Origin of the sequence: Pseudarthrobacter sulfonivorans (assembly GCF_024391045.1) — a bacterium.
GTDB lineage: Bacteria > Actinomycetota > Actinomycetes > Actinomycetales > Micrococcaceae > Arthrobacter > Arthrobacter sulfonivorans_B.
This window is the reverse complement of record NZ_JANFCZ010000011.1, coordinates 56530-114200: the sequence shown is the minus strand read 5'-3', so window position 1 is coordinate 114200 and position 57671 is coordinate 56530. Positions and strand designations below refer to the sequence as shown.

Annotated in this window: 50 protein-coding genes, 3 tRNA genes, 1 pseudogene and 1 riboswitch (2 of these 55 only partly in view); of the genes and pseudogenes, 41 read left to right on the top strand and 13 right to left on the bottom strand. The window is 66.6% G+C overall.

Going from position 1 to position 57671, the window contains the following annotated elements; translation table 11 throughout:
• From NQJ30_RS09650 to NQJ30_RS09615, 8 genes are all read left to right on the top strand, one after another.
• A protein-coding gene (locus NQJ30_RS09650; protein ID WP_255769695.1) for an FtsK/SpoIIIE domain-containing protein crosses the window boundary here: on the top strand, positions 1–3523 show its 3' portion. The gene continues 923 nt to the left of window position 1, outside the view; 3523 of the gene's 4446 nt are visible here — the last part of the coding sequence; its start codon lies off the left edge, out of view; its stop codon occupies positions 3521–3523.
• Positions 3524–3647: 124 nt separating this feature from the next.
• Positions 3648–4250, top strand: a complete 603-nt coding sequence (locus NQJ30_RS09645; RefSeq protein ID WP_255769694.1) for a hypothetical protein — start codon at positions 3648–3650, stop codon at positions 4248–4250.
• 243 nt (positions 4251–4493) lie between these two features.
• Positions 4494–4757: a WXG100 family type VII secretion target gene (locus NQJ30_RS09640; protein WP_255769693.1), complete on the top strand. Its 264-nt coding sequence runs from the start codon at positions 4494–4496 to the stop codon at positions 4755–4757.
• 130 nt (positions 4758–4887) lie between these two features.
• Entirely contained in the window at positions 4888–7245 is a 2358-nt protein-coding gene (gene ligA, locus NQJ30_RS09635) for an NAD-dependent DNA ligase LigA (RefSeq protein ID WP_374113239.1), read from the top strand.
• Entirely contained in the window at positions 7242–8060 is an 819-nt protein-coding gene (locus tag NQJ30_RS09630) for an inositol monophosphatase family protein (RefSeq protein WP_255769692.1), read from the top strand. Before ligA ends, NQJ30_RS09630 begins: the two co-directional genes overlap by 4 nt.
• 26 nt (positions 8061–8086) lie before the next feature.
• Positions 8087–8590, top strand: a complete 504-nt coding sequence (locus tag NQJ30_RS09625; RefSeq protein ID WP_255769691.1) for a GNAT family N-acetyltransferase — start codon at positions 8087–8089, stop codon at positions 8588–8590.
• Positions 8591–8637: 47 nt separating this feature from the next.
• A complete protein-coding gene (locus tag NQJ30_RS09620; protein ID WP_255769690.1) occupies positions 8638–9021 on the top strand; it encodes a RidA family protein in 384 nt (127 codons plus the stop codon).
• Between the two features lie 129 nt (positions 9022–9150).
• A complete protein-coding gene (locus NQJ30_RS09615) occupies positions 9151–10713 on the top strand; it encodes an HNH endonuclease signature motif containing protein (protein ID WP_255769689.1) in 1563 nt (520 codons plus the stop codon).
• Positions 10714–10736: 23 nt separating this feature from the next.
• Here the strand turns inward: NQJ30_RS09615 and NQJ30_RS09610 are convergent, their stop codons facing one another.
• Together NQJ30_RS09610 and NQJ30_RS09605 are read right to left on the bottom strand one after the other, a co-directional pair.
• Positions 10737–11399, bottom strand: a complete 663-nt coding sequence (locus tag NQJ30_RS09610) for a response regulator (RefSeq protein WP_255769688.1) — start codon at positions 11397–11399, stop codon at positions 10737–10739.
• Positions 11392–13332 carry a sensor histidine kinase gene (locus NQJ30_RS09605; RefSeq protein WP_255769687.1) on the bottom strand — a complete coding sequence of 647 codons (1941 nt, stop codon included), beginning with the start codon at positions 13330–13332 and terminating at the stop codon, positions 11392–11394. The genes NQJ30_RS09610 and NQJ30_RS09605 overlap by 8 nt, the downstream gene beginning before the upstream one ends.
• Positions 13333–13606: 274 nt before the next feature.
• Here NQJ30_RS09605 and NQJ30_RS09600 point away from each other — a divergent pair, with 274 nt between their 5' ends.
• From NQJ30_RS09600 to NQJ30_RS09580, 5 genes are all read left to right on the top strand, one after another.
• Complete coding sequence (locus tag NQJ30_RS09600; protein ID WP_255769686.1) at positions 13607–15139, top strand: CitMHS family transporter; 1533 nt, start codon at positions 13607–13609, stop codon at positions 15137–15139.
• Positions 15140–15284: 145 nt separating this feature from the next.
• Positions 15285–15581, top strand: a complete 297-nt coding sequence (gene gatC, locus NQJ30_RS09595; RefSeq protein ID WP_255769685.1) for an Asp-tRNA(Asn)/Glu-tRNA(Gln) amidotransferase subunit GatC — start codon at positions 15285–15287, stop codon at positions 15579–15581.
• A 2-nt stretch (positions 15582–15583) separates the two neighbouring features.
• Positions 15584–17140, top strand: a complete 1557-nt coding sequence (gene gatA / locus NQJ30_RS09590; protein ID WP_255769684.1) for an Asp-tRNA(Asn)/Glu-tRNA(Gln) amidotransferase subunit GatA — start codon at positions 15584–15586, stop codon at positions 17138–17140.
• Positions 17140–18648 (top strand): Asp-tRNA(Asn)/Glu-tRNA(Gln) amidotransferase subunit GatB, encoded by a 1509-nt coding sequence (gene gatB, locus NQJ30_RS09585; protein WP_255769683.1) that lies wholly within the window; start codon positions 17140–17142, stop codon positions 18646–18648. The genes gatA and gatB overlap by 1 nt, the downstream gene beginning before the upstream one ends.
• A 212-nt stretch (positions 18649–18860) precedes the next feature.
• The gene (locus NQJ30_RS09580) at positions 18861–19520 is read left to right on the top strand and encodes a hypothetical protein (protein WP_255769682.1); all 660 of its coding nucleotides are present in this window, start codon (positions 18861–18863) and stop codon (positions 19518–19520) included.
• Between the two features lie 65 nt (positions 19521–19585).
• Here NQJ30_RS09580 and NQJ30_RS09575 read toward each other — a convergent pair whose 3' ends face one another.
• Entirely contained in the window at positions 19586–20497 is a 912-nt protein-coding gene (locus NQJ30_RS09575; RefSeq protein ID WP_255769681.1) for a LysR family transcriptional regulator, read from the bottom strand.
• A gap of 139 nt (positions 20498–20636) precedes the next feature.
• Between NQJ30_RS09575 and tdh the strand changes: the two genes are divergently transcribed.
• The 5 genes and pseudogenes from tdh to NQJ30_RS09550 all read left to right on the top strand — a co-directional run bounded on the left by tdh (position 20637) and on the right by NQJ30_RS09550 (position 26313).
• Entirely contained in the window at positions 20637–21683 is a 1047-nt protein-coding gene (gene tdh, locus NQJ30_RS09570) for an L-threonine 3-dehydrogenase (RefSeq protein WP_255769680.1), read from the top strand.
• Positions 21684–21691: 8 nt separating this feature from the next.
• Positions 21692–22900 (top strand): glycine C-acetyltransferase, encoded by a 1209-nt coding sequence (locus tag NQJ30_RS09565; protein ID WP_255769679.1) that lies wholly within the window; start codon positions 21692–21694, stop codon positions 22898–22900.
• Positions 22901–22967: 67 nt separating this feature from the next.
• A pseudogene (locus NQJ30_RS09560) lies at positions 22968–23919 on the top strand (NAD(P)/FAD-dependent oxidoreductase); the annotation flags it as partial.
• Positions 23920–24158: 239 nt separating this feature from the next.
• On the top strand, positions 24159–25370 hold the full coding sequence (gene hutI, locus NQJ30_RS09555; RefSeq protein WP_255769678.1) for an imidazolonepropionase: 1212 nt from the start codon (positions 24159–24161) through the stop codon (positions 25368–25370).
• Between the two features lie 145 nt (positions 25371–25515).
• Complete coding sequence (locus tag NQJ30_RS09550) at positions 25516–26313, top strand: DeoR/GlpR family DNA-binding transcription regulator (RefSeq protein ID WP_255769676.1); 798 nt, start codon at positions 25516–25518, stop codon at positions 26311–26313.
• On the opposite strand, the gene NQJ30_RS09545 is transcribed toward NQJ30_RS09550, so the two are convergent.
• Positions 26310–26990 (bottom strand): histidine phosphatase family protein, encoded by a 681-nt coding sequence (locus NQJ30_RS09545; protein ID WP_255769674.1) that lies wholly within the window; start codon positions 26988–26990, stop codon positions 26310–26312. The two genes, NQJ30_RS09550 and NQJ30_RS09545, sit on opposite strands and share 4 nt — an antisense overlap.
• 108 nt (positions 26991–27098) lie before the next feature.
• Here NQJ30_RS09545 and NQJ30_RS09540 point away from each other — a divergent pair, with 108 nt between their 5' ends.
• Positions 27099–27896, top strand: a complete 798-nt coding sequence (locus NQJ30_RS09540; protein ID WP_255769672.1) for a CPBP family intramembrane glutamic endopeptidase — start codon at positions 27099–27101, stop codon at positions 27894–27896.
• 114 nt (positions 27897–28010) lie between these two features.
• On the opposite strand, the gene NQJ30_RS09535 is transcribed toward NQJ30_RS09540, so the two are convergent.
• A complete protein-coding gene (locus NQJ30_RS09535) occupies positions 28011–28649 on the bottom strand; it encodes a VOC family protein (protein ID WP_164201275.1) in 639 nt (212 codons plus the stop codon).
• Positions 28650–28855: 206 nt separating this feature from the next.
• On the opposite strand from NQJ30_RS09535, the gene NQJ30_RS09530 reads away from it, so the two are divergent.
• Positions 28856–30211 carry a bifunctional o-acetylhomoserine/o-acetylserine sulfhydrylase gene (locus tag NQJ30_RS09530; RefSeq protein WP_255769670.1) on the top strand — a complete coding sequence of 452 codons (1356 nt, stop codon included), beginning with the start codon at positions 28856–28858 and terminating at the stop codon, positions 30209–30211.
• A gap of 89 nt (positions 30212–30300) precedes the next feature.
• A riboswitch (SAM riboswitch) is annotated at positions 30301–30415 on the top strand.
• A 13-nt stretch (positions 30416–30428) separates the two neighbouring features.
• A complete protein-coding gene (gene metX / locus NQJ30_RS09525; protein WP_255769668.1) occupies positions 30429–31544 on the top strand; it encodes a homoserine O-acetyltransferase MetX in 1116 nt (371 codons plus the stop codon).
• Between the two features lie 111 nt (positions 31545–31655).
• On the opposite strand, the gene NQJ30_RS09520 is transcribed toward metX, so the two are convergent.
• Together NQJ30_RS09520 and NQJ30_RS09515 are read right to left on the bottom strand one after the other, a co-directional pair.
• Positions 31656–32249: a hypothetical protein gene (locus NQJ30_RS09520; protein ID WP_255769706.1), complete on the bottom strand. Its 594-nt coding sequence runs from the start codon at positions 32247–32249 to the stop codon at positions 31656–31658.
• 221 nt (positions 32250–32470) lie between these two features.
• On the bottom strand, positions 32471–33319 hold the full coding sequence (locus NQJ30_RS09515) for an SGNH/GDSL hydrolase family protein (RefSeq protein WP_255769705.1): 849 nt from the start codon (positions 33317–33319) through the stop codon (positions 32471–32473).
• 95 nt (positions 33320–33414) lie between these two features.
• Between NQJ30_RS09515 and NQJ30_RS09510 the strand changes: the two genes are divergently transcribed.
• Positions 33415–34065 (top strand): alpha/beta hydrolase, encoded by a 651-nt coding sequence (locus tag NQJ30_RS09510; RefSeq protein ID WP_255769666.1) that lies wholly within the window; start codon positions 33415–33417, stop codon positions 34063–34065.
• A gap of 100 nt (positions 34066–34165) precedes the next feature.
• On the opposite strand, the gene NQJ30_RS09505 is transcribed toward NQJ30_RS09510, so the two are convergent.
• Positions 34166–34399 carry an RNA-binding S4 domain-containing protein gene (locus NQJ30_RS09505; RefSeq protein ID WP_255769665.1) on the bottom strand — a complete coding sequence of 78 codons (234 nt, stop codon included), beginning with the start codon at positions 34397–34399 and terminating at the stop codon, positions 34166–34168.
• Positions 34400–34431: 32 nt separating this feature from the next.
• On the opposite strand from NQJ30_RS09505, the gene NQJ30_RS09500 reads away from it, so the two are divergent.
• The 3 genes from NQJ30_RS09500 to NQJ30_RS09490 all read left to right on the top strand — a co-directional run bounded on the left by NQJ30_RS09500 (position 34432) and on the right by NQJ30_RS09490 (position 38017).
• Positions 34432–35397, top strand: coding sequence for a DMT family transporter (locus NQJ30_RS09500; protein WP_255769664.1), 966 nt, complete (start codon positions 34432–34434; stop codon positions 35395–35397).
• A gap of 203 nt (positions 35398–35600) precedes the next feature.
• Positions 35601–36986 (top strand): glycine--tRNA ligase, encoded by a 1386-nt coding sequence (locus tag NQJ30_RS09495; protein ID WP_255769663.1) that lies wholly within the window; start codon positions 35601–35603, stop codon positions 36984–36986.
• Positions 36987–36988: 2 nt separating this feature from the next.
• A complete protein-coding gene (locus tag NQJ30_RS09490; RefSeq protein ID WP_255769662.1) occupies positions 36989–38017 on the top strand; it encodes a GNAT family N-acetyltransferase in 1029 nt (342 codons plus the stop codon).
• A 136-nt stretch (positions 38018–38153) separates the two neighbouring features.
• Here NQJ30_RS09490 and NQJ30_RS09485 read toward each other — a convergent pair whose 3' ends face one another.
• Positions 38154–38963: a DUF1295 domain-containing protein gene (locus NQJ30_RS09485; RefSeq protein ID WP_255769661.1), complete on the bottom strand. Its 810-nt coding sequence runs from the start codon at positions 38961–38963 to the stop codon at positions 38154–38156.
• Entirely contained in the window at positions 38960–39712 is a 753-nt protein-coding gene (locus NQJ30_RS09480; RefSeq protein WP_255769660.1) for an alpha/beta hydrolase, read from the bottom strand. The genes NQJ30_RS09485 and NQJ30_RS09480 overlap by 4 nt, the downstream gene beginning before the upstream one ends.
• Positions 39713–39793: 81 nt before the next feature.
• Between NQJ30_RS09480 and NQJ30_RS09475 the strand changes: the two genes are divergently transcribed.
• The 11 genes from NQJ30_RS09475 (at position 39794) to NQJ30_RS09425 (ending at position 49721) form a co-directional block, all read left to right on the top strand.
• The gene (locus NQJ30_RS09475) at positions 39794–41275 is read left to right on the top strand and encodes a YibE/F family protein (RefSeq protein WP_255769659.1); all 1482 of its coding nucleotides are present in this window, start codon (positions 39794–39796) and stop codon (positions 41273–41275) included.
• A gap of 170 nt (positions 41276–41445) precedes the next feature.
• A complete protein-coding gene (gene dusB, locus NQJ30_RS09470; RefSeq protein WP_255769658.1) occupies positions 41446–42624 on the top strand; it encodes a tRNA dihydrouridine synthase DusB in 1179 nt (392 codons plus the stop codon).
• Positions 42617–43906, top strand: a complete 1290-nt coding sequence (locus NQJ30_RS09465; RefSeq protein WP_255769657.1) for a deoxyguanosinetriphosphate triphosphohydrolase — start codon at positions 42617–42619, stop codon at positions 43904–43906. Before dusB ends, NQJ30_RS09465 begins: the two co-directional genes overlap by 8 nt.
• Before the next feature lie 100 nt (positions 43907–44006).
• A complete protein-coding gene (locus NQJ30_RS09460) occupies positions 44007–44333 on the top strand; it encodes a hypothetical protein (RefSeq protein ID WP_255769656.1) in 327 nt (108 codons plus the stop codon).
• Between the two features lies 1 nt (position 44334).
• A complete protein-coding gene (locus tag NQJ30_RS09455) occupies positions 44335–45318 on the top strand; it encodes an FAD:protein FMN transferase (RefSeq protein ID WP_255769655.1) in 984 nt (327 codons plus the stop codon).
• Entirely contained in the window at positions 45311–45868 is a 558-nt protein-coding gene (locus NQJ30_RS09450) for a ferric reductase-like transmembrane domain-containing protein (RefSeq protein WP_255769654.1), read from the top strand. Before NQJ30_RS09455 ends, NQJ30_RS09450 begins: the two co-directional genes overlap by 8 nt.
• On the top strand, positions 45865–47121 hold the full coding sequence (locus NQJ30_RS09445) for an NADH-ubiquinone oxidoreductase-F iron-sulfur binding region domain-containing protein (RefSeq protein WP_255769653.1): 1257 nt from the start codon (positions 45865–45867) through the stop codon (positions 47119–47121). Before NQJ30_RS09450 ends, NQJ30_RS09445 begins: the two co-directional genes overlap by 4 nt.
• A complete protein-coding gene (locus NQJ30_RS09440) occupies positions 47118–47387 on the top strand; it encodes a ferredoxin (RefSeq protein WP_255769652.1) in 270 nt (89 codons plus the stop codon). Before NQJ30_RS09445 ends, NQJ30_RS09440 begins: the two co-directional genes overlap by 4 nt.
• 44 nt (positions 47388–47431) lie before the next feature.
• Positions 47432–49357, top strand: a complete 1926-nt coding sequence (gene dnaG, locus NQJ30_RS09435) for a DNA primase (protein ID WP_255769651.1) — start codon at positions 47432–47434, stop codon at positions 49355–49357.
• Positions 49358–49447: 90 nt separating this feature from the next.
• Positions 49448–49520: transfer RNA gene (locus NQJ30_RS09430), tRNA-Asn, on the top strand.
• A 125-nt stretch (positions 49521–49645) separates the two neighbouring features.
• Positions 49646–49721: transfer RNA gene (locus tag NQJ30_RS09425), tRNA-Asn, on the top strand.
• 59 nt (positions 49722–49780) lie between these two features.
• On the opposite strand, the gene NQJ30_RS09420 is transcribed toward NQJ30_RS09425, so the two are convergent.
• Entirely contained in the window at positions 49781–50188 is a 408-nt protein-coding gene (locus tag NQJ30_RS09420) for a hypothetical protein (RefSeq protein WP_255769650.1), read from the bottom strand.
• 161 nt (positions 50189–50349) lie between these two features.
• Positions 50350–51573, bottom strand: coding sequence for a multidrug effflux MFS transporter (locus NQJ30_RS09415; RefSeq protein ID WP_255769649.1), 1224 nt, complete (start codon positions 51571–51573; stop codon positions 50350–50352).
• A gap of 199 nt (positions 51574–51772) precedes the next feature.
• Between NQJ30_RS09415 and NQJ30_RS09410 the strand changes: the two genes are divergently transcribed.
• The 5 genes from NQJ30_RS09410 (at position 51773) to NQJ30_RS09390 (ending at position 55791) form a co-directional block, all read left to right on the top strand.
• Positions 51773–52627 (top strand): phage holin family protein, encoded by an 855-nt coding sequence (locus NQJ30_RS09410; RefSeq protein WP_255769648.1) that lies wholly within the window; start codon positions 51773–51775, stop codon positions 52625–52627.
• Positions 52628–52693: 66 nt separating this feature from the next.
• Complete coding sequence (locus tag NQJ30_RS09405; RefSeq protein ID WP_255769647.1) at positions 52694–53338, top strand: CDP-alcohol phosphatidyltransferase family protein; 645 nt, start codon at positions 52694–52696, stop codon at positions 53336–53338.
• Entirely contained in the window at positions 53338–54243 is a 906-nt protein-coding gene (locus NQJ30_RS09400) for a DMT family transporter (protein ID WP_255769646.1), read from the top strand. The genes NQJ30_RS09405 and NQJ30_RS09400 overlap by 1 nt, the downstream gene beginning before the upstream one ends.
• Before the next feature lie 162 nt (positions 54244–54405).
• On the top strand, positions 54406–55602 hold the full coding sequence (locus NQJ30_RS09395; RefSeq protein ID WP_255769645.1) for a glycosyltransferase: 1197 nt from the start codon (positions 54406–54408) through the stop codon (positions 55600–55602).
• Between the two features lie 112 nt (positions 55603–55714).
• A tRNA-Ile gene (locus NQJ30_RS09390) sits at positions 55715–55791 on the top strand.
• A gap of 48 nt (positions 55792–55839) precedes the next feature.
• On the opposite strand, the gene NQJ30_RS09385 is transcribed toward NQJ30_RS09390, so the two are convergent.
• Positions 55840–57671 carry the 3' portion of an AAA domain-containing protein gene (locus NQJ30_RS09385; RefSeq protein ID WP_255769643.1) on the bottom strand. It continues 973 nt past the right edge of the window, so 1832 of the gene's 2805 nt are visible here — the last part of the coding sequence; its start codon lies off the right edge, out of view; its stop codon occupies positions 55840–55842.

Here is a 57671-nt window from a genome sequence, read left to right as displayed (position 1 = left end):
GGACATTACGGAACTGCAGCACGTGGAACGGGCCGTCCGGCTCCAGGAAGCGCCCTCGGTGAGCGACACCGTGGACTCTATCTACAAGCTCGGTCCGCTGCTGTGGACGCACCGACCGGAGCACCTCGGCTTCCTGGGGCTGCGGTTCGGACTGGGCACCAGCCCGTCGCGCATCATCTTCGAGGAACCCAACAGCAACGACACCGAAGCTGAACACATGCGCGAGATCCAGGACTGCCTGAAGCAGTTCCGGGACATCGAAGGCGTCCCGGTGGTCTCCCAGCTGCGCACCTCAGGGGCCTTCGGCGTGGCCGGGGCGCGCGGCCTCGTCGACGATGTGGCCCGCGCCATGGTGCTGCAGTTCGTCGGACTGCACTCACCTGCGGAAGCCGTGGTCACGGCCATCACGTCGGCGCAGTCCCGGCAGCGCTGGGACTGGCTGCAGTGGCTGCCCCACGTGGGCTCAGGGCACAGCCCCCTCGCCGGTGACCACCTGGCCGCCGGATCCGCCAGCGGCTCCTCCCTCCTGGCCCGGCTGGAAGACCTGCTCGATGCCCGGGAGGCCACGGCAAAGCGTTCAGCCCCCGACGCCAGGGGACTGATCGACCCGGCCAAGCACGAACTCCCGGCACCGGTGCTGCCCGCGGTCCTGGTGATCGTTGAGGACGACGCCCCGGTTGACCGCGGCCGACTCACCCGCCTCGCCGAACGCGGGCCTGACTCCGGCGTCCACGTGATGTGGGTGGCCACCGACATCCAAACGCTCCCGGCCGCCTGCCGCGATTTCATGGTGGTGGACGGCGACAACGGCACCACCACCGGGCAGGTTCGGCTGGGCCGGCACACGTACCCCGTCAGCTGTGAAAGCCTCGACGCCGAACTTGCCGCGCAGCTGGCCCGGATGCTGGCCCCCGTGGTCGACGTTGGCAAGCCGGTCACGGACGATTCGGACCTGCCGCGCGCGGTGTCCTATGCCACCCTGATCGGCAAGGATTTCCTGGACAACCCGCAGGCCGTCGCTGAGCGCTGGGAGGAAAACAATTCCGTCCACGCCTCCGCCGTGCCCAACCGGAAGGACAACGGAACGCTCCGCGCGCTGGTCGGTTCCAAAGGAATCGAGCCGCTGTACCTGGACCTGAAGAACGAGGGCCCGCACGCGCTGGTGGGCGGCACCACGGGCGCCGGCAAATCCGAGTTCCTGCAGTCCTGGGTCATGGGCATGGCAGCCGCCTACAGCCCGGACCGGGTCAGCTTCCTCTTTGTGGACTACAAGGGCGGTGCGGCGTTCGCGGACTGCCTCAACCTGCCCCATACGGTGGGCCTGGTCACCGATCTATCGCAGCACCTGGTCCGCCGCGCCCTGACTTCCCTCCGGGCGGAACTGCACTACCGGGAGCATCTGCTGAACCGGAAGAAGGCCAAGGACCTGCTGGCCCTGCAGCGCGAGGCCGATCCCGAGGCCCCGCCCTACCTGGTCATCGTCGTTGACGAGTTCGCCGCGCTGGCCACCGAGGTGCCCGAGTTTGTGGACGGGGTGGTGGACGTGGCCGCCCGCGGCCGATCCCTGGGCCTGCACCTGATCCTGGCCACGCAGCGTCCTGCCGGCGTCATCAAGGACAACCTGCGGGCGAACACTAACCTCCGCGTGGCGCTGCGCATGGCCGATGAAGACGATGCGACGGACATCCTGGGCGTTCCCGACGCCGCCTACTTCGACCCGACCATCCCCGGCCGCGGTGCGGCCAAGACCGGCCCCGGCCGCATCCAGGGCTTCCAGACCGGCTACGCCGGCGGCTGGACCACGGAGAAGCCCCAGCGGCCGCAGATCGACATCGTGGAGATGGCTTTCGGGTCCGGCCCCAGCTGGGAAGCACCCGCCCCGGAGAAGCCGGTGTCGGAAGCCCCGGCCGGTCCCAACGACATCGCCCGGATGACCGCCAATATTGTCCGCGCGGCCGATTCGCTGGCCATCCGGCCCCCACGTAAGCCGTGGCTGGACGAGCTGGCCACCACCTACGACTTCTCCAAGCTGCCCAACCCCCGCTCCGATGAGCGCCTGCTGCTGGGCGTGGCGGACGATCCCACGCGGCAGGACCAGCCGACGGTGTTCTACGAACCGGACAAAGACGGCAACATGGCCATTTACGGCACCGGCGGCTCGGGCAAGTCCGCCGCCCTGCGCGGGATCGCGATCGCCGCCGCCGTCACGCCCCGTGGCGGCCCGGTCCACATCTACGGGATTGACTGCGGATCCTCCGGCCTGAGGATGCTCGACGAGCTCCCGCACGTGGGCGAGATCATCGACGGCGACGATGTGGAGCGGGTGGGCCGGCTGCTGCGGTTGCTCCGCGACATCGCCGACGAACGGTCCGCGCGCTACGCTGATGTCCGGGCGTCCACCATCGTCGAGTACCGGTCGCTGGCCGGCCGTCCGGATGAGAAGCGCATCTTCGTGCTGCTTGATGGAATGTCGGCGTTCCGCGAGACGTATGAGTACAGCAACCTGTCGGCGCTGTGGGACATCTTCCTCCAGCTGGCCACCGATGGCCGCCCCCTCGGCATCCACCTCGTCGTGACCGGTGACCGGCCCAACTCCGTACCGGCGTCGCTGCTGGCCTCCATCCAGCGCCGCCTGGTGCTGCGGCTGTCCTCCGAGGACGACTACCTGTCCATGGATGTGCCCAAGGATGTGCTCAGCTCCTCCTCGCCGCCGGGACGCGGACTGCTGGGCGGCCTCGAAGTACAGCTGGCCGTCCTGGGCGGGAACTCCAACCTCGCACTCCAGGCACGCGAGGTCCACAAGCTCAGCCAGGCGATGCTGCGCCAGGGCCTGGAGCAGGCACCCAAGATCCAGCGGCTGCCCGAACAGGTGGACCTGGACCTGCTGCCCGCAGGCAGCCCGGACCTCCCGGTCATCGGCGTCGACGACGAAACCTTGCAGCCGGCCGAAATCATGGCGAAGGGGCCGCTGCTCCTGGCCGGCCCGCCGGGTGCAGGACGCACCGTGGCGCTGGTCAGCCTGGCCTATGCGCTGCGCCGGTCCAACCCGGACACGGAGCTGGTCTACATCGGCTCGCGCCGGTCCGCCGTGGCGTCGCTGCCGCTCTGGAACCGTTCAGTGGTCGGCCCCGATGACCTGTCCGAGATTGTCGAGGACCTGGTGGAGCATTCCATCGGAAACCCGGGCAAGGTGTCCATCTTCATCGAAGGCCTGACCGAATTCACGGACACGGTGGCGGAATCGGGGGTGTCGCAGCTGGTGACCGCGTCCATCAAGGCCGACCAGTGGGTCATCGGCGAGTCCGAGACGTCAACCTGGTCCTCCGCCTGGTCCCTTGCACAGCCTTTCAAGTCCGGACGCCGGGGACTGCTGATGAACCCGGGCGACATCGAGGGGGACAGCCTGCTCAGTACCTCGCTGGGCCGGGTGAGCCCGCAGTTCATCCCGGGCCGCGGCTACATTGTGGGACGCGGCAAGGCACGCAAGCTGCAGATCGCCCTGCCGCCGGAAAACCGGGACTGAGTTCAGCCCGCGCCGGGGCCCGCTGATCCAAAGGATTTGCGGGCCCCGGGCGCGTTGTAGAAGACTACCGGCAACACTAGTTCGCTGCGGAGGGGGGTGCCGCGCGCTGTCCGCAAAGGTAACCATGATCCGATCTTCTTCCGCGCCCCGCGGCGTTGCTGCCGCGGCGATTGCGGTGCTGGCGCTCACGGTCGGCCTGTTGGCGGCTGCACCCGCGCAGGCCGACAACAGTGATAACGGGCCCGGCTGCGGACTGGTCTGCGGTCTTCTCCCCGGCGACCAGAAATCCCCGCCGGACCCGCCCGGCAATGGAAAGCCGACCGGTTCGCCGTCACCCACTCCCACAGCCATCACGCCGCCGTCCGAGCAGAACCCGACGGTTCCTGCCGTTCCTGTGGCACCGGCCCCCGCTGTAGCGCCCCCAGCCGCCCCGGAGCCGGCGGTTTCTCCGGACGCGGAAACCCCGACGCCGGAGGCCGCAACCAGCACCGTGTCACCTTCCGCGGCTTCCGTGAGTCCGTCTGCCGTCCCGTCCGCTGAATCCAACTGGGACACGCCGGTGACCAGGACGGCTAAGACCACCCAGGCCGCGGCGGTGTCCCGGAACGACGGTTCCGGGCTGTTTGGCGGTCCCGGCTTGCTGCCCATCATGGCGGGCGTCCTACTGGTGGGAGCCGCCGGCCTGGCGTTCGCCTGGTGGGGCCGGAACCGGTTCGCCTCGCACTGAGTCCCTTGTTGCTGGTGCCCGGGGTCCCGGGTCCGGCCCCGGGGGGACGGGATCCCCGGGTTTCCGGGGGCCGCCCATGGGTCCCTGGGTCCCACCCATCGGGAGTCGCGCATGGGCAGCGGTGCCCATCGACGGGTTTTGGCGGGCCGGGATAGGTTTGAGGCAATGGATCTTCCGGATGAGCCGGAGGCCGCTGGGGATGCCGATCTGGATCGGATCCGATGACTTTATTAGGAGAAACTGATGGCTATTTGGGGCGCAGATGTACAGCAGCTCAGGACTCTTGGCACGAAGCTTCAGGCCGGTGCGTCGGAGATCGAGCAGCAGCGGAGCAACCTGACCCGCCTGCTGGACAGCACCCTGTGGAAGGGCCCGGACGCGGACCACTTCCGCAGCGAATGGTCCGGCACGCACACCAATGCCCTGAACCAGGTGGTCCAGGCGCTGAAGGATGCCGGCCAGAAGGCCACGAAGAACGCCAACGAACAGGACCAGGCTTCACGCTAGGCCTGCTTTGCTTGCAGAAAGGGCCCGGACACCGTCCGGGCCCTTTCTGCGTTGCCCGCCTTTCAGGTGTACGGCCGGTCGGCCGCCCGGCCGTACGGCAAGTGTCGGAGGTGTAAGGCAAGATAGGTCTGTGAGCACAGCAACGGGCCCTGCAGAGGCTACAGCCGCCAGTAATGAGAACTTGACGGGACCGGAAGCCGTCCCTTCCGAGCCGGTCCGGGAGGAGTACGAAAACCTGGTTGACCTGGTTCGGAAGTACCGCTTCGCGTACTACCAGGAGGACGAGCCGCTGGTTTCGGATGCCGAATTCGACGAACTCTTCCGCCGACTGGAGGAGCTCGAGGCACTGCATCCCGAACTCATTGCCAATGACTCCCCGACGCAGGAAGTGGGCGGGGAAGTCTCAGCCGCGTTCGCCGCCGTCGAACACTTACAGCGTATGTACAGCCTTGAGGACGTCTTTTCCCTTGAGGAACTGGAGGCCTGGATCACCAAGGCGGAGGCCAGCATCAGCAAACTCGGGGACACGGCCCCGCCTGCCTGGCTGACCGAGCTCAAGATCGACGGACTGGCCGTCAACCTGCTGTACCGGGACGGCAAACTCGTCCGGGCCGCCACCAGGGGTGACGGGACAACAGGCGAGGACATCACCCACAACGTGCTCACCATCCAGGAAATCCCGCAGGAGCTGACCGGCAGCGGCTTCCCGCCCGAAATGGAAGTCCGCGGCGAGGTCTTTATCCCGTCCAAGGCATTTGCCGAATTCAACGAGGCGCTGATTGAAGCCGGCAAGGCACCGCTGGCCAACCCCCGGAACGCCGCAGCAGGTTCCCTCCGCCAAAAGGATCCCGCGGAGACGGCCAAGCGGCCGCTGCGCATGTTCGTCCACGGCATCGGTGCACGGGAAGGCCTGGACACCCTGACCCAGTCCCAGGCGTACGGCCTGTTGGAACAGTGGGGCCTGCCGGTCAGCCCCTACTTCGAGGTTCTCGCGAGCCGGCAGGACGTCCTGGCCTTCATCAAAGGCTACGGCGACAAACGGCACAGCCTGATGCACGAAATCGACGGCATTGTGGTCAAGGTTGACGACCTCGCCACCCAGCGCGCCCTTGGCTACACCACGCGTGTGCCGCGGTGGGCCGTCGCCTACAAGTACCCGCCGGAGGAAGTCCACACAAAACTGCTCGACATAGCAGTCAACGTGGGACGCACCGGACGCGTGACCCCGTTCGGTGTGATGGAACCCGTAAAGGTTGCCGGCTCAACGGTCGGCATGGCCACCCTGCACAACCAGGACGTGGTGAAAGCCAAGGGCGTGAAGATCGGTGACATTGTTGTGCTGCGAAAGGCCGGCGATGTCATTCCGGAGATCGTCGGCCCCGTACTGGCCCTCCGCGATCAGCAGCAGCCGCCGGTGCGCGACTTCGTGATGCCCACTGAATGTCCCTCGTGTGGCACAGCCCTTGCACCCGGCAAAGAAGGGGATGTGGATATCCGGTGCCCCAATGCCAGGTCCTGCCCCGCGCAGCTCCGCGAGCGGGTCTTCCATTTGGCCGGCCGCGGCGGGTTCGACATCGAGGCCCTCGGCGGGGAAGCGGCCATCGCGCTGACCTCCGGACCGGGCGCAGACCCGGCCACCAACGGTGGCAGGGTGGAGCCGGCCGGCGACGGCATCCTGAGCAGCGAGTCCCAACTGTTTGACCTGGCGGCGGACTCCGGAGTCGACGAGCTGCGCAACAAACTGGCGGACGTCAAGGTCTGGCGGGAGAAGCGCGTCAAGGGCGTAGGCACGGGACAGTGGGACCTGGCCCCGTACTTCTGGACCAAGGCCACCGCCAAGTCCCCGTCGAAGCCCACCGCCACCACGGAAAAGCTGTTCAAAGAACTCGAAAAGGCCAAGAACCAGCCGCTGTGGCGTGTGCTGGTGGCGTTGTCCATCCGGCACGTTGGCCCCAGGGCGTCCCGCGCCCTTGCCACCTCGTTCGGCAGCATGGACGGCATCCGGAACGCATCTGAGGAAGACCTTGCGCACGTGGACGGCGTGGGCCCCACCATCGCGGCGGCCCTCAAGGAATGGTTTGCCGAGGACTGGCACCTGGAGATCCTTGACCGCTGGGCTGCGGCCGGCGTCCGGATGGAGGACGAACGGGACGAGTCAACGCCCCGGACCTTGGAGGGGTTGACCATCGTTGTCACCGGCTCCCTGCCGAATTTCAGCCGGGACGAGGCGAAGGAAGCGATCCTCACCCGGGGCGGAAAGGCGGCCGGTTCCGTCTCCAAAAACACCAGCTATGTGGTGGCCGGGGAGAACGCCGGCACCAAGCTGGACAAGGCCGAGCAGCTCGGAATTCCCGTGCTGGACGAGGACGGCTTCCGCGAGCTTCTGGCGAGCGGCCCTGCTCCGGCAGTAGACAACGCCGCTGAATCCGAACAGGCTATCGTCCCCGGCCCCGAATCCGGCCCCGAATCCGAAGAGGTATCAGAATGAACCAGCCAGAGCTGACCATGGAACTCCTTGAAGTGGCGAAGGAGGCCGCCGCAGCGGGCGCGGCGGTGCTGGCATCACGCAACGCCGACGCCCTGGACGTCAGTAACAAGGGTGACTCCGGGGACTGGGTGACTGCCTTCGATGTTGCCGCGGAAAACGCGGTCAGGAAGGTCATCACGGCCGCCCGGCCGCAGGACGTCATCACGGGTGAGGAACACGGGACCACGCGGCCCGCTTCCCCCAGCGGCTATCGCTGGTCCATCGACCCCCTGGACGGCACCACCAACTTCATCCGGAACATCGTCTACTACGCCACCTCTGTGGCAGTTGCCGATGCCGACGGCGTGTGGCTGGCCGGCGTCGTCAACGCACCTGCCTTGGGCCGTGTCTACCATGCTGCCCGCGGCCAAGGCGCATGGCTGGAAGAAGGTGGCCGGCTGGTTCCGCTGCAAGGTCCGGAAGCGGGCCGGACGGGCCAGATTTTGGCCACGGGATTCAGCTACGATCCCGCCATCCGTGGTGAGCAGGCAGCGATGCTGGGGGAACTCATGAACGGGTTTGCCGACGTCAGGCGGCTGGGCTCGGCGGCGCTGGACCTTTGCCTCGTGGCGGACGGAACCCACGATGCCTACGGGGAACGCGGACTGAACGAACATGACTACTCGGCCGGGGCGCTGATTGCGGAGGAAGCGGGCTGCTGGGTGCGGCGTCCCCGTTTGGAGAGCCCCCTCGATGGCGGACCCAGCGACGCCGACCGGCTTGCGGCCTGGACCTGCGCCGGGACACTGGAACTGGCGGCGAAGTTTCCACTCTGACCCACTTGCGGCACTAGCATTGTCAGGTGCAATCGCAAATAACCATCCGACCCGCCGTTGAGGCAGACTTCGATGCCATCGCCAGGATCACCCGGGATTCATACCTTGCCGCCGGGTACTTCGACAGCGCAGACCACCCGTACATGCAGCAGATCCAGGAGGTCGCGGCGCGTGCGGCGAAGGCCACCATCTGGGTGGCCGTCCGCGGCGGCGAGGTGGTGGGTTCCGTAACCTTGGCGCTGGCCGGCGAACCCTACGCTGACATAGCGCTGGACGATGAGCTGGAGTTCCGGATGCTGGTGGTGGACCCTGCCGTCCAGCGGAGCGGAGCCGGGCAGGCCATGGTGAAAGCGATCATCGAGCATGCGAGGTCCCTCCCGGGGATCGGGGGCGTGGCGCTGACCACCGGCCGGACCTGGGAGAGCGCTCATGGCCTGTACCGGAAGACGGGCTTCCAACGCGTTCCGGAACGGGACTGGCTGATTCCCGGGACCGACATAAAGCTGATGGTTTACCGGCTCGACGTCTAGCCGCCCTAGAGTGGTGCCGACTCATTTTCAGCACTGAAAGGCCCTCCATGCGCAAGACATTCGGTACCGGCTCCGTCTGGGAACAAACCCTCGGCTACTCCCGGGCCGTCCAAGTCGACAACACTCTCTACATTTCGGCCACAGCCGCAAGCGGTGACAACGGCGTCGTGGGCGAGGACTTCTACACACAGACGCAGTTCATCCTCCAGAAGCTGGGTACGGTCCTGGCCGACGCCGGCTTCGGCCTGGAGGACGTGGTGCAGTCCAAGCTTTACCTCACGGACATCACCAAGTGGGAAGAAGCCGGGCGTGCCCACGGCGAGGTCTTCGGCGACATCCGACCCACCCTTTCCCTGGTGCACGTTCTGCCCTTCCTTGACCCGAAGATGCTGGTGGAGATTGAACTCGTCGCCCAGAAGAGCGAACCCTAAAACGCAGCACGGGTCCAGCCATACCGGGAGCCCGGGCGGCGGCAGTAATGCCAGCCACAGCCTCTGCAGTTATCCACATAAGCGTACTTCCTCCGCCGCGGTGTCTGGCCGCTCTGTGATGCTAGGGCTATGGACAAAACGGCGGCGGCGGATGCGGTGAACGGTGCTGCTTTCCGCCGCGCGGACACCGTTGAACCTTTGGGTTCCGCGCCGGCCGGCGACGCAGATCCCTTGCATCGGGAGTATGACGACTGCCTGAATTCGTTGGCGGAGATCCGTGGTGAGGAGGCACGGTTGGCGGCCCGGAAGGTGCGGGAGGTGGCCCGGTGTGCGGAACTGGCGCGGTCTTTGGCGGCGCCGGGGATGTCGCTGCAGGAGCGGAGCGTGCAGGAGATGTCGCTGGTTGCGGAGTTGGCGGGGGTGTTGACCGTGGGTGAACCGGCGGCCGCGGGGCTGCTTGTGGAGGCCCGGGAGCTGACCACGGCCCTGCCGCTGACGATGGCGGCGTTGGAGATCGGGGCGGTGTCGTGGCAGCATGCCCGGATCATGGTGGACGAGGCCAGCAGCCTCGGGCCCGAGGGTGCGCAGGCGTTGGAAGCGCACTTTTTGGGACCGGATGCGGTAAGCCCGGCGCGGGGCTGTCCGGCCGGGGAACTGGTTCCCGGCCGGTTCCGGGCCAGGGCGCGGCTGTGGCGGGAGCGGCACCACCCGGTGAGTATCGAAAAGCGTTATGCCAAATGCGTGACGGACCGGCGGGTGGTGTTTGCCCCGGACCGGGACGGGATGGCGTGGCTCTCGGCCTATCTGCCGGCCGATACCGCGTCGGGGATCTGGGAGCGGACCACCGCCGCCGCGCGGGCTATGCAGGGCCCCGGCGAGGACCGCACCCTCACCCAGCTCCGCGCCGACAACGCAGCAACCTGGCTCCTGGGCGGGACCTGCACCTCCGATGTCGAGAACATCACCGGAGAAAACCCAAACCAGACAGCTCCGCTCAACGGGGCCGCGGACGGCCTGTCCGCTATGCGGGCCGGCATTGGCGCTGATGGGTTGGCTGGCGGATCCGCCGGCCCGGGCAGTGGCCCCGGCCCGGGCGCCGGCGCCGGTGGGGGTGCTGGTGTGCCGTCGCCGCGGGCGCAGGTGCTGATCACGGTCCCGGTGATGGCTTTACTGGGAGTGACGGAGGAACCGGCGATGCTGGACGGGTACGGGCCGATCCCGCCGTCCATGGCCCGGCGACTGATCGCCGACGGCGCAGACTCCTTCCACCGGGTCCTAATCGACCCGCGCGACGGGGCACCGTTGGAGATCGGCCGGTCCAGCTACCGGGTCACCAAAGCCCAACGCCAATGGCTCAGGCTCCGCGACGGGCGATGCCCCTTCCCGGGCTGTACCAACCAGTCCCTGGATAACGAAGCTGACCATATCCTCGCCTGGGCCGACGGCGGGACCACCGGGGTCTCAAACCTCGGCCAGCCCTGCCACCGCCACCACAGGCTCCGCCACACCACCGCCTGGACACCCACCGAACCCAGCCAAGACACACCACCCGGCTGGATCTCACCCTCCGGACGCCAGTACCAAAGCGAACCACCCGACTGGGAACCACCCACCTGGCCCGACAACCCACCCAGCAGCAATAACAGTTGGACTGGAGAAGTGGCCGGGGGATCAGACGCGCGCTCGGAATGAGTCGATGGAGGATAGTGGGATGGCTACTGCGCCGGCAGCCCGTAGCGGTGTTCCGGCCGCCCGGTGGTTCCGTACCGGAGCTGGATGTCGACCGCGCCGTCGTCCGCCAGCGAGGAGAGATACCGTTGCGCCGTCGCCCGCGAAACCCCCACCCGGGTGGCCACCTCTGCCGCTGAGTACTGTTCGCCCGCAGCCAACGACTCCAGGACTGCAGCCTCGGTGGCGGAACGCGGTTTGGCCGATGGCGTCACATCCCCCGGGATCAGCGCCCGTTTAGCGCGTTCCACAGAGCCTTGGTCCAAAATACCGGGCTGACCGAGCAGCCTGCGGTACCGCGCGTAGGAGCGGAGCTGCTGTGAGAGCGACTCGGACGTGAACGGCTTTAGCAGGTACCCCAGGGCGCCGCGGCGGAACGCCTTCCGGAGCGACTCGGCGTCTGATGCAGCGCTGAGGATGATGGTGTCGAGGTCCAGTTGCTGCAGCAGGTCCAGGCCCGAGGCATCCGGGAGGTACACGTCCAAAAGCACCAGATCGGGACGGAGGCTGTGAATTGCCTGCAGCGCCAGCGACGCCGTACCAACCGGTGCCAAGGCCAGAAACCCGGCCACAGAATCGACGTAGGTCGCGTGCAGCTTGGCCACGTGGAAGTCGTCGTCCACAATCAGCACCCTGAAATCCTCAGGCATCATCATCCTTTTCTGAAATGTCCATCTGGCCCGCAGTCCCGAAACGGGTCCTGTCAGCGGGGTCGGTACGGTTCTCTCCGGCGTCCCCGGCTCGATTTCCGTCGGCGCCAGCGCTCGAATTCTTTGCGGCCGTGGTGCCCGGCAGAGACGCCATGAATACGGCTCCGGGGCCGCCTGGCTTGCCGGCTTCCAGGATGCTGATTTCTCCGCCACGGCGCCTGGCCAGTTTCCGGGCCAACGCAAGGCCCAGGCCTTGGCCGCCGCCCCTCCGGCTACTCCAGTCCAGACCGGCGCCTGCTTCTAGATCGGCGCGGTCCGGACCGTAGCCCGCCTTAAGGCCGTCGCGGTCCAGACCGTCGCCTCCGCCCATCCCAGCACCCGCCACCAAAGCACCACGGCCCGCCAGGCCGGCTGCCCCCGCCGCCGTCGTAAAGCCTTCTGCAAAGACTGCCTCGGGATCCGCCCCGGGAGCCAGCCCGTCGCCGGAGTCGGCGACGACGATGAGGAGGGTCCCGCCGTCGTCGTGCGGTTCGTCCAGTACCTCCACCTCCACCCACCGGTCCGTGGCCGATCCCGCAACTGCTGCGTTCACCGCATTGTCTATGAGGTTACCCAGTACCGTGGTCACATCCTGTGGCTCAGTGACCTGCCCGCGGACCAGGGTTTCCGGCCCAATCCGCAGCGTCACACCGCGCTCGTCAGCCTCCACCCCTTTTGCCCCCACAAAAGCCTGAAGGTAAGGATCCTGGAGCAGCCCGGCCTGGTCCACCGGGAACTTCAGCGGCCCTGTGGCGGCGAGTCCGGCCAGATAGTCGCGGGCCTGCTGGTGCTGCCCGATGCTCATCAGCCCGGCGATGGTGTGCAGCTGGTTCGCGAACTCGTGGCGCTGGGCGCGCAGGGCGGTGGACATGGTGCCCACGGCATCGAGCTGGCGGGTGAGTTGCTGCAGCTCGGTGCGGTCCCGAAGCATGACCACCCAGCCCAGGTCCTCCGTGCGGTGCAGCGCCTTCCGGGCACTCGCCACCAAAACCCGGCCACCCGCCACCAGCTCAATGGCTTCTGCCTCTTCGGCATCCGGTCTGGTCAGGGCAGTGAGCTGGCGGGGAACGGGGGCTCCCGCCCACGACGTCCCCGAGAGGTCAGGCAGGCCAAGGAGGCGCTGGGCGGCTGCATTGAAGACGCTGATCCTGCCGTCGGCCGATACGCCGATGACGCCGTCGTCCACCCCCTGCAGGACTGCCACCTGGTCGTGGACCAGGGTGCTGATCTCCTCAGGTTCCAGGCCCAAAGTGAGTCGCTGGAGCCGGTGCCGCAGCAGGAATGAAGCCAGCGCGCCTGCCAGCAGCGCCCCGGCGGCGGTGAGGCCCACCGGTCCGATATCCCGTTCCAGGCTCTGGCTGACGGTTTCCATGGAGTACCCCACGCTGACCTCGCCCACCACGGTGTCCGTCGCCGGCGCGTAGACAGGCACCTTGGCGCCGGCCGACGGACCCAGCGTGCCGGTATTCCGGGTTGTGATTTCCGCCCCGCCGAGGGCCTCAGTGGGGTCCGTGCTGACCTTTTCACCGAGCCGGTCGGGGTCGGGGTGTGCAAGCCGCAAGCCGGTTTCGTCAGTGATCACCACAAACAGGGCTCCGGTCCGGATCCGCGTCGCCTCGGCGGCCGCCATGAGTGGTCCGGCGCGCAGCTCGGAAGGCGGGGGGGTGCCCGCCCGCTCACTGATGGCCAGTACATCAGCCCGCACGGACGGGTCGGCGGCCACTGCCCGTGCCAGGGTCAGGGCCTGGTTCTCGGCGTCGCGGCCCACCCTGTCATACGTCAACCACGCGTGGACGGCCGTACTCAGGAGCACCACCAGCAGGACTACGCCGAGCTGCAGGAACAGGGTCTGGGTGGAGAACCGAATGTGAGGCTTGTGCCAGGAAGCTGGCATGGTCCTCCTCTCGTAACGTGGTGCGTCCGCCGGAGGGCGTGTGACCCTCCGGGCTGCGGGTTGTCGGCCCGCCGGGTTTGAAACTGCGGGTTGCGGCCCGGCGGGTTGGGGGCCGGCTGGTTCACCGGCCGGACATGAGCAGAATGCGCAAAATGCTTCGAATAAGCAGTATGCCAATCAATTGCGCCAAAGGCACGGCCGTGACGGCGGCCACCCTACAGTCTGTAGCACGCGTCACACCGCTGTGCCGCTGTTCACAATGAAGGAGCCGGCAATGCTGGTATTACTTGGATTCGCCATGATCGCGGTATTCATGGTGCTGATCATGACGAAGAAGTTGACGCCAGTGCTGGCGCTGATCATCGTCCCCACTGTTTTTGGCCTGTTCGCAGGTGCCGGACTGGGCCTTGGCGACATGGTGATGGACTCGATGAAGTCCATGACCTCCACCGCCGCCCTGCTGATGTTCGCCATCATCTACTTCGGCCTGATGATCGATGTCGGGCTCTTTGATCCGTTGGTCCGGTTCATCCTGCGCAAGCTCGGCAACGACCCCGCCAAGGTGGTCCTGGGCACCGCGCTCCTGGCTGCCGCAGTATCCCTCGACGGCGACGGCTCCACTACCTTCATCCTCACCACCGCCGCCATGCTGCCGATCTACCTCCGGCTCAAGATGAGCCCCGTGGTCCTCACCGTCGTGGCCGGCCTGGCCAACGGCACCATGAACATCGTGCCGTGGGGCGGCCCCACCGCCCGCGCTGCCAGCGCCCTGAAGATCGACGTCAACGACGTTTTCGTCCCCATGATCCCGTCACTCATCGCCGGCCTCGCCGTCGTCCTGGTCTTCGCCTGGGTCCTCGGACTGCAGGAGCGCAACCGCCTCCGCTCCACCGCACCGGAAATCTGGGGCGTGCCGTCCTCGGCAGAACCCTTTAGTGCAGAAACGTTCGACGGCGGCACCCCCGCGGGTGCCCCCGCAACCGGCGTTTCGGCAACCGGTGCCCCCGCAACCGGCGCTTCCGGAACCGGCCGTGGACGCAAGGGCGGCAACCCCGGCGGAGCAGCCCCCGCCGTCGAACCTTTCCCGTCCGGTTCCTCCGTGGCTGTCCTGGAACGCACCGATGTCCTCGTGGAGGAAGCCGACGCCAGCATGGCGGGCACCGCCCTGGACCCCAACCGGAGGACCCTCCGCCCCAAACTGCAGTGGTTCAACCTGGGCCTCACCGTGGCTGTCATGGCGGTCCTGGTGGCCAACATCATCCCCCTCCCGTACGTCTTTATGGTGGGCTCGGCCATCGCCCTGCTGGTGAACTTCCCGCATGTCAAGGACCAGGCTGCACAGGTCGTGGCACACGCACCGTCCATCGTTGCCGTGGTCAGCATGGTCATGGCTGCCGCAGTCCTGACCGGCGTACTCAAGGGCACCGGCATGGTTGAGGCCATGTCCGCCTGGCTGGTGCAGATCATCCCGTCCAGCATGGGGCCGCTCATGGCCGTCATTACCGGTCTCCTCAGCATCCCCATGACGTTCTTCATGAGCAATGACGCGTTCTATTTCGGCGTTCTGCCGGTCCTGAGCGAGACGGCTGCGCACTTCGGCATCAGCGGCGCCGAGATGGCCCGCGCCTCCATCACCGGCCAGCCGTTCCACATGCAGAGCCCGCTGGTTCCGGCCATCCTGCTGCTGGTTTCCCTGGCCAAGGTGGACCTGGGCGACCACCACAAGAAGGTCCTGTGGCGCGCCGCCGTGGTTTGCCTCGTCATGTTGGGTGTAGGAATGCTGACCGGAGCCATCGGTATCGGTTAGTCTTATGCTGCCTGTGCCCGGTCCCCGTGACCGGAAGCACGGCACCGAGGTGCCCGTCTGACGCCCGCTGGGGGTCGTCAGACGGGCACTGACGTTTCCCCACTAGACTGGTTCGGAAAACAATCCGAACTTGCAGGGGAGATCCATGGCTGCGATCAACCGTGACGACGTTGCGCACCTCGCGCAGCTCGCTCACATCGAGATGAGTGCTGAAGAGCTGGACAGGATGGCCGGCGAACTCGCCGTCATCGTTGATTCAGTCAAATCCGTGAGTGAAGCCGCCGGTGATGACGTCCCGGCAACCTCCCACCCGATTCCGCTGACCAACGTGTTCCGCGAGGACGTTGTGGGCCACACCCTCACCGCGGAGCAGGCACTCTCGGGAGCTCCGGATTCCGACGAGAACCGTTTCAAGGTCCCGGCAATTCTGGATGAGGCATAGGCATGACTGACAAAAACGAACTGATCCGCCTCTCCGCGGCGCAGCTGGCTGAAAAGCTTCGCGCCGGTGAGATTACCTCCGTCGAGGTCACGCAGGCGTTCCTGGGCCGCATCGCAGCGGTCGACGGCGGCGACCGCGGTGTGAACGCGTTCCTCCACGTCAACGCGGAAGAGGCCCTCGCCGTGGCAGCCGAGGTGGACGCCATCCGCGCCGCCGGCGGCGCAGCAGCCGACGAACTCCACGAACTTGCCGGCGTGCCGATCGCCGTCAAGGACCTCATCGTCACCATCGGCCAGCCCACCACGGCCGGCTCGAAGATCCTCGAGGGCTGGCACAGCCCGTACGATGCCACCGTGGTCAAGCGGCTCCGCGCCGCTAAAATGCCGATCCTCGGCAAGACGAACCTCGACGAGTTCGCCATGGGTTCCTCTACCGAGCACTCCGCGTACGGCCCCACCCGCAACCCCTGGGACCTGGACCGCATCCCCGGCGGGTCCGGCGGCGGGTCGGCAGCCGCCGTCGCAGCTTTCGAAGCACCCCTGGCCCTCGGCACGGACACCGGCGGGTCCATCCGCCAGCCCGGCGCCGTCACAGGCACCGTGGGCGTCAAGCCCACGTACGGGAGCGTCTCCCGCTATGGCGCCATCGCCATGGCCTCCTCGCTGGACCAGATCGGCCCGGTCTCCCGCACCGTGCTGGACTCGGCACTCCTGCACCAGGTCATCGGCGGCCACGATCCGTTCGACTCCACGTCCCTGCCCGAGCCCTTGGATGACCTCGTGGCGGCCGCCCGAACGGGCAACGTCGAGGGCCTGCGGATCGGCATCATCAAGGAACTCCACGGCGAGGGCTACCAGCCCGGCGTCGAGAACCGTTTCAACGATTCCCTGGACCTGCTCAAGGAAGCAGGCGCGGAAATTGTTGAGGTGTCCTGCCCCAACTTCCAGTACGCCCTGGGCGCCTACTATCTGATCATGCCGTCGGAGGCCTCCTCCAACCTGGCCAAGTTCGACGGCGTCCGCTACGGACTGCGTGTCCTCCCCGAGGAGGGACCCCTGACCATCGAACGCGTCATGGGAGCCACCCGCGCCGCGGGCTTCGGTGACGAGGTCAAGCGCCGCATCATCCTGGGCACGTACGCCCTCAGCGCCGGCTACTACGACGCCTACTACGGCTCGGCCCAGAAGGTCCGCACGCTGGTTCAGCGGGACTTCGACGCCGCATTCGCCCAGGCCGATGTGCTGATCTCGCCCACGGCCCCCACCACGGCGTTCAAGCTCGGCGAAAAGCTCAACGACCCCCTGGCGATGTACCTCAACGACGTCGCCACCATCCCCGCCAACCTGGCCGGCGTGCCCGGCCTGACCCTGCCCGGCGGCCTGGCCGACGAGGACAACCTCCCGGTCGGCATCCAGCTCCTGGCGCCGGCCCGCCAGGACGCCCGCCTGTACCGCGTGGGTGCAGTCCTTGAATCACTGCTGGAGGCGAAGTGGGGCGGCCCGCTGCTGACCCAGGCTCCGGAACTGGCCGCTTCGATCGAAACCCAGGAGGCAAAATAATGAGCACCGACGCAACCCTGAGCTTCGAAGAAGCCATGGAGAAGTACGATCCCGTGCTGGGGTTCGAGGTCCACGTGGAACTCAACACCAAGACCAAGATGTTCTCCTCCGCGCCAAACGTCTTCGGTGACGAGCCGAACACCAACGTCAACGAGGTGGACCTGGGCATGCCCGGCGTACTGCCCGTGGTGAACAGGACCGCGATCGAGTCCTCCATCAAGATCGGCCTTGCCCTGAACTGCAAGATCGCCGAGTCCTGCACGTTTGCCCGGAAGCAGTACTTCTACCCGGACACCCCCAAGAACTTCCAGACGTCCCAGTATGAAGATCCCATCGCGTACGACGGCTACCTGGACATCGAACTCTCCGACGGCACCGTCTTCCGCGTTGAAATTGAGCGTGCCCACATGGAAGAGGACGCCGGCAAGCTGACGCACATGGGCGGGTCCGCGGGCCGCATCCAGGGTGCCGACTTCTCCCTGGTGGACTACAACCGCTCCGGTGTGCCCCTGGTGGAAATCGTCACCAAGCCGATCGAGGGCGCCGGAAGCCGGGCCCCGGAACTGGCCAAGGCGTACGTCGCGGCCGTCCGTGAGATCGTCAAGAACCTTGGCGTATCCGACGCGAAGATGGAACGCGGCAACGTCCGTTGCGACGCGAACGTTTCGCTCCGCCCGCACGGCCGCGAACGCTTCGGCATCCGCTCCGAGACGAAGAACGTGAACTCGCTGCGCGCCGTCGAACACGCCGTCCGCTACGAGATCCAGCGGCACGCCGCCGTCCTGGACTCCGGCGAGCCGGTCACGCAGGAAACGCGCCACTGGCACGAGGACACCCGCACGACGACGTCGGGCCGGGCGAAGTCCGACGCTGACGATTACCGTTACTTCCCGGAGCCGGACCTGGTTCCGATTGTTGCATCCCGCGAATGGGTGGAGGAGCTTCGCGCCACCCTGCCCGAGCCCCCCGCGGCCCGCCGCAAGCGCCTCCAGGCCGACTGGGGTTACTCGGACCTGGAATTCCGCGACGTGGTCAACGCCGGCGTCATGGATGAGATCGAGGAAACCATCGCCGCCGGCGCCACGGCAACAGTGGCCCGCAAGTGGTGGATGGGCGAGATCGTTGGCCGGGCCAAAAACGCCGACGTCGATCCAGGCCAGCTGGGCGTGCAGCCGGCCACCATCGTTGAGCTGAACAAGATGGTGGAAGACGGCAAGATCAACAACAAGATGGCCACCGAGGTCCTCGACGGCGTCCTGGCCGGCGAAGGCACCCCGGCGGAAATCGTGGAAAAGCGCGGACTGGCTGTTGTCTCCGACGACGGCCCCCTGCTCGAAGCCATCGACGCCGCCCTCGCCGCGCAGCCCGACGTCGCGGAGAAGATCCGCGGCGGCAAGCTGCAGGCCATCGGCGCGATCGTTGGCGGCGTCATGAAGGCCACCCGCGGCCAGGCAGATGCCGCCCGCGTGCGTGAGCTGATCCTGGAAAAGCTGGGAGTGGAAGGCTAAGCGGAAGCCTCCGGTTAAGCGCCCGTTTTAACCCAACTGGGTCGCAGTAGATGTTGTTTTGAGCGCTCAGAACGACATCTACTGCGACCCAGTTGGGCGTTAAGTACATCCTTGGCCGCTGGCGCCACCTACCCGTGTGCAACGGCACGGGCCCGTCCTACACTGAAGATCCAGGGCGACGATGCCCTGCGTACGGTGCGGGAGGTCTGGCCATGTCAGTTCGGGAGCCGATGAGGCTGCGCAAGGCACTCCTGGCCGGAATGGTGGCGCTGGCACTGACCGGCGCGGGCACGGCGATAGCCTGGTCGGCCGCTGACTCACCGTCCCCGTCCCCTTCCGCTCCGTCGCCGTCCCCGTCCGCGTCGGGGAAAGCCGGCGATCCGGGCGCCGGGAAGACGAACAAAGCCCAGCGCCCGCAGTATCTCCATGGCGAAAGCGTGGTGAAGAAGGCGGACGGGACTTTCGAAACGCTCCTGACCCAGCAGGGCACGGTGGAATCCGTCAGTGCCAGTTCGGTCACCGTGAAGAGCGCGGACGGTTTCACCCAGGCCTACGCTGTCAACGCTGACACCGCGATCACCAAGGTCCCCTCTCCTGCCGCGGACGGTTCAACCGCAAAGGGCGACGACGGCAAGCGGCTTAAGCCAGGAAAGGCCGCCATCGGGGACATCTCCACAGGTCAGTCGGTCCGGATCTCCGGTGTGAAAAGCGGCAGCGACGTCACCGCACTCCGGATCGTCGAGGGTACGCCCGCCGCTCCTGGCAAAGGGCTTGGCCTGGGTAAGGGACAGAGCAAGGGCCACAGCCAGGGTCACAGCCACGGACAGGGCCAGGGACAGGGCAAGCTCAACGACGACACGTCCAACTCCTAACTGCTACCTACTTGGGTCGGCAGCGCGCAGTGTCAGCAGCGCGCTTTTGTCAGCACCGAGCGGCGTCAGCCCTGCTCCACCAGTCCGGTCATGATCGCCTGCAGCGCCTCGCACACGATCATCACGGACCGGCGTTTCAGGTTTTCCGGACGGGCCAGGATGTCGATCCGGCGCCGCGTGCTGATGCCTTCGAGCGGCCGCAGCACAATACCCGGGTTGAGGACCGGCCGCGCGGTATGCCGCGGCAGCAGGCCCACCACTCCGCCTGAGGCAACCAGCGCCGCGACGGTGGAGTAATCGTTGATCCGGTGGACAATGTTCAGTTCCTTGCTGGAGACGGCCGCGACGGCGGACAGCACATCCGCGGGGGAGTAGCCGGTGTGGCTAGTCACCCAAGGTTCGCCCACGACGTCGGCCGCTGTGACCGTGTCCTGTCCTGCAAGGCGGTGGTCCGCGGGGAGGGCCACATCCAGCGGTTCGTGCGCCAGCGGGATGACCGCCACACGCTCTTCAGGCCAGCGCGGACTGTGGTCCATTCGGTGCGCCAGCACCAGGTCGTAGCGTGCGGTGAGTCCGGGGAAATCCTGCTGGGCCACGTCCTCGTCGGAGAGCTGGATCCTCGGCTGGTCCGGAGCATCGAGCAGCCGCGCAAGCGGAGCGAACAGTGCCTGCCCCGCGCTGTGGAAGCCGCTGAGCGTCACCGGCGCCACGGGGGATCCGTGGTAGGCGCCGATCGCCGTGCGGGCATCCGCCATGGCGCTCACGACGGCGGCGCCCGCGTCGGCGAGCACCTGTCCGGCTTCGGTGAGCACCAGGTTCCGCCCCTCTTTCTGCGTCAGCGGCACCTCCACATCGCGCTGGAGCATGGCCAGTTGCTGGGACACGGCAGAGGGCGTCACCATCAGGGTCTCGGCGACTGCCTTCACGCTGCCCAGGGCACCGAGCTCGCGGAGGATTTCCAGCTGATGAATTTCCATCCGTCCAGTCTATGCATTAGCTGCAGCTTCATCGTCGATTGAGAAAATACTGCTTGTGCTAATGCTTTGGAATGGCTCTAATGAAGATAAGTTTTCCGCCGCGCAGGAAGCGTGGCGGCCGCCAAGAGTCAGGAAGCCAATGAAGGCCCTCTACAAGTCAGGCGCCCACCCAGGGTTCGAACTGGTTGACCGCCCGGAGCCCGAAGCAGGCCCCAACGACGTCAAGATCCGGGTCATGACCACCGGCATCTGCGGCACGGACCTGCACATCCAATCGTGGGACGCCTGGGCGCAGGGAATGATCGAAGCGCCGCTGATCGCCGGCCATGAGTTCTATGGCGAAGTGGTGGAGACGGGCGAGGACGTCCGGGATGTCAAGGTGGGGGACCGGGTGTCCGGCGAAGGCCACGTGGTCTGCGGCATCTGCCGCAACTGCCGCGCCGGCCGCCGCCAGATGTGCATCCACACGGTCAGCGTCGGCGTGCAGCGCGACGGCGCCTTCGCCGAGTACGTGGTCATCCCCGAGACCAACGTGTGGGTCCATCACGATCCCTCCGTCACCCCGGAGCTGGGCGCCATCTTCGATCCGTTCGGCAACGCCGTGCACACCGCACTCAGTTTCCCGCTGGTGGGCGAGGATGTGCTCATCACCGGCGCCGGCCCGATCGGCCTCATGGCCATCGCGGTGGCCCGCCACGCCGGGGCGCGCAAGATTGCCATCACCGATGTGTCAGGGCCCCGGCTGGACCTGGCCCGCCAGCTGGGTGTGGACCTGGCCATCGACGTCTCCAAGACCCGGGTCCGCGACGCCCAGCGTGAACTGGGCATGCGTGAAGGCTTCGACATCGGCATGGAAATGTCCGGCCACCCCACGGCGCTGCCTGAGATGATCGACAACATGAACCACGGCGGCCGGATTGCCATGCTTGGCCTGCCCAGCCAGGACATCACCATCGACTGGGGCAAGGTTGTCACGCACATGCTCACGCTCAAAGGCATTTACGGCCGGGAGATGTACGAGACCTGGTATGCCATGAGCGCCATGCTGTCCTCCAACCCGGTGCTGCACGCCGGTGTCTCGGCGGTGGTCACGGACAAGCTCCCCGCCGCAGAGTGGGAAAAAGGCTTCGAGATAGCACGCGCCGGCGTCGGCGGAAAAGTTGTCCTCGACTGGACAGAACTCTAAGGAGCATCATGTACACCGCCATCAAAGACCAGCTCCAGGCCGAACTGGACGAGATCCGCACCGCCGGGCTCTTCAAGACCGAACGCAGCATCAACTCCCCGCAGTCCAGCCACGTTACAGCCGGCCAGATCGGCCAGCCCGGCGCCCCGGTCCTGAACTTCTGCGCCAACAACTACCTGGGCCTCGCCGACCATCCGGACATCATCGCCGCGGCAAAGGACGCCATGGACACGCGCGGCTTCGGCATGGCCAGTGTCCGGTTCATCTGCGGCACCCAGGACCTCCACCTCGAGCTGGAGGCCAGGGTCTCCAGGTTCCTGGGGACCGAGGACACCATCCTGTTCTCCAGCTGCTTCGACGCCAACGGGGGTGTCTTCGAGTCCTTGTTCGGGCCGGAGGACGCCATCATCTCTGACGCCCTGAACCACGCCTCCATCATCGACGGCATCCGGCTCTGCAAGGCACAACGGTTCCGCTACGCCAACCAGGACATGGCGGACCTCGAGGCCAAGCTCGTGGCGGCCTCGACACAGGAGAAGCCTGCCCGGCGCAAAATCATCGTCACCGACGGCGTGTTCTCCATGGACGGCTACCTCGCGCCCCTCGAAGCCATCTGCGACCTCGCCGACAAGTACGACGCCCTGGTCATGGTGGACGATTCCCACGCCGTCGGGTTCATGGGCGCCACCGGAGCCGGTACGCCCGAGCACGCCGGGGTGTCGCACCGGGTGGACATCTATACCGGAACATTCGGCAAGGCCCTCGGCGGTGCGTCCGGCGGCTACGTGTCCGGGCGCCGCGAGGTCGTGGCCATGCTGCGCCAGAAGGCCAGGCCCTACCTGTTTTCCAACTCGCTCGCCCCGGCAATTGTGGCCGCGACCATCAAAGCCCTGGACCTCGTGGAGAATTCTGGCGAGCTGCGGAGCAAACTCTTCGAGAACGCAGCGCTGTTCCGCCGCCGGATGACCGAGGAAGGCTTTGAACTCCTGGACGGTGAACATGCCATCGTTCCGGTGATGTTCGGTGATGCTGTGATGGCCGCAAAGATTGCGGACCAGATGCTGCAGCACGGCGTTTTCGTCACTGCGTTCAGCTTCCCCGTGGTCCCGCGTGGTGCCGCCCGCATCCGCGTGCAGCTTTCCGCCTCGCATTCAGCGGACGACGTCGAAACGTGCGTGAGTGCCTTCGTCGCCAGCCGTGCGGCGGTAGCGGGCTAGCCAAACACGCAAACAAAGAGTCAGGAATCCAGGCGCGGCAGCCGGGCAACTCTGCAAAGATGGAGCCATGGCAGCCCATTATGATGTCCTGATCGTCGGCGGCGGCATCGCAGGCCTCTCCCTGGCGTCCGCACTCGCCGGCAAATGTTCCGTGGCCCTGGTCGAAGCCGAACAGGAGTTGGCGCACCACACCTCCTCCCGTTCGGCCCGGCAATTGATCCCCAGCTATGGCCCCGCCGTCGTCCAGGAACTGACCCGCCGCACGCTCCACCTGATGGCGGCCCGGGACGCGGAACTGCCGCACCCCGTCCTGTCGCCGCGCAGTTTTATGCTGATCGGGACCGAGGAGTCCGTTGTGGCTGAGGCCAGCGGCGAGATGAAACGCATTACCCACGCCGAGGGCCCTGGAGCTGTGCCCTGCGTTGGTGCCGGAGTCGTTCGCCGCCGCCGGCCTCGATTCCGGCTCGTTCGGTTGCGATGCCCCGGTGCTGCTGGCCGACCACCGGCAGTTGGCCGAAGCCGCCGGCGCAGCCATCATCACCGGCGCCCGCGTGCATTCCGCCCAAAGGCTGGGCTCGGGATGGCAAGTCGGCGCCGGCCAAGAGGGGTTCGAGGCCGCGGTGATGGTCAACGCAGCCGGCGCCTGGGCTGACGAGGTCGCCGTCATCAGCGGCGTGGAGAAGCTCGGACTGCAGCCGTACCGGCGCACTGCGGCGATTGCCGGCGTCGAACACTCACTTCCGGAGCACAGCCCCATGGTTGCGGCGGCAGACAAGTCGTTCTACTTCCGGCGGGAGGGCGACGGCGTGCTGATCTCGCCGTCGGAAGCGGTGCCCAGCGGCCCCGAGGACGCGCAGCCGCGGCCCGGTGATGTCGAGCGCCTGGTCGCGAAGCTGAACCAGGTGACCACTCTCGGAATCAGCGGTGTCCGCAGTGCGTGGACGGGTCTCCGGACGGAGGCGGCCGACGGCATACCGGTGGCAGGGTTCGATGCCGAGGCGCCCGGGTTCTACTGGCTCGCAGGCCAGGGCGGGTACGGCTTCCAGACGTCCGCGGCGATGGCGGAGTTGGCGGCAGCCCAAATTCTGGCCGGACAGGGCACCGGGCACGGAACAGGGCACGGAACCGGACAAGGCACAGCGGAGGGCCCAGGGCATGGCACGGAACCAAGCGCAGGCGGCGGGGCCGGTCCGGAATCCCGGACAGCGGAGGCGCTGGCGGCCACCCGCTGGTCCATCCGGCGCTGAAGAATGGTGCCATGAGCACCCTGATCACCAACATCGCCGAACTGATGACGCAGGACCTGGAGCACCGGGTCCTGAAAAACGCCGCCATAGTGATCGAGGGTGAGCGGATCGCCTGGCTGGGCGCCGCCAGCGACGCTCCCGCCGCAGATGATGAAGTGGACGCCGGCGGCCGGGCCGTGCTCCCCGGCTGGGTGGATTCCCACACGCACCTCGTCTTCGCCGGCGACCGCACCGCCGAGTTCGAGGCACGGATGGCGGGGGAGACCTACTCCGCGGGCGGCATTGCCGTGACGGTGGACGCCACCCGGCAGACCTCCGACTATGACCTCACCAGGCTTGCCATGGCGCGGGTGTCCGAGGCCGTCGCCCAGGGCACCACGTACCTGGAAACAAAAACCGGCTACGGGCTGGACGTTGAGCAGGAGGCGCGCAGCGCCAGGATCGCCTCCACGGTGGCTGACGAAGTCACCTACCTCGGCGCGCACCTGGTGCCGGCAGGGTCGGACCCGGATGCCTACACCGACCTTGTCTGCGGGCCCATGCTGGACGCCGTGCGGCCCTATGTCCGCTGGGCGGATGTCTTCTGCGAGGAAGGGGCCTTCACCGCGGAACAGTCCCGCCGGGTGCTGGCCGCCTCCCGGGCTGCCGGACTCGGAATACGGGTTCACGGCAACCAGCTCGGCATCGGGCCGGGTGTCCGCCTGGCGGTGGAGCTGGACGCGGCGAGCGTGGACCACGTGAACTACCTGGCGCCCGCTGATGTCGCGGCGCTCGCGGACAGCTGGGCGGGTTGGGATGCCGCGGCAGGCACCGGGCGGCGGGGGACCGTAGCCACCTGCCTGCCGGCCTGCGACCTGTCCACGAGGCAGCCGCTGGCGTCCGGGCGTGAGCTGCTGGATGCGGGGGTTCAGGTGGCGCTGGCCTCCAACGCCAACCCCGGTACTTCCTACACCAGTTCCATGGCGTTCTGTGTGGCCACGGCCGTGCTGCAGATGCGCCTCAGTGTCCACGAGGCCGTGCGTGCCGCGACGTACGGAGGCGCGCTTGCGCTGCACCGGGAAACAGGGAACGACGCCGACGGCGAGCGTGCGGTGGGATCCCTCGCCGTCGGGCACCGGGCGGATCTGCACATGTTGAACGCACCGTCCGCCACGCATCTCGCCTACCGTCCGGGCATGCCGCTCACGCACGCTGTCTGGCGGGCCGGCGTTCGGGCCCGCTAACCGGCTGCCGGTACGCCGGAAACGCTCTAAAATCGGGTGTCGGCTAGAGACCGCTGATGCGCCAAAATGACGTCATATGATCGTTTGGGTCTGATATGATCAGAAAACGTCACATTTTGGTGATCGTTTGACGTTGAAAGGCCCCATGACCCGCACTGACCGCCTGACGGCCATCCTGGATATCCTCGCAAGAACCGGCCAGGTTGAGGTCGAGGAGATCGTCACCCAGCTGGGCGTCTCGCCAGCTACAGCGCGGCGGGACCTGGACAGCCTGGCCAACCGGCGGCTGCTGACGCGGACCCGGGGCGGGGCCACCATCGGGGCCCTGGCCTACGACCTGCCCGGGCGCTACAACCGTGACGACCATGCCGAAGCCAAGGAACAGATTGCCCAGGCTGCCTCGGCCCTGATTTCACCGGGCGCCGTGATCGGGCTCTGTGGCGGTACCACCAGCACCGCCCTCGCACAGATCCTGGCGACCCGTGAGGACCTCAACGCTCCGGCGAACCAGCCCACACTGACGGTGGTTACCAACGCCATCAACATCGCTTCGCAGCTGGCCGTCCGGCCCAACATCAAGGTCATGGTGACAGGGGGCATCCTGAATCCGCGCTCGTATGAGCTGGTGGGGCCGTATACGGACATCATCATGCAGAAGGTGGTCTTGGACATCGCGTTCATCGGTGTGAACGGCATCGACCCCGTGGTGGGGCCCACCAATACCGGCGAAGGCGAAGCATCGGTAAACGCCCTCCTTGCCAGCCGTGCCCGGATTTCCTACGTACTGGCCGACTCGTCCAAGGTGGGGGTCAGGGCCTTCGCGACCATGGACGGCTACGAGTTCAGCCGGTTGATTACCGATGCCGGCATCTCAGCGGACGCCAAGGCAGCCTTCGAGGCCAACGGCACCGAGGTGATTGTGGCGCCACAGCAGCCGCACTAGTACATGACGGGCGGCGCATCGAGGACAGTCTCGTCCACCCGCCGGTCCACCCACTGGGTGAACGGAGTATCGAGTTCATACTTGCCGAGTTCAGTGCGCACCAGGGTACGGACCTCGGCGTTGTTCGGGTTGTTAAGGCTCTCAAAATACTCCACGGACCAGTGGAACCAGCGCATGCAGAACAGCCGCATGGTGAGGCCGTGGGTTACCAGCAGGGCATTCGGGGCGTAGTCGGGCTTGGACCAGTGCCGGTGCAGGGTCTCCATGAAGGATGAGATCCGGTCGTAGACGTCCGAGCCGGATTCGCCCTCCCGGAACCGGTAGAAGAAATGGCCGTAGGCGTTGCGGAGCTCCTTCTGGTCCTCGATCTCGTCGCTGATCTGGAAGTTGGCCCAGTCCTGTTCGCGGAGCCTCGGCTCCTCGATTACACGCTCCGTGAGATGACCCAGTTTGAGGGCCTCCAAGGTCTGGTAGGCCCGCAGGTAGGGGGATACGTAGACACACACCTGCCGGCCGTCCAGTTCCCGGCGGATCCGTTCGCCGGCCGCCGCGGCCTGGACCAGGCCCAGGGGAGTCAGCGGAATCCGATAGTCCGGGATCCGGTTATAGATGGTGGTATCCACGTTGGCCGCGGACTGGCCGTGCCGGATCATGATGATTTTCCCTGGCTCGCTCATAAGGCCCAAGCATAAGTGTCGGAACCCCTGCGCGGGCGCGGGCGCCCTCCGACGCAGCGGGTGTCACGTAACCAGCAAAGAACCAGTAACTGCAGGCAAGATGGAACCATGTTGGTTCCCTCCCGCCGTCGGTTGCGGTTTGAAGTCTGGATTGTGCTGGGGCTGTCCCTGGGACAGTCAGCCGTTTATTCAGTGGTGCAGTTGCTGGACAAGATGTCGCGGGCGCCGCTGGCCGAGGGAACGTCCACGCTGAACCAGTCGCGGAGTTCGCGCGAATACTTTGACCTCACCTACCAGTTGCTGGATATCGTTTTTGCGCTGGTGCCCGTCCTGCTGGTCATCTACTTCCTTACCGACCAGCGCCAGACGGCCACGGGCGCGGGCACGGCCACGGGCGCGGGCACGCCGGGGAGATCGGCCTTCCAGAAACTGGGGTTCAATTTCGCCCGGCCCGGCCGCGACCTGCTGCAGGGCCTGGGCCTGGCAGCGCTTATCGGGATTCCGTCGCTGGGACTCTACGCCGCAGGCCGTGCGCTGGGGATCACCACAGCCATCATCCCCAGCGCCCTGGATGCCCACTGGTGGACCATTCCTGTCCTGATTCTCTCCGCGCTGAGGCATGCAGTGGTGGAGGAAGTCATTGTGGTGGGCTACCTGCTGGACCGGTTCGGCAAGTTCGGCTGGAGCGTTCCGCTGGCGATTTTCACCAGCGCCGTGCTTCGGGGCAGTTACCACCTCTACCAGGGGTTCGGGCCCTTCATCGGCAACGCGGTCATGGGGGTGGTGTTCGCCTGGCTCTACACCAGGACGAAGCGGGTCATGCCACTGGTGGTCGCGCACGCGCTGCTGGACATCGTCGCGTTTGTGGGCTTCAGCCTCTTTGGCCGGGCGGTAGGCCTGGGCTGAAAAGTAATTCGGCCGCCATCAGCGGGTGACGGCGTTGGCACCTGCTGATAGCGGCCGAAGATGGAATCCGGGCGACGCTGCCCGGGCGACCGGAAACCGGTCAGGAAGGGATCGTCAGATGGTGACTGCCCCCGTGGCAGTTTCGAAGGTCACGGACAGGATGCCCGGCGTTCCCTTAGGGGCGACCCACTCAACAGCCACGTCCTCCAGGGGCTTCTCGACGGGTTCCCCGAGCCATTCGGTCACGCGTTCGGCAGAGCCGGCGATAGTCAGGCAACTCATCTTGACGTTGCTTTCGTAAGCGTTGGACGGGTGGAGGGCGGGGTCGCCTTCCCACTTGAGCATGTACGGAACCTGCGGGTCCGCGATGAGGCCCAGGATCCCGATCTGCTTCCAGATCAGCTCGCGGCCGTCGGGAAACTTCCGGTTTCCATTGACGGCGGCCCGGCCCAGGCGTTCTTCGAAGGGGGCGAGATCGTCCACTTCGACGCACCAGCCCATCCAGCCGCCGCCGGCTTCGGAGCGGGCCCGGACGGCCTGGCCAAAGGGAGCTTTGTCCGAGGCGGGGTGGTTCAGGACCTCTACAACTTCCAGGTACTTGTGGCCGGCGAGCGGAATGATCATGTTCCGGGTTCCGAAACGGGGATGCACTCCACCCTTCACGGCTTCAACGCCGAGGGCAGACGAAATACGTTCGGTGGTGGCAACGAGGCCATCTTGTTCACAGGCGTAAGAGACGTGATCCATGCGCATGCCATCATCTTGGCACTTTGTGATGTCCCTCTCAGCTAAGGGTAGCCTTACCCGGTTTTTTGTTTCGTTCCCGGCGAGGAAGCGCGGCCCGCCGGAGCTGAAACCGGGCGGCCGACCACCTTCGTCACAATCCTGTTGCCCGTGGGGGGCGCCTTCCTAGACTGAACGCACATGTGCAGCGCCACACCCCGTCAAAGGAGCCCTGAATGTCGAACGGATGGTCTTTCGAAACCCGCCAGATCCACGCTGGACAGGAGCCGGACGGCACCACCGGTGCCCGTGCACTGCCGATCTACCAGACGACGTCGTTCGTCTTTCCGAGTGCGGAAAGCGCCGCCAACCGCTTCGCGCTCGCAGAACTCGCGCCGATCTACACCCGGATCGGCAACCCCACGCAGGACGCCGTGGAGCAGCGGATCGCCAGCCTGGAGGGCGGCCTCGGGGCCCTGCTGCTGAGTTCGGGGCAGGCGGCGGAAACCTTTGCCATCCTGAACATCGCCGAGGCCGGGGACCACGTGGTGGCCAGCCCGAGCCTCTACGGCGGCACCTATAACCTGCTGGCGCACACACTGAAGAAGTTCGGCATCTCAGTGACGTTTGTGGCGGACCCGGACAACCTTGACCAGTGGCGCGATGCCGTGCAGCCGAACACCAAGCTCTTCTTCGCCGAGGTGGTATCGAACCCGCGCCAGGACGTGCTGGACATTGAAGGGGTGTCGCAGGCGGCGCACGAGGCCGGTGTGCCGCTGATCGTGGACAACACCCTGTCCACGCCTTACCTCATCCGTCCGCTGGAGTGGGGCGCGGACATCGTGGTGCACTCCGCCACCAAGTACCTGGGCGGCCACGGCTCGGCCATCGCCGGCGTGATCGTGGACTCCGGCAATTTCGACTTCGGCAAGGACCCTGACCGGTACCCCGGCTTCAACACCCCGGACCCGACCTATAACGGCCTGGTCTACGCCCGGGATCTTGGCGCGGACGGGGCCCTGGGCGCCAACCTGTCCTACATCCTGAAGGCACGCGTCCAACTGCTCCGCGACCTGGGCTCGGCAGTGTCCCCGTTCAACGCCTTCCTGATTGCCCAGGGAGTGGAGACGCTGAGCCTCAGGGTGGAACGGCACGTGGCAAACGCCGTCGAAGTAGCGCGCTGGCTTGAGGCAAGGGACGACGTCGAATCGGTCGCCTACGCGGGCCTGCCGTCCAGCCCCTGGTATGAGCGGGGGCTCAAGTACGGGCCCAAGGGCACCGGCGCGGTAGTGGGCTTCAATCTTGCCGGCGGCGCGGAAGCAGGCAAACGCTTCGTGGACGCCCTGGAGCTCCACTCCCACGTGGCCAACATCGGCGACGTCCGGTCGCTGGTCATCCACCCTGCTTCCACCACGCACAGCCAGCTCTCCGCCGAGCAGCAGGCCGTCGCCGGCGTGACGCCGGGGCTGGTCCGGCTTTCCGTGGGCATCGAGCACATCGATGACATCATCGCCGACCTCGAAGCCGGCTTCAGGGCAGCCAAGAGCGCAGGTCAGGCCGCCGGTTCGGGGCAGGACACTCCTGCCGGCTAGCCGGAGGCGGCCCCGCCAGTCAATTCCGTGAAGTCATAACCGGTCACACGCTTAGCCATACGCCGGGGCTGTTTCGTACACTCAAAGCAGGTCATGAGTGCCAGCAACAGCCCCGGCTTGCTGGCCGGCAACCCTCTTCCGTGGTGGGGTGCCCCGGGTGAAGACCTGGCCAGCCGGTCAATTGACGGCGGGCAAGCGCGTAGAAGAGGTCTAGTCCATGACAATCACCATCTCCCGAACGGCGGCTCCCGGAAACGGCGTGGTCCGCTACACCAGCATCGGCGGCCTGGAACTCGAAGCCGGCGGCTACCTGCCTGACGTCACCCTGGGGTACGAAACGTGGGGCACCCTGAACGCGGACGGCTCCAACGCCATCCTGATCGAACACGCCCTGACCGGCAGCACACACGTGACCCGCGGCGACAGCGACGAGCCCGGCTGGTGGGAAGAGCTGGCCGGCCCCGGCGCGCCGGTGGACACGGACCGCTTCTTCGTGGTGTCCATCAACATTGTGGGCGGGTGCTACGGGTCCACCGGGCCGTCGTCGGAAGCTCCGGACGGAAAGCCGTGGGGGTCCCGGTTCCCGCTGGTAACCCTGCGGGACACCACGGTGGCCGAGGCCAGGTTGGCCGACCAGTTGGGCATCCACAGCTGGTTTGCGGTGCTGGGCGGCTCAATGGGCGGGGCACGCGCCCTGGAGTGGGCCGTCACCTTTCCGGAGCGGGTGCAGCGCTGCGCCGTCATCTCCGTGGGGGCCGCGAGCACGGCGGAACAAATCGCCTTCGCACAGGCGCAGACCCTGGCCATCCGGCAGGACGCCAACTTCAACGACGGCGACTATTATGGCGGTCCGCTGCCCGAGGACGGCCTCGCGCTGGCCAGGCGCATAGCCCACATCACTTACCGCTCCGCAGCGGAATTCGACGGCCGATTCGGACGCTCGGCGCAGCTGCCCGAATCACCTTTTAAAGCTGCGGCGTTGGGGGAGCGCGGCCGCTACCAGGTGGAAAGCTACCTCGACCACCAGGGCCGGAAGCTGGTGGGCAGGTTCGACGCGAACAGTTACATCGCCATCACCGATGCCTTGATGAGCCACGACGTCACGCGCGGGCGGGGCTCCCTTGACGAGGCCCTAAGCCGTGCCACGGCCAGGTTCTTTGTGGCCGCAGTGGACAGCGACCGCCTCTACTTCCCGTCCCAGTCCCGCGAGCTCGCGGATGCTCTGCCTGGTGACGTCGACGTCCACGTCATTGAAGCCCCGATCGGCCATGACGGATTCCTGACCGAGATCGGCCAGCTCGGCGCCCAGCTGCGGAGTACCTTCCTGGTCTAGCCGGGTCCGGCGCACCCTCCTGGCGTGGCCGGGGCCTGCTGGTTGGGCCAGATCCGCTAGGTTGGCAGGTTCTGCTTGATTTGGCAGGGGATGCCCGCCGCGTCTGTGCGCTCAGCCGTTCATGATGTCGGCGCGGCGCTTCATGTAATCCTCCATGGCCAGCTCACCGTTGCTGTACTGCTGGTCCAGTTCGGCGAGCTTCCGCGCGCGGTAGCCCTGCGGGGCCGACGGCGGCGGGGGAGTCGCCGGGGCAGCTTGAGCATTCGCTGCTTCCGGCCGCTGCCCTGGCTGGCTGAACTGCCCTGGCTGACCGTACTGCTGCGGCTCGCTGAACTGCCCTGGCAGGCTGAACTGCCCTGGCTGACCGTATTGCTGGGGTTCGCCGTACTGCTGGGGCTGACCGTACGGAGGGAACTGCTGGCCCGGGAACTGCTGGTTTGCCGGTGGGATCGGCTGCATGGGCGGCAGCGGCTCGGCCGGCGGGAGGGGCTGCGGGCTCATGATCTCGCGGTACCCGCCGCTCATGTAATCCTGCTGCGTATAGCCGTCGCGGGGCTGCCGGCTCTGTGGCCCGGGATACTGGCCGGGCTGGCCCGGGTAGCTCCCGAAGAAGCCCTGTCCTTGGTTCCGTTTGTTGACGGATTTCCGGTACATCCGCATCGCCGCGGGGACAACGAACGCCAGGATGATGATCCAGAAAAACATGCTGTTCACGGTGTAATGCCTCTCCTATGTGGGACTCCAGCTTAAGCCCCGGGCCGGCCCCGGGGCCCGAAACCGCAAGGACCTCCGCGCTCCAGGAAGGCCCGGCTTTTGCCGCGCGCGTTTCCGCCGGTTTCGTGGCGGCATCGGTTTCGTGGCGGCCACCGGGTGAGCGCGAGGCTTCGGTCCAGCGGCGGGGCTCCTGGTGAGTGGCGCGTGACGGTCTAGTGGCGGGCTTCGGTGCTGCCCAGCGGACCTTCACCGGAACCCAGGGGCACGCCAGGGCCGAAGACGGGCCCCGGCGTCGGGCGTTTTGCGGTGATGCCGTCACCGGAGGAGCGGTTACGCAGCCGCCGGACCACCCACGGGACGAAGTGTTCGCGGGCCCAGATGAGGTCTCCGCTGCGTGCTTCGCGCCAGGTCCTTGGCGGCAGGGGCTTGGGCATGCGGGGTTCGAGAGTGTGGCTAACGTTGAGCGAGTCGAGCACCATGGCCGCGATGGTGTGGTGGCCCAGCGGCGAAAAGTGCAGGCGGTCCACGTCCCACATTTGCGGATCGTTGAGCTGCTTCAGCGACCACATGTCCGCAATGATCGCGTCGTGGCGGGCGGCAACCGTGCGCAGGTTCTCGTTGTAGATGGCCACCTTGCTGCGGATCCGGCCCAGGACCGAGGAACCCGTGTCCGGCCCGTTGAACAGCACCACCGTGGCGCCGCCCATCGACAGGATCTGGACCACTGAATCGAGTTTTTCGGCGAGGGCATCCGGGTCTCCGCCCGGCCTGATGAGGTCGTTGCCGCCGGCGGAGAGAGTGACCAGGTCCGGCTTGAGCGCCAGGCAGGCCGCGAGCTGCTGGTCCACGATCTGCTGCAGCAGTCGGCCTCGTACCGCCAGGTTGGCATACGCGAAATCATCCTGGCCGCGGCCCAGTTCCTCTGCTACCCGGTCCGCCCAGCCGCGGTATCCGCCGGGGCTTGACGGTTCGGGGTCGCCGATGCCCTCGGTAAAGGAGTCGCCCATGGCCACGTACCGGCTCCAGGGGTGGGTTTGTGTCGCCGTGGGATGGTTCTGCATGGCTCTTGCGTCAGTCACGGTCCTATCCTGCCCTCTCGGTCTCAAGCTACGCCACCGTAGGTAGTTACCGCTGGGTAACTGTAAGAATGGAAACCATGACTGACGCCCAAGTATTTCCCGCCCCTGTTGTTATGTGGTCCCGGCCCGAGGACCAGCGCTCCGGACGGCCGCTGCTGGTGCTCCTCCACGGCTACGGCGCCAACGAACAGGACCTGTTGAGCCTGGCGGACATGCTGCCCGACGAATTCGTTGTGGCCTCGCTCCGGGCGCCGCTGCCCACCGGGCCGGGTTTTATGTGGTTCCCGCTGACGGACACCATCGACTACTCCCTGGACGCCGTCAAGCAGGCGGCCGGCTACGTGCAGGACTGGATCGACTCAGTCAAAGCCAACCACCCGTCCGTGACGCTGCTCGGCTTCTCCATGGGAATGGCCATGGCCACGACGCTGCTCCGTTACCGGCCCGCAGACTATGCCGCCGTCGTCGGGCTTTCCGGCTTTGTTGTCAATGCCGGCGGCGATCCCGCGTTCCGGGACAGCGAACTCGACGGAACCGTCCCGCTGTTCTGGGGCCGCGACCAGCAGGACCCGGTGATCACCCCTGACAAGATCGACTACACCATGGGCTGGGTGCGCGGGCACGTGAAGCTCACCAAGGTGCTGTACACGGGCATGTGGCACGGCATCAACCAGCAGGAAATCGGCCATGTGTCCGAGTTCCTGACCCACGAGGTGCTGAACCGGTAGCCGGCAATCCGGCGAACGGCCGACGACGGCAGAAGGCTAAGTGCCGTGGGCGCGTGCTGCGGCGCCGGATTGATGCGCCGGGGCCCGCTGCGGTGGTGAGTTACGCTTCCGGCGCGACGACCCTGACGGTCTGCCCGTTCACGGTGACGGTGTCGCCGTTGTGCAGCTGCCGGCCCCGCCGTTCGTCGATCTCGCCGTTGACTTTGACGAGCCCGTTCTTGATGAGCTCGGCGGCTTCCACGCCGTCTTCCACCAGGCTGGCGAGCTTCAGGAGCTGACCCAGGCGGATCATGCTGTCACGGATGGGGATCTCTTCAATGTCCTGGTTGCTCATACAGCAATAATGCCTGACGTAAGGTGAATTCAATGACGCACACCCCACGGCTGCCGCTGATCGCAGGCCTTCCACTGGCGGTCGGCGCGGGGCTGGCCATTCCGGTCCAGGGCCGTATCAACGGCGCCCTCGGCGTCCGCCTCGATGACGGCATCGCCGCGGCGGTGGTCAGCTTCAGTACCGGTCTGATCCTGATCACGGCCGTCGCGCTGCTGCTGCCCAAGGGCCGGGCGGGCCTGGCCCGGATTCTCCCGTCCCTCCGGGAACGCAGGTTTCCCCGCTATTACGTCCTCGCCGGTGGCGTGGGTGCGTTCTTTGTCTTTGCCCAGTCCACTACCGTGGGACTGCTCGGCGTGGCGCTGTTCACTGTGGCCACGGTCACCGGGCAGACGCTCAGCGGCCTCCTCGTGGACCGGCTCGGGATCGGTCCCGGCGGGAAACGCGGCCTCACGGGAGTGCGCATCATCGGCAGTGTGCTCACCGTGCTTGCCGTGGCCTGGGCCGTCTCCCCGCGGTTTGGCAACGCGGCCGACGTCGGGTTGCTCCTGCTGCCCCTGATGCTCCCCTTGGCAGCCGGATTCCTGATGAGCTTCCAGCAGGCCATGAACGGGACCGCGACCCTCCACTACGGCACGCCCATCGCGGCGACGCTGGTCAACTTCGTCGCCGGCGGCATTCTGCTCTGGCTGGTGTGGGGCATCAAAGTTGCCGTTGCCGGTGCCGGCAACCCGCTGCCAGGGGAGTGGTGGTACTACCTCGGCGGACCCATGGGCTGTCTCTTCATTGGCCTGGCCGCCGTGCTGGTCCGCGGCCTGGGCGTCCTGGTGACGGGCCTGGGCATGATCGCCGGCCAGCTGGTGGGTTCGCTGATCCTTGACGTTGTGGTCCCCGCGCCGGGCTCCGTGGTGGCGCTGCCCACCATCCTGGGGACTGTCCTGACGCTGGCCGCGATCATGGTGGCCACCCTGCCGTGGCCCCGCGGCGCATTCCGGCGGTAGCGGTCAGGCGGTCAGGCACGCCGTCGTGCGGCAGCGGCCGGTAGGCTAGGACACGCAGTCCTCTGCACGTTATTTTTTCGTCTGTTGCTTTCCCCTCGTATCCCTCGTCCGCCCCGCCCGCATCCAGCGGGACTGCATTACGTGCAGCCGGGCCAGATAACGCGGACCGCACCCAGCGGCCCTGTAGAAATTGGAGTTCCACCATGGCACCAAAGTCCGTTCTCGACCAGGTCATTTCCCTCTCCAAGCGGAGGGGGTTCGTGTTCCAGGCCGGTGAAATCTACGGTGGTTCGCGTTCAGCATGGGACTACGGGCCCCTCGGTGCCGAGTTGAAGGAAAACATCAAGCGCCAGTGGTGGCAGTCCATGGTCCGCGGCCGCGAGGACGTGGTGGGCCTGGACTCCTCCGTCATCCTGCCCCGCCAGGTATGGGAAGCCTCCGGCCACGTTGAGGTCTTCTCCGACCCGCTGGTGGAATGCCTCTCCTGCCACAAGCGCTACCGCGCCGACCACCTCGAGGAAGAATACGAGGAAAAGAAGGGCCGTCCCGCAGAGAACGGCCTGAAGGACATCGCCTGCGCCAACTGCGGCACCCGCGGCGAATGGACCGAACCGCAGGAATTCTCCGGTCTCCTGAAGACCTACCTCGGCCCCGTGGCAAGCGAGGAGGGGCTGCACTACCTGCGTCCCGAAACGGCCCAGGGAATCTTTGTGAACTTCAGCAACGTGCTCACCACCTCGCGGAAGAAGCCGCCGTTCGGCATCGGTCAGATCGGCAAGTCCTTCCGGAACGAGATCACCCCGGGCAACTTCATCTTCCGCACCCGTGAGTTCGAGCAGATGGAGATGGAATTCTTCGTTGAGCCCGGGACCGACGAAGAGTGGCACCAGTACTGGATGAAGGAGCGCATGTCCTGGTACACCGGACTGGGCATCCGCGAGGAGAACCTGCGCTTCTTCGAACACCCGCTGGAGAAGCTCAGCCACTACTCCAAGGGCACCACCGACATCGAATACCGCTTCGGATTCCAGGGCTCGGAATGGGGCGAGCTGGAAGGCATCGCCAACCGCACGGACTTTGACCTCTCCACGCACTCCAAGGCCTCCGGCCAGGACCTGAGCTACTTCAACCAGGCCACCAACGAGCGTTACACCCCGTACGTCATCGAGCCCGCCGCCGGCCTGACCCGGTCCTTCATGGCCTTCCTCGTGGACGCATACACGGAAGACGAGGCACCCAACGCCAAGGGCGGCGTCGACGTCCGCACCGTGCTGAAGCTCGACCCGCGCCTGGCGCCGGTAAAGGCCGCAGTACTGCCGCTGAGCCGCAACGAGGACCTGTCACCTAAGGCCAAGGACCTGGGCGCACAGCTGCGCAAGAACTGGAACATCGACTTTGACGACGCCGGCGCGATCGGCCGCCGCTACCGCCGCCAGGACGAGATCGGCACGCCGTTCTGCATCACCGTGGACTTCGACACCCTCGAAGACCAAGCCGTGACCATCCGTGAGCGGGACACCATGAGCCAGGAACGCGTTTCCCTGGACAAGGTGGAAGGCTACCTGGCCGCCCGCCTGATCGGCGCCTGAGCATGGCCATCGAATACCGCGAGTGGCGCGAGGGCGACGACCTGGCGCTGCTCGAAATCTGGGGCGGCCCGGAAACCGAACAGGCGAGGCAGTTCCGCGGCGCCCTCACCGTTTCCTCAGCCGGGACGGACGGCACCCCGTGGCGCCGCTGCATCGTGGCCGAGGACGTCATTGACGGCGTCGGCATCCCGGTGGGGGCCGCAGTGGTCTATGAGGCGTCCCTGCACCCGGACCGGCTGTGGGCCTACATCGAAGTGGCACGCGACCACCGGCGCGCCGGCATCGGTGCCACGCTCCTGACCATGCTGCGCCGCGAAGTTGAACAGGCGCCGTCGGGAGTCTTCAAGCTGCGCGGCAAGGTTCAGCCCGACACCCCCGGGGCCGCGTTCGCCGAAGAGTTCGGGCTCCGGCCCATCCAGCGCTCGCGGCTGGTGGTGGTGGAGCCCGGCGGGCTGAAGCTGCCGGTCTTCCCCGCAAAGAACGACGCCGGCGGCCCCCCCAACGACGAAGACGCCGGCTCCGACGTCGTAATGGATCTCGCGACCGGTTCGGTGGAACTGACCGACGTTGTGGGACGCTACTACACGTCCATCCACGGCTGGGATTCGCCGGGCGTACTGTCGGTGGGGCAGGTGCAGAAGCTGTTCCTGGACGACCTCACCGGCGCGCACGGCGCGATTGTGCTGCGTGCCGAGCCGGAGTCCGCTTTCGGCGCCGGCGTTGCCCCGAGCAGGAAGGGCCGGATCCGGGCCTTTGCCGTGAGCTACGCTGAGCCTGCCCCTGACCCGGCCGCGGGCACGCCTGCACCGGGAAACCAGGCCACGGATGTCTTTGTGGGACATGAACCCGCGTTGGCTGCCGACGACGCAGCGGCCGCGGTCCGTGATCTGCTCGCTCTCCTGGCCTACCAGCACCCCGTCATGCTGGAACTGGACGATTCGATGACGGCGCTGCGCGCCGCCGTCGAGCCCTTGCTGGAAAGCGGCAAGGCACACCAGCAAGGGGCCGACACACTCGTCGTCTCGGACTGACCGGTCCCTGCAGAACACAGGTAGCGCCAGGTGTCGTTTGACAGTTCAAAACGACACCTGGCGCTACCCGGTTAACGGGTCGCCCGGAGCCTGGACCCAGGCTGCGGAGCCAGCATGCCGACCGGCCGTGGCCGGGTCAGGGCGCCTTGGGCCGGCGGGGCGGAAGCGGCAGGAATCCCGACGTCGACTCCAGGTACTCCTGGTACCCGGGCCGGCCGGACATGGCCTTCTCGGCGAGGGGCTTGCCGGTTTTGGCCGTGAGGGTCCAGACCATCAGGGCAGGTGACAGGATGGTCAGGATGCCCGGCCAGGAGTCCGCCGCGATAAGGAACAGTCCGGTCCAGACGGCAGCATCGCCGAAATAGTTGGGGTGCCGCGTATACCGCCACAGCCCGGTGTTGAGCACGGTGCCTCGGCGCTTCGGGTCCTTCTTGAATGCTGCCAACTGCCAGTCGCCCACGGTCTCGAACACGAACCCCGTCACCCACACAAGGATGCCCAGTACGGCCACCCAGCCGAAGGCGCCGGTGGCGAACATTCCCACCTGCAGCGTCAGGGAGACAAAAAACATCACCAGCCCTTGCGGCAGGTAGACACGCCGGAGCGCGTAGGTGTTCCGGGACCCTGGAGCCGTTTGCAGCATCTCGGTGTAGCGCCGGTCTTCGTGCCCGTCCCGCGCCCGCCACCCGATATGGATTCCCAGCCGCAGGCCCCAGACCGCCGTCAGCAGGACAAGCAGCAGGCGCCGGGCATCGTCACCGTGGCCGGCTGAAAGAAGCCAGGAAACCACAGCCACCGCAACGAACCCCGGCCCCCAGGCGACGTCCATCACCGAGTGCCTGCGTTGCCGGACGGCCACGGCAAAGGTCACCGCCAGGACCACAAGCACCGCCAACGCCGTCCACGGCAGCGAAGCGGCAAATTCCGGCCAGGGAAACGCGCTCACAGGTTCACCTGCGTGGCGGACTCCGGCAGGATGCGGTCCAGCGTGCCGGCGTCCGGGTAGGTGAAGCCGGTGCGCTCGGCGAAGGACTTCATGACGAAACCCGTGGCGAGCGTGTGCCAGAGCCGGACGCGGCGGATCATGAAGTGCCCGGCACCGCTGAGCGAAACGTACTGCATGGACGCGGCCGTGCTGGCAGCCCCGCGGGCGAACTTCAGGGACTGGGCCGGGCTGGTCATCCGGTCTCCCGTGCCGTGGACGATGAGGATTTTGCGCCCGGCAACCCGCTGGGCGGGCGTTTCCGGACTGAGCCACGGGGCCAGGGCAACCACGGCTTCCACTTGCGGGTCGTCGGCCGCGCAGACGGCGGTGAGGCCGCCCATGGAGTGGCCCACCAGGTACACGGGAACGCCCGGGTGCTGTGCGCTGATCTGCTGAAGGGCCCAGCGGGCGTCGCGGAGCGCAGACATGTCCGGTCCGTTCCAGCCCCGAACGCTGTTCTGCAGGGACCAGACAGCCAGCCCGTAGTCCTTCCCGGCGCGGTGCAGGTGGCGGGCGAACGGCAGCATCCGCAGCGGGCTCAGATGCCGGGCTTCCACCGGCTCGTAGCTGTGGGCCTTGCCGCCGTGGAGCAGCAGTGCAACGCCCCTCGTGGGCCCGGCAGCTTCCAGGACGGCAAGGGACGGCTGCCGCGTGGTTCGTGGTGCTCCTGCAGGGGGAGTGCGGCTGCCCTCGGTGCTGCGGTCCGTCATGCCTGGGTCCTTCCCGCTTCCTGCCATTTATCAACCCTAAGGTGCCGGACGTAGAGTTCAAGGCATGAGGTTTAGTTGCTGATGGGTTCCGGTCACTCCCACGCTTCAACAGGTCATTCGGAGCCAACTGCAGAAGCGATTGCCGCCCGCCGGAAGGCGAACCGCATCCTTGCCGCCATCCTGGTGCCGCTGACTCTCCTGACCGTGGCGGGCATGGCCATGCTGTGGCCGTCCGGGTCCAAGGAAGGGATTACGCTCGCGAGCCCGTACTCAGCAGCGCCGGGCGTCACCTTCGATACCGGCAAGATCCAGAGCGTGGTGGAAGAGAACTGTATGCAGGGTTCCGCTGCAGCGGGTCCGGCGTCCGATTCCACCGGCCAAGCCGCCCAGCCAGGGTCCGACTGTATGTTCGCCTTCACCCAACCGGACCAGGGCGGCAGCCCGGTCAAGGTGGTGGTCAACCCGGAGGTGGCAAAATCCCACGGGGTGAAGCCCGGGGACCAGATCAGGTACCTCAACCTTTCCAATGCACCGGGCGCGGCGGCGTCGCAAGGTTCCCCGGCGTACATTTTTGTCGACTTCGTCCGGACGCTGCCCATCGTCATGCTGGCGCTCCTGTACGCGTTGGTGGTCATCACGGTGGCACGCTGGCGCGGGCTGCGGGCACTCCTTGGACTGGTGGGTGCGTACTTCGTCCTGGCCGGGTTTATGCTGCCCGGGCTGGTGGAGGGGAAACCGCCGCTGCTGCTGGCCCTGGTGGGGTCAACGGTGATCATGATCGGGGTCCTGTACTTTGCCCACGGCTTTTCCGCCCGGACCTCGACGGCACTGCTGGGGACCATGTTCGGACTGGGCATCACCGCGCTGCTGGCGTCCTGGGCCACCGACGCCGCCAACCTCGCCGGCGTGGGCAGCCATGACGCCACCACCCTGATCAATACCTCGGCCAACATCTCCATCTCCGGCGTGATCCTGTGCGGACTGATCATCTCGGGGCTGGGTGTCCTGAACGACGTCACCATCACCCAGTCATCCGCCGTCTGGGAGCTGTACGAGCTGGCGCCCGGCACCAGCGCCCGGAAACTTTTCACGTCGGCCATGCGGATCGGCCGCGACCACATCGCTTCCACGGTCTACACCATCGCGTTCGCCTACGCGGGCGCCGCCCTGCCCATCCTCATCATCGTGATGCTGTACAACCGGCCGCTGGGGGACACGCTGACCAGCGCAGAGCTTTCCGAGGAGGTCATCCGCACCCTCGTTGGATCCATCGGCCTGGTGCTCGCTATCCCGGTGACCACCCTGATCGCCGTGCTTGTGGTCAAGGCCACGGGCATCCGGCCGGACATCCAGCCGGACGGCGGATCCGGCGATGCGGTGGAACGGCGGGTGCCGGCAATCAACCCGGACGACGTCGGCGATACCGGTGCGCTTGCAGCGGCAGCTGAGGCTGGCCGGTCACGGCGGGCAACGCTGGCAGTTGAAGAGGCAGCGGCCTCCGGGAACCCAGGGCAGGGTGCGGCGCCGGAAACCCGGCGGGGCCGCCGCGCGGACCGCGGCTGACCAGGCTGAGCGCACCGCGGCTGACCCGGCTGAACGGACCGACCGGGCTGACCCGGCTGAGCGGACCGACCCGGAGTGGCCCGGCCGACCGCGCGTGGCCCGGACTGGCCGGCCTGACCCGGCAGCCAGGCGATTTCCGCCGATTTGTCCGGCTTTGCGACAATGGACGGGTGACTGTTACCGCAACGCCTCCCGCCCCCAAGCTGGAACTCCCGCCCCTGAAGCTGGGCAACATCACGGTGGACACCCCCGTGATCCTGGCTCCCATGGCGGGCATCACCAACTCCGCCTTCCGCCGACTGTGCCGTGAATACGGCGGCGGCCTCTACGTGGCGGAGATGGTCACCTCGCGAGCCCTCGTGGAGCGCACCCCCGAATCCCTGCGGATCATCTCGCACGACGACGACGAAAAAGTCCGCTCCGTCCAGCTGTACGGCGTGGATCCGGTGACCGTCGGCCAGGCGGTGCGCATGCTGGTGGAGGAGGACCGCGCAGACCACATCGACCTGAACTTCGGCTGCCCCGTTCCCAAGGTCACCCGGCGTGGCGGCGGGTCCGCCCTGCCCTGGAAGATCGACCTCTTTACCTCCATCGTCCAGACCGCGGTCAAAGAGGCGTCCAAGGGCGGAATCCCACTGACCATCAAGATGCGCAAAGGCATCGACGAAGACCACCTCACCTACCTCGACGCGGGTCGCATTGCCCGCGATTCCGGTGTTGCCGCCGTCGCACTCCACGGCCGCACAGCGGCGCAGTTCTACTCCGGCCAGGCCGACTGGTCCGCGATCGCCCGGCTCCGCGAAGCCCTGCCGGACATCCCGGTCCTGGGCAACGGGGACATCTGGTCCGCGGAGGACGCCGTCCGCATGGTCCACGAAACCGGGGTGGACGGTGTGGTGGTGGGCCGTGGCTGCCAGGGCCGGCCGTGGCTGTTCGGTGACTTGATGGCGGCCTTCGAAGGCAGCGACGTCCGGCACAAGCCGGATCTGCGGAAGGTGGCTGAGAGCGTCTACCGGCATGCGGAACTGATGGTCGAAACCTTCGGCGATGAGGGCAAGGCCCTGCGTGAGATCCGCAAGCACATCGCCTGGTACTTCAAGGGCTACGTAGTGGGCGGCGAACTGCGGACCAGGCTGGCCCTGGTCACCAGCCTGGAGGTCTTGCGCGAAACCCTGGACCAGCTGGACCTGGACTCGCCCTACCCCGGAGTGGACGCCGAAGGCCCGCGGGGCCGTGCCGGTTCGCCGAAGAAGCCGGCGCTGCCCAAGGACTGGCTGGAATCCCGCGCCCTGAATGATGCCCAATCCAAAGACATCTCCGCCGCGGAGCTGGACGTTTCCGGTGGCTGAGACCCGGACCACGGCACCGGAGCTGCCCGGCTACCAGACGCAGGACACTGTGCGCTGGGTGGAGGAGCCGCCCAAGAGCACCTACCGGTCAGACTTTGAGCGGGACCGTGCCCGGGTGCTGCATTCCTCGGCGCTGCGCAGGCTTGGCGCAAAAACCCAGGTGGTGGCTCCGGACACCGATGACTTCGTCCGGACCCGGCTGACCCACAGCCTTGAAGTGGCGCAGGTGGGCCGGGAACTGGGCCGGGCCCTGGGCTGTGATCCGGACGTGGTGGACACCGCGTGCCTGAGCCACGACCTGGGGCACCCGCCCTTCGGACACAACGGCGAGTCCGCCCTCAACGAGGTGGCACACGCCATCGGCGGATTTGAAGGCAACGCCCAGACCCTCCGGCTGCTCACCCGCCTCGAACCCAAGGTGCTCACGGCAGACGGCCAGCCCGCCGGACTGAACCTCACCCGCGCCAGCCTCGATGCGGCGTCGAAATATCCCTGGTCCGCACTGGAAGCGCCGGTGATCCATGGCCAGCGGACCAGCAAGTTCGGCGCGTACGAGGACGACCTCCCCATCTTTAACTGGATCCGGGAAGGGGCCCCGGAGCGCCGGTCCTGCCTCGAGGCGCAGGTCATGGACCTTGCCGATGACATCTCCTACTCGGTGCACGACGTCGAGGACGCGATTGTGGCCGGGCACTTCCAGCTCCGCTGGATGGACAACCCGGACCACCGCGCCCGCGTGGTGGGCTACGCCAAGCAGTGGTACCTGCCCCACAACGACCCCGCCGCCATTGACGCCGCCCTGGCCCGACTCGAGGCCACCGACGTGTGGGTCCGCGAGGCCGACGGCAGCCGCAAATCCATGGCCGCCCTGAAAAACATGACCAGCCAGCTGATCGGCCGGTTCTGCCAGAGCGCGCTGGAAACCACCCGCGCCCTCTACGGCCCGGAAAACCTCACCCGGTACAACGCCGAGCTGATGGTCCCCGACGAGACGGTGATGGAAATCGCCGTGATGAAGGGCCTGGCCACCACATTTGTGATGACTACCGAGCACCGCCAGCCCATCTACGAGCGCCAGCGCGAAGTCCTGCACGCCCTGGTCACCGCCCTGAACGCCACGGGTGACCGCCACCTGGAGCCGATGTTTGCCGCGGACTGGCGGGACGCGGCCGACGACGGCGCCCGGCTCAGGGTGGTCATCGACCAGGTGGCGTCGCTGACCGACGGGTCCGCGCTGGCCATGTACGAACGGCTCGTGGGGAGCCTGCCGTCACTGTGGTGACCAGAACATACAGGCAGTCCTAGGCAATTACACAGGAACCGCGAGGAGGATGGAAGTAACGGCAGATCCAGGAAGCCGATGGTGTAGACGGGAGTAGGTCATGAGCACCCGGAACAGGGGAAAGCAACTGGCCGGCGGGATTACGGCTGCCGTGGCCGTGGGAAGCCTCGCAACGGCGGGTGTCGCCGCCGCAGCGATCTACTCCTCCACTCCTTCGGTCCTGTCAAAGACCGGTTCCACGACGTCCACAGCGCCCGGCGGGACGTCTGCGCCGGACGGGACCTCCTCCACAGGCCCCCGCTCCTCTTCCGGCAGCTCCTCCGGCACGCAGGACAACAGTGGCCGCCGCCCCCGGGGCTTCACCGGAACCAGCCCGGTCCAGCCCGGCAACGGCAACGTCACCCATGGACGGTCGTCGGGATCCTGACATGGAGGCGCAATCCAGGTGGCCGGTGTGGGGCCTTGATGCTTGCCTGACCGTCACCCACCAGTGGATGCTGGCGGAAGCAGAAGAGGTGGTGCGCGCCGTGGTGGCGGGCGTGGACCTGGCCTGCAGCCGCTTCCGCAGCGATTCCGAGTTGATGAGGCTAGGGCCTGTCATGGCCGACGGCGTCACGGTCAGTGCAACGTTCCGGCACCTGATGGAACGGGCCCTGTTTGCCGCGCGCCTGACAGCGGGCGACGTTGACCCGACCCTCGGCGCCGACCTGGACGCCCTCGGGTACCGCCAGGGGATCGCCAGCGTGCCCGTGCCGATCCACCACCCCGGCGTTCCCGCGGTGCCGCCTGCGCACCTCACCGAAAACCGACCGGCTGCACCGCGCGTTCCCGGCTGGACGCGGATCCGCCTCGACGGCAGCACCTTGACCGTTCCAGCGGACCTGCGCCTGGACCTGGGAGCGACCGCCAAGGCCGTGGCAGCGGACCTTGCCGCTGCACAGGTGCACGCCAGGCTGGGCTGCGGAGTACTGGTCAGCCTGGGCGGCGACCTGGCGACGGCCGGCTCGGGACCTTTCGTCGCGGGCCAACCGGGTGCCTGGCAGGTCCTCGTTCAGGACCTTCCCGCGGATCCTGGCGAGCGCATCGCCCTCGAGCCCGGGTTTGCGCTCGCGACGTCCAGCACGCAGAAGAGGCGCTGGAAGCACGCCGGCACCGACGTCCATCACATCCTTGACCCCCGCTTTGGCCTTCCCGCGGATCCCGTGTGGCGGTCCGTGACGGTGGCGGCGCGCACCTGCCTGGAGGCCAACGCGTACAGCACGGCAGCCATTGTCCGAGGTTCGGCGGCCCTTGACTGGTTCCGGTCCGCGGGCATCCCGGGCCGCTTCGTGGACCAGCGGGGACGGACCATGTCAACCGGCGGCTGGCCGGACGAACGCCGCCGTGTTCAGGCGGGTGCTTCCCGTGGATGAGGCCATGTGGGCGTTCGGCCGGGCCAGCGGATTCATTGCGCTGGCGCTGTTCACCGCGTCATTGCTGCTGGGTATCCTCAACCGGTCAGGGAGGCCTGTGCTGGTGCTGCCGCGGTTCTCCATCAGCCTCCTCCACCGGAACATCGCCCTCCTGGCCGCGGTATTCCTGGTCCTGCACGTTGGCTCGCTACTGCTGGACTCCTACGCCAAGCTGCGCCCGGTGGACGTCGTGGTTCCGTTCCTGGGCTCGTTCCGGCCGTTCTGGCAGGGACTCGGGACGGTGGCATTGGACCTTGTGGCCGCGGTCATTGTGACCGCCCTGCTCCGGCACCGGATGGGCCAGCGTGTCTTCAAGGCAGTCCACTGGCTGAGCTACGGTGTCTGGCCGGTGGCGATGGCGCACGCCATCGGAAACGGAACGGACGTTGGAAGCACGTTGTTCTTCCTCCTGGCGGCAGCCTCAGCCATCGCCGTCGCAGCAGCCCTGGTGTGGCGCCTGTCCGCAGCGTTCCTGGAAACCTCCAGGGCCCGTGAGGGGAACCTCCCGTGAACGCATTGCCGGAAACGCTGGCGCAGCAGGACCCGCCCGCAGGGCCGCAAGCGTCCCGTCTGATGGCCGCCGGGCCGGATCCGTCGCTGGCCCGGCATCTGGAGACGTTCGGGCCCTTGGACCCCGGTGCCATCACCGGCACCTTACTGCGGGAACTGGAGGCTTCAGGGCTCACAGGCCGCGGCGGCGCAGCCTTCGAAACCTGGCGGAAAGCCCTGACCGCGGCCCAGTCCCGCCGGAGGGGATGGTTCCCGGCCGGGCCGGTGGTGATCGCCAACGGCGCCGAAGGCGAACCTCTCAGCTTCAAGGACCGGACGCTGCTGGCCTACGCGCCCCACCTGGTCCTTGACGGCCTGCTTGCCTTGAACGGCGCTTTATCCGGCACGCAGATGTACCTTTATGTCCCGGCCGCCGCCATTTCCGGGCTCCGCCGGGCGCTCGCGGAGCATCCGGGTGCCCGGCGGATAGAGATCGTGGAAGCTCCGGAAACTTTCATCTCCGGGGAAGCCAGTGCCGTCGTCAACATGATTGCCACCGGCTCCGCGTTGCCAGTGGACCAGCGCCGCCGGCTTAGTGAGTCCGGACTCAACGTCCATCCCACCCTGGTCATTAATGTCGAAACCCTGGCACAGGTGGCCCTGATCGGCAGGCACGGCGCCGGGTGGTTCCGGCAAGCGGGTACACCCTCCGACCCGGGCACCCGGCTCCTGTCCGTCTCCGGCCCGCCTCCGGTGCACGAAGTTGTCCTGGAAGTGCCAGGCGGGGCCAACCTCCACGATGTCCTCGCCTCGGCCGGCATGGAACCGGCTTCCTTGTCCGCCGTGCTCGTGGGGGGTTATCACGGCCGCTGGGTCCGGCCCGGCCCGTATCAGCTATCGCCCGCCGGTCCGCCGGGACGGACGGTCAGGCCCGGCGCCGGAGTGGTCCACGGCCTGGGCACGGACACCTGCGGGTTGCAGGTCACGGCTCGAATCCTCTCCTACCTGGCCGGTGAGTCCGCCAGGCAGTGCGGGCCCTGCATGTTCGGGCTGCCGGCGATGGCATCCGTCCTCAACCGGATTGCCGGCGGCGAGCGGAACCCCACGCTTCCCGGCGAGTTGGACCGGCTAGCCCGGCTGGTCTCCGGCCGCGGTGCGTGCCGGCACCCTGACGGCACGGTGGGGATGGTGGCCAGCGCGCTGGACGTTTTCGGCGACGATGTCCGGTCACACCTGGGCGGTCGTTGCCTGGCTACCGGAGGCTTGCCGGAATGAGCGCCTACCTGCACATTGACTGGACCAGGTGCGACGGCCGCGGACTGTGCACCGAACTGCTCGCCGGCGTGCTGGACCGGGACGACTGGGGCTACCCGGTGGCACGCGGCAGGGCAGGCCGCGACCGCACGGACGTTCCCCTTGCAGACGCTGAGGTCGGGGCGGCCCGCGACGCCGTCGCCCTCTGTCCCGTACTGGCCCTCACCCTGCTGCAGGGCACCCGGCGGGAGGGCCCTTCCGGACCCCTGCAGGGTGGACGCCGGTAGTCCCGCCACGGCCAGCATTTTGGTGCGGGGACTAGGATAGCTCTGTGGCTGGCCTGATCAAACGTGAAGATATTGACGAAGTACGCCAGCGCACGGACATCAAGGAAGTGGTTGACGGCTACGTCACGCTCAAGGGTGCCGGCCTGGGAACCTACAAGGGATTGTGCCCCTTCCATGACGAGCGCTCGCCGTCGTTCACCGTCCGCCCGCAGGTGGGCAGGTACCACTGCTTCGGCTGCGGCGAAGATGGCGACGTCATCTCGTTTGTGCAGAAACAGGACCACACGTCCTTCCACGAAGCCGTGGAAAAGCTCGCGGCCCGCATTGGCTACGAACTGCGCTACGAGGACGGCGGAACCGGCCCTAGCCGCGAGGAAGTCGGGAAGCGCCAGCGGCTCCTGGATGCCCACAAGATCGCCGATGAGTTCTTCCGTGCCCAGCTCCTGACGCCCGGCGCCGCAGAGGGCCGGAACTTCCTGTTCGAGCGTGGCTTCGACCGGGCCGCCTCGGAACAGTTCGGCGTCGGCTACGCACCACAGGGCTGGGACGCGCTCCTGAAGCACCTCCGCGGCCGCGGCTTCACGGATGCTGAGCTCAGGCTCACGGGCATGTTTTCGGAGGGCAACCGGGGGATCTACGACCGGTTCCGGGGCCGCCTGATCTGGCCCATCCGCGACATCTCCGGGGACACCATCGGCTTCGGCGCCCGGAAGCTCTACGAGGATGACCAGGGCCCCAAATACCTCAACACCCCGGAGACCACGCTCTACAAGAAGTCGCAGGTGCTCTACGGGATCGACCTCGCCAAGAAGCACGTCGCCAAGGACCGCCAGCTGGTGGTGGTGGAGGGCTACACGGACGTGATGGCCTGCCACCTCGCAGGAATCCCGACGGCGGTGGCCACCTGCGGCACCGCGTTCGGCACCGAACACATCAAGATCGCCCGCCGACTGCTGTCCGACGACGGCACCGGGGGAGAGGTCATCTTCACCTTCGACGGCGACGCCGCCGGACAGAAAGCCGCGCTGCGCGCCTTCGAGGAGGACCAGCGGTTCGTGGCGCAGAACTATGTGGCCGTTGACCCCACCGGCGCGGACCCCTGTGACCTGCGGCAGACCAAGGGCGACGCCGCCGTCAGGGACCTGATCAACAGCCGGCGCCCGCTCTTTGAATTCGCCATCAAAGCCACACTGAAGCGCCACAACCTGGACACGGTGGAAGGCCGCGTGGCGGCCCTCCGCGAAGCCGCCCCCGTAGTGGCCCGGATCCGTGACGCTGCCATCAGGCCCGGCTACGCGCGCCAGCTGGCCGGCTGGCTCGGCATGGCGGTCGAAGAGGTCAGCCGGGCCGTCGCCGTGGCCATGAAACGTGAAGCCGGCGGCGCACCTGCGTCAGCGGGGACGCCTTCCGGTGCTTCCGCTCCGGTGCGCGGCACCCAACCCGGCGGGCCCGGCGTTGCTGCCGGACCGGCGTCGGGCGCTGTTCCTTCCTACCACCGCCCGGATCCGCGCGATCCGGTGGCGTCCATGGAGCGGCAGGCGCTGGAGGTGGCCCTCCAGGAGCCCGCGCTGCTGGGCGGGGGCATCTGGGAACGCTTCTCGGCCGCACGGTTCGTGACGCCCGCCTTCCAGGCTGTCCACGATGCCATGCGCGCCTCGGGACCCGGGTTGATCGGCGAGCCGCTGCGCTGGGTGGAGCAGGTCATGCACGAAGTCCCCGAACCCCTGCGTCCGCTGGTATCCGAACTCGCCGTGGTGCCGCTGCCGGCCAGCACCGCCGAAGCCGTCCAGAAGTACTGCCGGGACATCCTGGCCCGGCTGTTCGAACTGCAGATCACACGGGTCAAGGCGGACAAGATGGGACAGCTGCAGCGGCTGGACGCTACGGCGAACCCCGAGGACTTCCAGCGGCTCAACCGCGAGCTGATGATGCTGGAGATGGAGCGCCGGGCACTGCGTTCGGACGCCTAGCCTATGGCAGTGACGGGCAGCCATACGTGCCGTTTTCACCGCCGATTTCGCTTCCAGCCGGAGTCTTTGCTAGGCTAATACCCGCTTCATTCCTCCTTAGCTCAATTGGCAGAGCATTCGACTGTTAATCGAAGGGTTGCTGGTTCAAGTCCAGCAGGAGGAGCGCACAATCCCCGTTCCGGGTCTCCGGGACGGGGATTTTTTCATACCGGGGGAGGGTATTTTTACCCATCCGGCAGCCGATTTCACATTGTCGGGAATCCTTTGCTAATGTCATACCTGCTTCATTCCTCCTTAGCTCAATTGGCAGAGCATTCGACTGTTAATCGAAGGGTTGCTGGTTCAAGTCCAGCAGGAGGAGCCAACACCAAAAAGGTCCCGTCCTCTCCATGAGGACGGGACCTTTTTGTTTTTATTTATATTTCAGACGAAGTCCATTTCCACCTGCAGGAACCGTTCGGCCTCCGCGATCGCGGCGCGGAACGCTTCCTGCTCGGTGGGAGACTTGCGCGGTTCGCGCGGGTGCCATTCGTGCGGCGCTGAGTGGACGCGGGCGAACCCGGCGCCCGGCGGCGCGTAGAAGATGCCAAAGCGCTGCACAGGCCATTCAGGGGAGGTTTCCGGGGCCACCAGGAGCGCCGCGCTGAAGGCCGGGTTAAACCACTGCGCGATGGGCCGCCGCCGGTCTTCCGTGAAGAGGCCCGCCGCGTAGAGGGCCGCTGATTGCTGGCCGGTCTGCTCGCACAGCCGTTCCCACCACAGGGGCAGGATGCCGGAGTCGCAACGCTGCCATGTGGCCGGAAGCGGGGAGGAGTACTGCCAGCTGGGCACGGAATTATTTTATCGCGGGAGCCTTCGCCACGGCAGGGGAGAATGCCGTGGAAGCCGGACCCGGTGTCGCCGCTGCCCGCAGCCCGGGCCTGGTGCGGTGCCCGGTGCTGTCTCCAGTCCGGGTCATGCCCGGGTGCCGGCTCTTGCCCGCGCCCGGCGAATCAGTCCAGGGCCGGGACGGTCCGCGGCCTGACGATCAGCCAGAGCGCGGCGATCGCCACGAGGATGCACGCAGCCTGGACGGCGCCCATGGGCGTGGAGCTGGTGATCCCCAGCCAGCCCACCACCGGCGAGATCAGTCCGGCCGTCAGGAAAGTCGCGGCCCCAAGGAGGGAGGCTGCCGTGCCGGCCTGTGCGCCGTGGCTGGACAGTGCCAGTGCCTGCACGCACGGAAAAGTGAAGCCGGCGCCCATGATGTACAGCCACAGCGGAATCAGGACGCCCCAGAGGCCCAGGCCGGCCTGATCGAAGATGACAATCAACAGGGCCATCAGGAAAAGCCACGCCGTGGAACAGGCAAGGATCCACTGCGGGGGGACGCGCCGCATGAGCCTGGCGCTGATCTGGACGCCGGCCACGATGCCCAGGGAGTTGATGCCGAACAGCAGCCCGTACTGCTGGGGAGTGAACCCAAAAATGCCCTGGAACAGGAACGGTGAGGCAGAGAGGTAGGTGAAGAGGCCGGCGAAGTTCATTCCGCCCACCACCAGCAGGCCCACGAATATCCGGTCGGTGAAGAGAGCCTTGTACCGCTGGCCCGCGGTCATGCCGGAACGCCCGCGCTTTTCCGGCGGCAGGGTCTCCTGGACCAGGACCAGCGATGCAATGATCACCAGGGTCCCGTAGCAGGCAAGGAACACGAAGATTCCGGGCCACGGCATCACCAGGAGAAGCTGGGAGCCGATGACGGGAGCCAGGATGGGTGCCAGCCCGTTCACCAGGGCCATCCGGGAGAACATCTTCACCATCGCGTAGCCGGAGAACAGGTCCCGCACCATCGCCATGGCCACCACGCCGCCGCCGGCGGCGCCCACCCCCATCAGGACCCGGAAGAGTCCCAGGGTGGCGATATCGGTGGACAGCGCCGCTCCCACGGAGGAAGCGATGTGGACGGCGGTGGCCAGGATCAGCGGGAGCCGCCGGCCAAACTTGTCGCTGAAGGGCCCCACGATCAGCTGTCCCGCGGCAAAACCGATGGTGGTTCCCGCCAGGGTCAGCTGGACCTGCGCCTCGGAGACTCCGAGACTGGACTCGAGGGCGGGAAAGGCAGGGAGGTAGAGGTCGATCGTGAAGGGACCCAAGGCCGTAAGGGCGCCGAGCAGGAGGATGTAAAGCAGCCTCCGGCGGCTGCTCAGGGCGTCGCCCGGATTGGAGTCAATGGTCACGGAGACCAATCCTAGGCCCGGGCGGTCCGTCTTGACCGTGTGACGGGCTCGCCTTAGTGAGTGACAGGCGCGCCGCACGGCCAGCCCGGGAGTTTGGCCTGAACGTGAATGATAGTTTTGGGGACGGGACCATGCTGGCGCACGCTCCCGCAGAAATAGGGAAGCCGAATCGACCAACCAACATGTAAGGCGGGAACCGATGAGCGGACGACACACCGGGCGCACCAGCCAGGGCCTGCGCATCACTGCGCTGCCCGGAACGCTGAAACTACTCTTTCGCCTGGCGCCCCGCCAACTTAACGACGAAATTGCCTTCGCCAAGGCTGAACTCAAGCGCAAGGGCATCCAGGTAGGGGTAGCGGCAGCGTTCCTCGCCGTCGCCCTCGTTTTCGTGGCCTTCCTGGTAGTCGGACTCATCGTCGCCGCCATCATGGGCCTTGCCACCATCATGCCGGCCTGGCTCGCGGCCCTGCTGGTGTGTGCCCTGTTCCTGGTCATCGCCCTTATCGGGGCCCTGATCGGTGTGCGCAAGCTCAAGAAGGCCATGCCGCTGGTGCCGGAGGAGACCATCCGGGGCATCAAATACGATCTGGGGATCGCCAAGGAAGGCTCGAACTTCAACGCTGCCCTGCTTGACCCGGCCAGCCCGGAGGCAAAGGCAGCAAAGGCCGCCAAGGATGAAGCCGCTGCCAAGGCCAAGGTGGAGAAAGAAGCCAAAGCAGAAGCGCAGAAGGCGGAATTCCCGCACGCATCCGAGCCCGAGCTTCACCGCAGGCTGGAACAGCGGCGGCGGCACATCGCCGAAGTGCGCGACGAGCTGGACACCGAGTTGGACGTCAAACCGCAGGTCAACTACCTGGTTGGCGCGGCCAAGGAAAAACTGGGCGAGGGCAAGGCCATGCTGGAGCAGGGCACGAACGCCGCCAGCAGGAAATTCGCAGCGATGTCCGACTCGACGGAGGGTGCCGGCGTCCGCTGGAGGCCCCTTGCGGCCCTGGCTGCGTCGGCCACCATCTTCGTGGTGTTGCTGCGCAGGCTGCTCCGAAACCCGTAACCGGACCCACGTCCACGCTGTGCTTTAGTTCCACGTTCACGCTGTGCTTAAAAGGAGGGGAGCGGAGTGAGGTTCATCGGCGCTGGTGCGCGTCCCGACCGCCCCCAGATCGACCACGACCGCGTCTTGACGGTCCCCAATGCCCTGACGGTGCTGCGCTTCATGGGCGTGCCGCTGTTCATCTGGCTGGTCCTCGCCGAACGAGAATACGGCATCGCCGTTGTTGTCCTGGCCGTGATGGCCGGCTCTGACTGGATAGACGGTTACGTGGCCCGCCGCTTTGACCAGGCGTCCAAACTGGGCCGTGTGATGGACCCTCTTGCTGACCGGCTTGCCCTGATTGCGGTGGCGGTCACCCTGGTGATTGCCGGCGTCGTTCATTGGCTGTACCTGGCCGCACTGCTGGTGCCGGATGCGGTACTGCTGGCCATGACGCTCACTTTTTTCCGCGGCCATCCGGATCTTCCCGTGAGCCGCGTTGGCAAAGTACGCACCGGACTATTGCTGCTCGGCACACCCCTGCTGGTGCTGTCGCGGCTGGATTCCCCGTTCGGCGGGGCGCTGTTCGTAGCCGCCTGGGTTGTCCTGGGGCTCGGCCTGGTGGGCCACTGGATCGCCGCCTATAACTACTTCTGGGCCATTCTGCGGAAGGGCCGAATGCAGGCAGTATCGCACCCGGGAGCATTAGAGAACGACGGCGGCGCCGCCTGATGGTGTGGGTGGCGGTTCTGCTGGCGGTGCTTGGGGCGTTCTGTCTTGCCTTGGGTGCGCAGAAGCAGGGCAGTGCGGTGAAGGCCGACACCGGGGGCCTGGCACTGAGCTCCAACGGCTTCCTCCGCCTGCTGCGGAATCCCCGGTGGGTGTTCGGGCTGCTCCTGCTGTGCCTCGGGATGGGAATGAACGCGGTGGCGCTGGTCTCGGCGCCGCTGACGGTAGTGCAGCCGATCGGGGCCATCGCGCTGGTCATCACCACGGTAGTGAACGCGCGCGACCAGGACATCACCATCAACCGTGCCACCATGGTCTCCATTGCGGCCTGTGTGACCGGTTCGGCCCTGTTTGTCCTCCTGGCCGTGAACGTGACCCAAGAAAACCACCACGTGAACCAGGACGACGAGCTCACTATCGTGCTGCTGCTCGCCCTGGCAGTAGGCGTGTTCGGCACCCTGGCGGCGGTGTTCCGGCACCGGATGAGCGCCTTTGTCTACATCCTTGGCGCCGGTGTTCTGTTTGGCTTCGTGGCTGTCCTGACACGTATCATCGGCAAGCACCTGCTCGACCCGAACGGGCTGTTCCTGCTCAACGTGCAGTGGTATTCGGTGGTGGCCATCGCGGCAGCGGGCGGCCTGGGTTCCTGGTTTGTGCAAAACGCCTACTCGGGCGGCCCGCCGGACCTGGTCATCGCCGGCCTGACAGTGGTGGATCCGATCGTCGGGATTGCCATTGGCATCATCATCCTGGGTGAACTGCGCCCCGACGTCCACGCCGTGATGGCGATTGCCATGGGTGCGGCAGCTTCCCTTGCTATCGTGGGGGTAATAGCCCTTTCCAGGCACCACCCCGAGGTCACCAAGCGCAAGAAAGATGCGCGCAAGGCGGGCAGGGCGTCCCATTAGCCTGGTGGCCAACCTATTCCACTTCCATCACCGACCCTCCCACCCGCCGATCCGTCCAGCCGATTCCTTCCAGCCGATTCCAAGAGGCCCCGCGTCAAAGCGCCGGCGGCCACCCGGTGCGTCAGCTTCCGCCGCGCACCGTGACCTTCAGGAGCTCACCACGTGACAACGCCCGCCGACCAGCGTCCCCTGACCATCCTGATAGCAGCGGACACGTATCCGCCTCACGTCAACGGGGCCGCCCAGTTCGGCTACCGCCTGGCAAAAGGCATGACGGCCCGCGGCCACAACGTGAATGTGCTGGCCTGCCGTGCGGACAATGGGCCCAGCTTCACCGAATTCCGTTCCGAGGCCACCGTCCACCGGCTCCACTCGCACGGCGTCTTCACCCACGAGTACTTCCGGATCTGTTTTCCGTGGGAGATCAAAAAGGAAATCAGCCTCCTGTTCGACCGCGTGAAGCCTGACGTGGTGCACATCCAGAGCCACTACATGATTGGTGAACACGTCCTGTATGAAGCCGTGAAGCGCGGCGTCAGGATTGTGGCCACCAACCACTTCATGCCGGAGAACCTGAACCCGTTCCTGCCGTTCCCGCAATGGTTCAAGGACATCATCGGGAAGATCTCCTGGAAGGACATGGGCAAAGTCATGGGCCAGGCTGACGTGGTGACCACACCCACGCCGCTTGCCGCGAAAGCCATGCACCAGCATGCCTTCCTCCGCAAGGTGCTGCCCCTGTCCAACGGCATCGATTCTGCCGCCTATGAGCTGCAGCCCGGTGAAGTGATCGAACCGCACGCCAACCCGACGGTGGTTTTTGCGGGCCGCCTGGCGGAAGAGAAGCACGTTGACGTCCTGATCAATGCCGTGTCCAAGACCCCGCCGGAGCTGAATGTCCATCTGGAGATCGTTGGCGGCGGGGAAGTCCGGCCGGCCCTCGAAGCGCAGGCCAAGCGGCTTGGCCTCGAAGACCGGGTCAAGTTCCTCGGCCTGGCCAGTGACGAAGACCTCCGGAAGGCCTACATCCAAGCCGACCTGTTCTGCATGCCGGGTACTGCCGAGCTGCAGTCCCTGGTAACCCTGGAAGCCATGTCCGCCTCGACGCCCGTCGTGCTCGCCGACGCCATGGCACTCCCGCACCTGGTCCGCGACGGCGAGAACGGCTACCTGTTCACCCCCAACGACAGCGACGACCTCGCCAAGAAAATCACCCTCATCCTGGAGCTCCCCGCCGAGGAACGCGCCGCCATGGGCCAGGCCAGCCGGCGGATGGTGGAACCCCACAGCATCGAGGGCACACTGCAGACCTTTGAGGACCTGTACCGCGGCGCAAGCTTCGAAGACAAGGTGGTCTGAACTCAACCAGGAACCCGGCGGCCGGCACCAACCGTGGTCTGAGCAGGTGTTCCGGTTTGCTAGAGTGTTTTTGCCCTGCCGAAAAAGTCCGCATCGGACCAGGCCGGGCCACGGGGCTATAGCTCAGCTGGTTAGAGCGCGGGACTCATAATCCTAAGGTCCTCGGTTCAAGTCCGAGTAGCCCTACCAGGTGGATGCCCTCCGGTCTGCGGAACCGCAGACCGGAGGGCATCCTTGTCAGTGAAACGCCTGCTCACGAATCGCAGCCGTGAGCCGGCGGCGGACCACCTGTTCCTCGCCACTGCCGGTCGTCGGCAACCGCAGCAGCGCAATGCCGTGGCTATGGCAGATCTCGTTCTTGAGGCCGTCCCGGATTCTTTGCGATGCATCAGCCTCGTGGAAGGCAAAACCGTCGACCTCCACAGCGAGGACGGGCATGTTGGTGATCCGGCTGTAAACGACGAAGTCCACCGTGGCGCGGTTCCGCACATACGAGGCCTGCTGGGCCGTGAGCCGGGAAAGGTCCGGAAGCAAATTGCGCAAAACCACCTGATCGGCAACAGCAAATTCTTTGTACGCTTCCTCGGCCAGGATTTCCCGGAGCAGTGTCCCCGCGATGTTTTCCGACGCGAACCTGGACGTGTTCTGAAGCCGGGCAGCGAAGGGCCGGAGCTGCGCTGAGTACTCTTTGTAGAGCAGATCGAACACTGAAAGAACTGCGCTTTCGAAGACAGCGTTCCCCGGGTTCTGGTACTGGATGAACTGCACCAGGTCGCGAAGATGGCGGCTGGCCGGCAGCATGCTGTGGTTGGTCACCAGGACAAACCGTTTCACTGCGCGGGAGACGGCCACGTTGACCAGCTGGGGGTCGTCAACAAAGCCAACCCCGGACCGTCCGTTTTTGGTCTCGTCCAAGACGGTGCTCATGATGATGACTTTCTTTTCCCGGCCCTGGAACTTATGGACCGTGTCAGCCTCGATCCTGTTCTGCAGGGCTTCCGCGACTTTATCGACCTGCCGGCGGTAAGGGGTGACCACGCCGATGTCGCCAGGTTCCGTGTCAGCACAGAAGTCCTGCAGTACCTCCTGCGCAATGACGTCCGCTTCGCGCTGGTTGGTGCGGCCACCGACGTGCTGCCGCATGTGGTTTCCCTCGGCGGTGCGGACCACCACGAGCGCCTGATGTTCCGCGTTGCCGGTGGTGTAGGGGACCAGCTGGCCGCCGTAGAACTTCCGGTTGCAGAAATCGATGATTGCAGGATCGCAGCGGTAGTGTTCGCGGAGCATGGTCCGGGGAAGGCCGGTGCCGAACCGCTCGATCACTGAGGACAGGATGCTGTGCTTCCCGTAGTCGTATTCCGGGGCAGGTGCCGGCCGGCTGCGCTCGGCGGCGCTCCGCTGCGGGATGTGCGGGAGCTGCTTCAGATCGCCGACGACGATCACGTTCCGTGCGCAGGCCAGCGCCTGGCCTGCCGCCAGCAGGTCCACCTGGGAGGCTTCGTCGATGATCAGGTAGTCCAGCAGGAAACCCGCCGGGATGCTTCGCCGCAGCGAGTGGCAGGTGCTCACAATCACCGGGTAGTCGTTGGTGAACGACTTGAAGTGCCGCAAATAGGTGGCGTCTGAATAATCCCGCGACCGGGCACCGGCGTAGCGCTGGAACAAGCTTGCTTCCAGCGCCAGCCGCGACTGCTGCTTCAGTTCATCTTCGAGACCGGTATAGTCCGCTGCCTCGAGCTGTCCCTCCGCCGCCTCGATCTGCTGTTCCAGTTCCGCGATTTTGGTTTCGTAGTAGGCGGACTGAAGCCGGAGGACGACGTCGGTGTCGTAGGGATCGATGTTCCTTGTTGACCCATACCGTAAACGGCTCCTGAACCGTCGGACAAGCTTTTTGACGGGTCCTTCGTCGGCAGGGGCGGCCGCCGTTGCGGCCAGGAACTCGAGGATCCGGCTGGACGGCATTCTCAGGAGCGCCAGCGGCGGGAGCGGGGGCAGTTCGTGACCGTCGACGTGGAGGCTGAAATGGCGCTGCTCCAGCCTGTAGGCATCAAGCTCCTGCCGCTGGAGGG

Bases quoted from the DNA above. Each gene is read 5' to 3' on its own strand.
- NQJ30_RS09460 (WP_255769656.1), top strand. From the start codon at position 44,007: ATGAGCACCCGGAACAGGGGAAAGCAACTGGCCGGCGGGATTACGGCT.
- NQJ30_RS09610 (WP_255769688.1), bottom strand. From the start codon at position 11,399: ATGCCTGAGGATTTCAGGGTGCTGATTGTGGACGACGACTTCCACGTG.
- NQJ30_RS09550 (WP_255769676.1), top strand. From the start codon at position 25,516: ATGACCCGCACTGACCGCCTGACGGCCATCCTGGATATCCTCGCAAGA.
- NQJ30_RS09565 (WP_255769679.1), top strand. From the start codon at position 21,692: ATGTACACCGCCATCAAAGACCAGCTCCAGGCCGAACTGGACGAGATC.
- metX (WP_255769668.1), top strand. From the start codon at position 30,429: ATGACAATCACCATCTCCCGAACGGCGGCTCCCGGAAACGGCGTGGTC.
- NQJ30_RS09640 (WP_255769693.1), top strand. From the start codon at position 4,494: ATGGCTATTTGGGGCGCAGATGTACAGCAGCTCAGGACTCTTGGCACG.
- NQJ30_RS09505 (WP_255769665.1), bottom strand. From the start codon at position 34,399: ATGAGCAACCAGGACATTGAAGAGATCCCCATCCGTGACAGCATGATC.
- NQJ30_RS09440 (WP_255769652.1), top strand. From the start codon at position 47,118: ATGAGCGCCTACCTGCACATTGACTGGACCAGGTGCGACGGCCGCGGA.
- hutI (WP_255769678.1), top strand. From the start codon at position 24,159: ATGAGCACCCTGATCACCAACATCGCCGAACTGATGACGCAGGACCTG.
- NQJ30_RS09510 (WP_255769666.1), top strand. From the start codon at position 33,415: ATGACTGACGCCCAAGTATTTCCCGCCCCTGTTGTTATGTGGTCCCGG.
- NQJ30_RS09630 (WP_255769692.1), top strand. From the start codon at position 7,242: ATGAACCAGCCAGAGCTGACCATGGAACTCCTTGAAGTGGCGAAGGAG.
- NQJ30_RS09500 (WP_255769664.1), top strand. From the start codon at position 34,432: ATGACGCACACCCCACGGCTGCCGCTGATCGCAGGCCTTCCACTGGCG.
- NQJ30_RS09545 (WP_255769674.1), bottom strand. From the start codon at position 26,990: ATGAGCGAGCCAGGGAAAATCATCATGATCCGGCACGGCCAGTCCGCG.
- NQJ30_RS09535 (WP_164201275.1), bottom strand. From the start codon at position 28,649: ATGCGCATGGATCACGTCTCTTACGCCTGTGAACAAGATGGCCTCGTT.
- NQJ30_RS09540 (WP_255769672.1), top strand. From the start codon at position 27,099: ATGTTGGTTCCCTCCCGCCGTCGGTTGCGGTTTGAAGTCTGGATTGTG.
- NQJ30_RS09620 (WP_255769690.1), top strand. From the start codon at position 8,638: ATGCGCAAGACATTCGGTACCGGCTCCGTCTGGGAACAAACCCTCGGC.
- tdh (WP_255769680.1), top strand. From the start codon at position 20,637: ATGAAGGCCCTCTACAAGTCAGGCGCCCACCCAGGGTTCGAACTGGTT.
- NQJ30_RS09645 (WP_255769694.1), top strand. From the start codon at position 3,648: ATGATCCGATCTTCTTCCGCGCCCCGCGGCGTTGCTGCCGCGGCGATT.
- NQJ30_RS09400 (WP_255769646.1), top strand. From the start codon at position 53,338: ATGGTGTGGGTGGCGGTTCTGCTGGCGGTGCTTGGGGCGTTCTGTCTT.
- NQJ30_RS09515 (WP_255769705.1), bottom strand. From the start codon at position 33,319: ATGCAGAACCATCCCACGGCGACACAAACCCACCCCTGGAGCCGGTAC.
- NQJ30_RS09615 (WP_255769689.1), top strand. From the start codon at position 9,151: ATGGACAAAACGGCGGCGGCGGATGCGGTGAACGGTGCTGCTTTCCGC.
- NQJ30_RS09520 (WP_255769706.1), bottom strand. From the start codon at position 32,249: ATGTTTTTCTGGATCATCATCCTGGCGTTCGTTGTCCCCGCGGCGATG.
- NQJ30_RS09480 (WP_255769660.1), bottom strand. From the start codon at position 39,712: ATGACGGACCGCAGCACCGAGGGCAGCCGCACTCCCCCTGCAGGAGCA.
- NQJ30_RS09580 (WP_255769682.1), top strand. From the start codon at position 18,861: ATGTCAGTTCGGGAGCCGATGAGGCTGCGCAAGGCACTCCTGGCCGGA.
- NQJ30_RS09495 (WP_255769663.1), top strand. From the start codon at position 35,601: ATGGCACCAAAGTCCGTTCTCGACCAGGTCATTTCCCTCTCCAAGCGG.
- NQJ30_RS09490 (WP_255769662.1), top strand. From the start codon at position 36,989: ATGGCCATCGAATACCGCGAGTGGCGCGAGGGCGACGACCTGGCGCTG.
- gatC (WP_255769685.1), top strand. From the start codon at position 15,285: ATGGCTGCGATCAACCGTGACGACGTTGCGCACCTCGCGCAGCTCGCT.
- NQJ30_RS09475 (WP_255769659.1), top strand. From the start codon at position 39,794: ATGGGTTCCGGTCACTCCCACGCTTCAACAGGTCATTCGGAGCCAACT.
- NQJ30_RS09410 (WP_255769648.1), top strand. From the start codon at position 51,773: ATGAGCGGACGACACACCGGGCGCACCAGCCAGGGCCTGCGCATCACT.
- NQJ30_RS09575 (WP_255769681.1), bottom strand. From the start codon at position 20,497: ATGGAAATTCATCAGCTGGAAATCCTCCGCGAGCTCGGTGCCCTGGGC.
- NQJ30_RS09605 (WP_255769687.1), bottom strand. From the start codon at position 13,332: ATGCCAGCTTCCTGGCACAAGCCTCACATTCGGTTCTCCACCCAGACC.
- gatA (WP_255769684.1), top strand. From the start codon at position 15,584: ATGACTGACAAAAACGAACTGATCCGCCTCTCCGCGGCGCAGCTGGCT.
- NQJ30_RS09600 (WP_255769686.1), top strand. From the start codon at position 13,607: ATGCTGGTATTACTTGGATTCGCCATGATCGCGGTATTCATGGTGCTG.
- gatB (WP_255769683.1), top strand. From the start codon at position 17,140: ATGAGCACCGACGCAACCCTGAGCTTCGAAGAAGCCATGGAGAAGTAC.
- NQJ30_RS09530 (WP_255769670.1), top strand. From the start codon at position 28,856: ATGTCGAACGGATGGTCTTTCGAAACCCGCCAGATCCACGCTGGACAG.
- NQJ30_RS09455 (WP_255769655.1), top strand. From the start codon at position 44,335: ATGGAGGCGCAATCCAGGTGGCCGGTGTGGGGCCTTGATGCTTGCCTG.